This window comes from Teichococcus wenyumeiae, from assembly GCF_003696345.1.
Classification (GTDB): Bacteria; Pseudomonadota; Alphaproteobacteria; order Acetobacterales; family Acetobacteraceae; genus Pseudoroseomonas; species Pseudoroseomonas wenyumeiae.
Window position 1 is genome coordinate 1 of sequence record NZ_RFLX01000014.1, and the last position, 55972, is coordinate 55972.

A 55972-nucleotide genomic window follows, 5' to 3' on the forward strand; every position below is an offset into this window, starting at 1 on the left:
CCGAAGCACCGCTTCAGTTCAAACAACTTAGCGAAGACTTGAAGAACCGTCAACCACTATTTTGCTTTACTTTAGAAGCACTTAGCAGAACCTGCTGCATCAACGTCTCAACGGGTTCTTGCAGACCGATTTCTCAATCAGCCACTCGTCCCGCCGCACCGCCTTCTGCAGCACCACCACCAAGCTCCGAAACAGAGTGTTTCGTCGTCAGCGGCAGGGGGCGGCTTTTATGCCCGCCGCCCCCACCTGTCAAACGGATTTTCGCAGATTTTTACGCTGGACCTCAGGCCGCGTGCGCAAGCCCTGCGAGATGCACGTCCAGCCCATCCCGCCCGGCCGTCACCCGCAGGGCGCTGCCATCGCGGATGCTGCCTTCCAGCAGCATGCCGGCCAGCCGGTCCTGCAGGCTCCGCTGGATCACCCGCTTCAGAGGACGAGCGCCGTAGACCGGATCGTAGCCAGCCTCAGCCAGCCAGTTCCGTGCGGAGTCATCCAGCGTGAGCGTGATCTTGCGGTCCTCCAGCAGCTTACGCAGCCGGCCGAGCTGGATCTCGACGATCGCGCCCATATCCGCCCGCGCCAGGCGCCGGAACAGCACCACCTCATCCAGCCGGTTCAGGAACTCCGGCCGGAAGCGGCTGCGCACCACGTTCATAACCTGGCCGCGCACAAGGTCCACATCCTCGTCATCCGGCTGCGCCGCGAGGATCTCGGACCCCAGGTTGCTGGTCAGCACGATCAGCGTGTTGCGGAAGTCCACCGTCCGCCCCTGCCCGTCCGTCAACCGGCCGTCGTCCAGCACCTGCAGCAGGATGTTGAAGACGTCGTCATGCGCCTTCTCAACCTCGTCGAACAGGATCACCTGGTAAGGCCGGCGCCGCACCGCCTCGGTCAGCGCACCGCCTTCCTCGTAGCCGACATAGCCCGGAGGCGCGCCGATCAGCCGGGCCACGGAGTGCTTCTCCATGTACTCGGACATGTCGATCCGCAGCAGCGCCCGCTCATCGTCGAAGAGGAAGTTCGCCAGCGCCTTGGTCAGCTCTGTCTTGCCGACACCCGTCGGGCCCAGGAAGAGGAAGCTGCCGATCGGCCGCGACGGGTCCTGCAGGCCGGCACGGGCACGCCGCACGGCCTTGGAGACAGCCTCAAGGGCCTCCTCCTGGCCGACGACCCGCTTCCGCAGCTCGTCCTCCATCCGCAGCAGCTTGGCGCGCTCGCCTTCCAGCATCTTGTCCACCGGCACGCCGGTCCAGCGGCTGACCACGGCGGCGATGCTTTCCTCCGTCACTGCCTCGTTCACCAGCCGGCTATCGCCACCGGAGGCGATCTGCCGCTCTAGCTCCGGAATACGGCCGTAGAGCAGCTCGCCAGCCTTGGCGTAGTCGCCCTTGCGCTGAGCCATCTCAACTTCGGTGCGGGCGCGGTCCAGCTCCTCCTTGGCCTTCTGGGCCTCGGCGAGCTTGCCCTTCTCCGCCTGCCAGGCGGCGCCGAGGGCGTTGGACTTCTCTTCCAGATCCGCCAGCTCGCGCTCCAGCTTCTCCAGCCGGTCGCGGCTCGCCTGGTCGCTTTCCTTCTTCAGCGCCTCGCGCTCGATCTTGAGCATCAGCAGGCGCCGGTCCACCTCGTCCAGCTCCTCCGGCTTGCTGTCCACCTGCATGCGCAGGCGGCTGGCGGCCTCGTCCATCAGGTCGATGGCCTTGTCCGGCAGAAAGCGGTCGGTGATGTAGCGGTTGGAGAGGGTCGCCGCCGCCACCAGCGCGCTGTCCGAGATGCGGACGCCATGGTGCAGCTCGTACTTCTCCTTGATGCCGCGCAGGATGGAGATGGTATCCTCCACGCTCGGCTCACCCACGAAGACGGGCTGGAAGCGACGGGCCAGGGCCGCGTCCTTCTCCACATGCTTGCGGTATTCGTCCAGCGTGGTGGCACCGATGCAGTGCAGCTCGCCGCGCGCCAGGGCCGGCTTCAGCAGGTTGGAGGCATCCATCGCCCCATCCGCCTTGCCCGCGCCGATCAGCGTGTGCATCTCGTCGATGAAGAGGATGACCTCGCCGGCCGCGCTCTCGATCTCGGTCAGGACGCCCTTCAGGCGCTCCTCGAACTCACCGCGGTACTTCGCGCCAGCCACCATGGCACCCAGGTCGAGCGCCAGCACGCGCTTGTCGCGCAGCGCCTCCGGCACGTCGCCATTGACGATGCGCAGCGCCAAGCCCTCGACGATGGCGGTCTTGCCGACGCCGGGCTCACCGATCAGCACCGGGTTGTTCTTGGTGCGGCGCGCCAGCACCTGGATGGCGCGGCGGATCTCTTCATCCCGGCCGATCACCGGGTCGAGCTTGCCGTCGCGCGCGGCCTCGGTCAGGTCGCGGGCATATTTCTTCAGCGCGTCGAACTGCTGCTCGGCATTGGCGCTGTCCACCTTGCGGCCCTTGCGCACGGCCTCGACGGCGGCTTCCAGCTTCTGGGCCGTGGCACCCGCCTGCGTCAGCGCGCGGCCGGCCGGGGTCTCGCTGGCCGCCAGCGCCACCAGCAGCCGGTCCTGCGCCACGAAGCTGTCGCCGGCCTTGGTGGCCTGCTGCTGTGCGGCATCCAGCACCCGCACGATCTCGGGGACGAACTGCGGCTGGCCGGCACCGGCGCCCTGCACCTTGGGCAGGCGGCCGATCTCGGCATCGACGGCGATTTTCACGGGAGCCGGGTCGGCGCCCGCGGCGCGGATTAATCCGGCGGCGGCACCCTGCTCGTCATCCAGCAGCGCCTTGAGCAGATGCTCCGGCGTGACCCGCTGGTGGTATTCGCGGATGGCGATGGTCTGCGCGGCCTGCAGGAAGCCCCGGGCGCGTTCGGTGAATTTCTCAATATCCATGGGTATGGCCCCTCCTATGAGCGGACCGGCACCCTCCGCCCCATCTGGCTGCGCCGGGCACCGTAGTCACCGCCGATGTGGTATGAGAGGAGGGTGCCATTCAAGGGCTCCTTGACCGGCATCAAACCAATAATGTGCGAAGGCCAGCCTCATGCGTGTCGAGACGCTTTATCGCTATCCCGTCAAAGGCTTGACCGCCGAGGCGCTGGAGGAAACCACCCTCAAGGCGGGCGAGTGCATCCCCGATGACCGCCGCTTCGCGCTGGCCCAGGGCGATGCCCCTTTCGACGAATCGGCCCCCGGCTTCCTGCCCAAGCGCCATTTCGGCTGCCTGATGGTGAATGAACGGCTGGCCCTGGTTTCCGCCGCCTTTGACGGCCACAGCGGCAAGCTGCTGCTGCGCATCCCGGGCGGCGAGACGCTGATGGCCGATACCGGCACGCCCACCGGCCGCACCGCCATTGCCGCCGCCCTGACCGCCTATCTGGGCGAGGAAGCGCGTGGCCAGCCCCGCTTCGTCACCGCCCCCGGCCATGCCTTCACCGACGACCGCCAGAAGGGCGTCACGCTCATCAACCTGGCCACTATCGCGGCGCTGGAAAAGGCCACGGGCCACAAGCTCGACCCGCTACGCTTCCGCGCCAATATCTATTTCAGCGGCCTGCCGGCCTGGGCCGAGTTCAACTGGGTGGGCAAGGAAGTACTGGTGGGCGGCGCGCGCCTGTCCATCTACAAGCGCACCATGCGCTGCCCGGCGACGCAGGTGAATCCCGCCACCGGCGAGCGCGACGCCAATGTGCCCAAGCTGCTGCGCGAGCATTTCGGCCATGCCGACCTGGGCGTCCATGCCACGGTGCTGGAAGGCGGCAAGGTCGCCCTGGGCGACGCGCTGGAAGCCCTGGACTGAACGAAAAAGGGGCCGGCCCCATGGGCCAGCCCCTTCCCGATCTCGTATCCGGCGCGAGGGTTACTGCGCGGCCTGCGGCTGCTCGTCGGCGCCCTCGGCCTCCAGGGCCTGCTGGTTGCCGCCATTGGCGGAAGCCTCGCCGTCCTGCCCCTCGCCCTGCTCGGACTGGCCATCCGGGCCATTGTGCTGGCGGCGCGGCGCAGGCTGGCCCTGCTGCGCGGCCTGGGCCATGGCGTTCAGGATGCGGAAATAATGCTCGGCATGCTGGAAGTAGCTTTCCGCCATCACGCGGTCGCCAGAGCCGGTCGCGTCGCGACCGAGCTGGAGATACTTCTCGAACAACTGCTGGGCCGTGCCCCGGAGCCGCATATCGGGCCCGCTGGAGTCAAAGACGTGGTTGCGGTTCATCGGCTGATTGCCGCCGCCGCCGCCACCTCCGGTCTGCCGGAACTGGCCGCCGCCGCCGCCGCCGCCCTGACGATGGCCGCCACGGCCGCGCATGCGCTTCATGTTCATCGGTATTGCGTTCGCCGTCTCATGCTCGCGTTGGCCGGCGGCAGGGGGCAGGAATGCCCCGAACAAGCCGGAATGGTCGCGGATGGTGGTTATGTTCGCTGCGGCGCCGGGTGCCAAGGCCACCAAAGGCCTTCCTGACATCCCCGGCGACTTCCAGGCCCGCTGCTGCGTGGCCTGCCGCTGTGTTGCACCCTAGCCCCGTGCTCCGCATCAGCCAAACGGTTTTTTCAGGGGTGCCGCAGGATCAATGCACGATCCACCCCGCCGAGATCGGCGTGGGTGCCCAGCACCTCCAGCCCCACCGCCCGTGCCAGGGCCGACACGGCGGGGGCCTGCCCCTGGCCAAGCTCCAGCACCGCGCGCCCTTGGGGACGCAGCAGGCGGGGCAGATCGGCCACGATCAGGCGGTAGGCGTCCAGCCCATCGGCCCCGCCATCCAGGGCCCGCGCCGGTTCATGCAACGCGACCTCGGGCATCAGGCCCGGGATGACCGCGCTCTCGATATAGGGCGGGTTGGACAGCACCAGATCGAAGCCGCCCAGGAGCGACTCGGCCCAGCTTCCGGCCAGGAAGGTGGCGCGCTCCTCCAGCCCATTCCGGCGCGCATTGGCAGCCGCCAGCGCCGCCGCCTCCGGCGAAAGGTCCACGCCGATGCCAAAAGCCGCCGGATGCTCCGACAGCACCGCCAGCAGCAGGCAGCCCGTGCCGGTGCCAAGGTCCAGCACCCGCGCGGGGGCCGGCCCCTGCAGCGCGGCCTCCACAATGGCTTCCGAATCGGCGCGGGGGATCAGCGTGGCCGGGGAAACGGCGAGATCCAGCGTCCAGAAGCCCTGATGCCCAAGCACGAAACCCATAGGCTCATGCGCCAGCCGGCGCTTCAGCATCTCGGCGAAGCGGCGGGCGGCCTCAGGCGGCACCGGGGCACGGGAATCCCGCAGCAACGCCGTGGTCTCCACCCCCATGGCGGTGGAGAGCAGCAGCCGCGCTTCCAGCCGCGGGTTCTCGATGGCCGCCGCGCGCAGGTGCTGGCCGGCGCGGCACAGGAACCCGCCGACGCTGCCGGCGGGGTCCGGGCAGCTGTCAGACACCTTCGGCCGCCAGCCGCGCCGCCTCGTCCTCGGCGGTCAGGGCATCGATGATCTCGTCCAGCTCCCCCTGCATCACCCGGTCGATCTTATGCAGGGTTAGGCCGATGCGGTGGTCGGTCACCCGGCCTTGGGGGAAGTTGTAGGTGCGGATGCGCTCGCTGCGGTCGCCGGTGCCGACCTGAGCCTTGCGGTCGCCCGCGCGGGCGGAGTCCACCGCCATTCGCTGCTGGTCGTAGATACGGGAGCGCAGCACCTTCATCGCCTTGGCGCGGTTCTTGTGCTGGCTGCGCTCCTCCTGCATCGCCACCACGGTGCCGGTGGGGATGTGGGTGATGCGCACGGCACTGTCGGTCTTGTTGACGTGCTGGCCGCCGGCGCCGCTGGCCCGGTAGGTGTCGATGCGCAGATCGCTCTCGTTGATCTGCACATCCACCTCCTCCGCCTCCGGCAGCACCGCCACCGTCACGGTTGAGGTATGGATGCGGCCCTGCGTCTCGGTGGACGGCACGCGCTGCACGCGATGCACGCCGCTCTCGTACTTCAGCCGGGCGAAGACGCCCCTGCCCTGCACCTCGGCCACGGCGCCTTTGATGCCGCCGACCTCGCTCTCGTCATAATCCAGGATGTCGAAGCGCCAGCCGCGAGAGGCCGCGTAGCGCTGATAGGCGCCGAACAGCTCGGCGGCGAAAAGCCCAGCCTCGTCCCCACCAGCGGCGGGGCGGATTTCCAAGATGGCATTGCCCTCGTCCGCCGAGTCCTTCGGCAGCAGCATCAGGCGCAGCTCACGTTCCAGCACCGGCACGGCATCGCGCTGGGCGTAGTATTCGCTCTCCGCCAGCTCCCGCATCTCGGGGTCGGCCATCATGGCCTCGGCCTCGTCGCGGGCGCGCTCGGCGGCGCGTAGGGCGCCGACCTTCTCCACCAGCGGGTCCAACTCGGACAGTTCGCGCGCCAGGGCGCCGATCTGCCCGCCCTCCGCCGTTTCCAGCAGGGCGCGCAGCTCATCGGCGCGGTAAAGAAGGCGGTCGAGTTTCTCCGCCAGGCCGGACTTGGTGCCACTCATGCCGTCTGGTCGTCGTCCTCGAAGCTTGCCTCGATGCCTTCCATCATCTGCTCCAGCATCGCGTCCTCGACGCCTGCGGCTGCCAGCGCCGGCAGCAGGGCGGACGCATCCACCCGCTCCTGCGAGCCATCCTGCAGGTTGCGGACGACATAGACGCCCTCCGCCACCTCGCTCTCGCCAATGATGACGGCGGCACGGGCGCCGGTCTTGTTGGCACGCTCCATCCGCTTCTTCAGGTTGCCCTTGTAGGCGATCTCGGCCGGGATGCCGCCCTGGCGCAGCATCTGCGTCAGCGCCAGCGCGGCGCCTTCCTGGGCCTCGGCCACCGGGATCACCGCCACAGGGCGGGTCGCCTCCGGGCTTTCCGCCAGCAGTTCGGCCAGCCGCTCGACACCCGCCGCCCAGCCGACGGAGGGGGTGGAAGGCCCGCCCATCTCCTGCACCAGCCCCTCGTAGCGGCCGCCGCCCATCACGGTGCCCTGGGCGCCGAGGCGATCGGTGACGAATTCGAAGGCGGTGTGGCTGTAATAGTCCAGCCCACGCACGATGCGTGGGTTGCGCCGGTAGGGCACGCCGAACTGGTCCAGGTAGCCCAGCACCTTCTCGAAGAAGGTCCTGGCTTCCGGCGTCAGGTGCTCGTCGATGGTCGGCGCGGCGGCGACCAGCTTCTTGTCGCCCTCATCCTTGCTGTCCAGGATGCGCATCGGGTTCTTTTCCAGCCGCGCCTGGCTGTCGGCGGAAAGCTGGGCCGCGTGGGACTGGAAGTAGGAGACCAGCGCCGTGCGATAGGCATCGCGGGAAGGCGTGTCGCCCAGCGTGTTGATCTCCAGCACCACGCCGTCGTCGATGCCAAGCTGCTGGATGATCTGCCAGCCCATGGCGATCACCTCGGCATCGGCCAGCGGCTCGGCCGCGCCCAGGACCTCGGCGCCGATCTGGTGGAACTGGCGGAAGCGGCCCTTCTGCGGCCGCTCGTAGCGGAACATCGGGCCGGCGTAGAAGACCTTGCGCGGCAGCCCGCCCTGGGTCAGGCCGTTAGAGACCAGCGCGCGGCAGACGCCCGCCGTGCCCTCCGGCCGTAGGGTCAGGCTGTCCCCGCCCCGGTCCTCGAAGGTGTACATCTCCTTGGACACCACGTCCGAGGTCTCGCCCAGGGAGCGGGCGAAGACGCTGGTGCTCTCGAAGATCGGGGTCGCCCATTCCTCCATGCCGTAGAGGTTGGAGACATGGCGCGCATTGTCGATGACGTGCTGGTGGCGGCGGAAGGTCTCGCCGATCAGGTCTCTGGTGCCGCGTACCGGCTGCATTCCGCTCAACTCACGTCACTCCGCTGCCTGGGGCTCAGCCGCAGGTTCAATCTTGGCCGCCGCGATCTCGGCGGCCTTCTTCTCGACCAGCTCCACGATGTGGTCCACCATCGCGTCGCCCTGGATCGTGTGGTCCGTCTTGCCGGCGTGGTAGACCATGTGGCGGTTGTTGCCACCACCGGTGACGCCGATATCCGTCATCAGCGCCTCGCCCGGCCCGTTCACCACGCAGCCGATGATGGAAAGCGTCAGCGGCGTCTCGATATGCGCCAGCCGCTCCTCCAGCGTTTCCACCGTCTTGATGACGTTGAAGCCCTGCCGGGCGCAGGAGGGGCAGGAGATGATCTTCACGCCCCGGTGGCGGATGCCCAGGGACTTCAGGATATCCCAGCCCACATGCACCTCCTCCTCCGGCTCAGCGGAGAGGGAGACGCGCAGGGTGTCGCCGATGCCGGCCCAGAGCAGCGAGCCCAGGCCGATGGAGGACTTCACCGTGCCCGTGCGCTTGCCGCCCGCCTCGGTGATGCCGATGTGCAGCGGGTGGTCGCAGGCCTCGGCAAGCTGCTGATAGGCCGCCACGGCCAGGAAGACGTCGGATGCCTTCACGCTGATCTTGAACTCGTCGAAGCCGTTCTGCAGCAGGTGGTCGGCATGCCAGAGGGCGCTTTCCACCAGGGCTTCCGGGTTCGGCTCCCCATATTTCTCCAGCAGGTGGCGCTCCAGGCTGCCGGCATTGACGCCGATGCGGATGGAGCAGCCATGGTCCCGCGCGGCCTTGATGACTTCCTTCACCCGCTCCGGCGAGCCGATATTGCCCGGGTTGATCCGCAGGCAGGCCGCGCCGGCCTGGGCGGCCTCGATGGCGCGCTTGTAGTGGAAGTGTATGTCGGCCACGACCGGCACGTTCACCTCGTGCACGATCTCCTTCAGGGCTGCGGTGGAAGCTTCATCGGGGCAGGAGACGCGGACAATGTCCACGCCTGCCAGTTCCGCCCGGCGGATCTGCGCGATGGTCGCCGCGGCATCCTCGGTCGGCGTATTGGTCATGGTCTGGACGGAGATTGGCGCATCGCCGCCGACCAGCACCTTGCCCACCCGGATCTGACGGGACTTGCGGCGCAGGATCTGCTGATACGGACGATAGGACAAGGCGGCCTCCCGCTAAGGGTCTGCGCGGGATATGGCAGCACCCAGGCCAGAGGCCAAGCCACCATTGCGGCAGGCAGCCGCGCGTAGCCGGCGCGGCGCCGCACTTCGGCAGGTGGCTAGCGGGTCGGCGCCTGCCCTGGGGCAGCTTCGCGCAGCCTGGCCGGGTCCAGCAGGATGTCGCGCTTCACGCCTACCAGGCCGTTCAGGGCCTGGGAGGCATGGCCATCCACCTCGACCGTCAGCCCTTCCGCCCGCCCGGTGGTCAGCACCAGGCCGCCGCCTTCCGGAACCTCATAGGTCTCGCGCGGCTGCAGGATGCGGCTGAGCACGACGGTGCCGTTGCGGGTATCACGAATCTGCACCCAGGCTTCCTGGGTGGCGCGCAGCACGATGCGGTTGGCCGGCGCCGGCGGCTCGGCCGGCGCGGCGGCCACGGGCGGCGGCGTGGGGGCAGCAGGCGCCGCGCCGGGCGCGGGCCCGGCCGGGGCACCGGCCTGTGGAGCCGGGGCGCCCGGGGGCGGCGCCACAGGCGCCGGGCCGCCCGCCGGGAGTGAGGCGGGAGGGTTGGTCCGCGGCGTAGCGGTATTGGCCGGCGGGGTGCCGGCGGGCTGGGACTGGCCGGCGCTGTCCGGCAGGTTCACGCCCGGCAGCGGCGGCGCCCCGGCGTCCCGCGCGGATTGCTCCAGGCGCGGCGGCAGCGCCGGCACGTCATCCACCACGCGGGTGGAGGAGCCGCTCCAGTAATACCAGCCGGCATAGCCCGCGATGGCCAGCACCGCGCCCACCATGATGATGGCGCCGGCCGGCACGCCCCGGTCCGGCACCGGCTCGGGGAAGACGAGGTCCTTGGGCACGGTCGCCATGCCGGCGCCCTCGCGGAAGCGGCGGACCATGTCCGGCGCATCGAGGCCCAGCATGGTGGCGTAGCTGCGCACGAAGCCGGTGGCATAGGCAACGCCCGGCAGGTCCCGCACCCGCCCTTCCTCCAGCGCCGCCAGATATCGCCGGTTGATGCGGAGCTGCTCCGCCATCTCCTCCAGGCTGACGCCGAGGGACAGGCGCGCGTCGCGCAGCTCCTCCCCCACCCGCACCGCTTCGGCGCTGGTTTCGGGGCGTGGCTGGCGCTTCATGTCATAGGGCACGGGGCGGGGCACCTATCGCGCCGCGCGGGATGCGGCGCACCGGATTGCGGTGGCGGCCGCTCCCTGCTCTCTCGGCCGTCGGAAGAAGGCTCGTGGCGCCCTGCCCTCAATGCGGGCAGCGGCGCCACGGCTGTTTATCAAGCGCCAGCGCGGCGCGCGGTCAATGCGGCGGAAGCCTGTGCCAGCAGCTCGGCAATAATTTCGGCCGCCGGCTGCTCCTTGGTGACCATGCCGACGCTCTGGCCCGCCATCAGGGAACCATTCTCGACATCGCCGTCCACCACGGCACGGCGCAGGGCGCCGGCCCAGAAGTGCTCGATCTCGAGCTGCCCGGCATCCTTGGCCACCTCGCCCGCCTTGAAGCGGCGCAGGACCTCGGCCTGGTGCTCCAGGAAGCGCTTGGTGCCCTCGTTCTGCAAGGCACGCACCGGGATCACCGGGAAGCTCTCGTCCAGCTGCACCGTCGGCAGGGCGTCGCGCGCCGCGCCGCGGATAAAGGCGCGCTTGAAGTTCGGATGCGCGACGCATTCGGTGGCGCAGACGAAGCGGGTGCCGATCTGCACGCCCGCCGCACCCATCTCCAGGTAGGAGAGGATGGCCTCGCCACGGCCGATGCCGCCGGCCACATAGACCGGCACGTCACGGATATGCGGCAGGATCTCCTGTGCCAGCACTGTCAGGCTGACCGGGCCGATATGCCCGCCGGCCTCGGAGCCCTCGATCACCAGCGCATCGGCGCCGGAGCGCACCAGTTTCTTGGCCAGCGCCAGCGCGGGCGCGAAGCAGATGACCTTGGCGCCGCCGTCCTTGGCCGCCTTGATGGCGGGCCCGGGCGGGATACCGCCGGCGAAGACGATGTGGCCGACCCTGGCATTCAGGCAGACCTGCACCAGTTCCATCAGGTTCGGGTGCATGGTGATCAGGTTGACGCCGAAGGGCTTGTCCGTCAGCGCTTGGGTGGCGGCGATTTCCTCCGCCAGCCGGTCCGGCATCATGGCGCCGCAGGCGATGACGCCGAAGGCGCCGGCATTGGACAGGGCGGCGACCAGGTTGCGCTCGCTCACCCAGCTCATCGCCCCGCCCAGGACGGCGTAGCGCGTGCCGAGGAAGGCGGCGCCACGCTGCATCAGCGTGTCCATGGCAGGGTCCAGGGTCATGGGGGCGAGCACATCCATCGGCCTCAGCCCTCCGCGTCCAGACCGTAGGCGGTGTGCAGGGCGCGCACCGCCAGCTCGGTATATTCCAGGCCCACCAGCACGCTGGTCTTGATCTCGGAGGTCGAGATGACCTGGATGTTGATGCCCTTCTCGCTCAGCGCCTTGAACATGGTCGCGGCCACGCCGGCATGCGAGCGCATGCCGATGCCGACGATGGAGATCTTGGCGACCTCCGGGTCGGTGATCATCGACTCGAACTGGATGACCGGGTGGGCCTTCTCCAGCACTTCCTTAGCGCGCGGCAGGTCGGTCTTGCCGACCGTGAAGGTCATGTCCGTGGTGCCGTCGGCGCCCAGGTTCTGGACGATCATGTCCACGTTCACATTGGCTTCCGACAGCGGCACGAAGACCTGCGCGGCGATGCCGGGCCTGTCCGGCACCCGCCGCAGCGTCACCTTGGCCTCGTCGCGGGAATAGGCGACGCCCGTCACCAGCGGCTGTTCCACGATCTCATCCTCATCAACGACCATCGAGCCCGGCTTGTCCTCGAAGGAGGACAGGACCTGCACCCGCACCCGCTGCTTCATGGCCAGTTCGACCGAGCGGGTCTGCAACACCTTGGCGCCGACCGAGGCCAGCTCCAGCATTTCTTCGTAAGCCACCGCCTGCAGCTTGCGTGCCTTGGGCACGATGCGCGGGTCAGTGGTATAGACGCCGTCGACATCCGTATAGATGTCGCAACGATCCGCCTTCACGGCGGCGGCGATGGCAACGGCCGAGAGGTCCGAGCCGCCCCGGCCGAGGGTGGTCACGCGGTTGTCCGGGCCGATGCCCTGGAAGCCCGCCACCACCGGCACCTGGCCGGTCTTCATGCGCTCGATCAGCAGGGTGCCGTCGATCTCCTCGACGCGCGCTTTGCCATGCGCGTTGTCGGTCTTGATCGGGATCTGCCAGCCCTGCCAGGAGCGCGCATCGACGCCGATGGTCTGCAGCGCGATGGCCAGCAGACCGATCGTCACCTGCTCGCCGGTCGCGACCACGGTGTCGTATTCGCGGGCATCGTGCAGCGGCGACAGCTCGGTGCACCATTTCACCAGCTGGTTGGTGGTGCCGGACATGGCGGAAACCACCACGGCCACCTCGTTGCCCGCATCGACTTCCCGTTTCACGCGGTTGGCGACGTTGCGGATACGGTCCAGATCGGCGACGGAAGTGCCGCCGAACTTCATCACGATACGTGCCATGCGCTTTGAAGGATCGGTCCGAGAATGAAACGGATACCCGCCACGGTTGCGGCGGGCGAAGGGGTGCGACAGATAACGGGCAGCGCGCTGCGCCGCAACCAGGGATGAAGGCCACCATGACCAGCACCGCCACTCCGGGCGAGATCGCCAAGTTCGACGCCCTGGCCGCCGAGTGGTGGGACCCGAACGGCCCCATGGCCCCGCTGCATGCCATGAACCCGCTGCGCTGCGGCTGGATCGCCCGGCATCTGGCGCGGGGCGGCGACCCGGCGCGCCTGGGCGGCCTGTCGCTGCTGGACGTGGGTTGCGGCGCCGGCCTCGCCTCGGAAGGCATGGCGAAGCTGGGGGCGAAGGTCACAGGCCTGGATGCCGCCCCCGCCGCGCTGGCCGTGGCCCGCACCCATGCCGCCGAGAGCGGGCTGGAGATCGACTACCGTGAGGGAATGCCGGAGGACCTGATCGCCGGCGGCAGCCGGTTCGATGCCGTGATGGCGCTGGAGGTGATCGAGCACGTGGCCGACCGCGCCGCCTTCCTCGATGCCCTGGCGGCGCTGGTGAAGCCGGGCGGGATGGTCTTCCTTTCCACCCTCAACCGCACGGCGCGGTCCTTCCTCTTCGCCAAGCTGGGCGCGGAATACCTGCTGCGGCTGCTGCCGCGCGGCACGCATGACTGGAAGATGTTCGTCACCCCCGCCGAACTCGGCGCCGAGGCGCGCCGGGCGGGGCTGCGGGTCACCGCCATCAGCGGCATGACGCCCGGTGGGCCGAGGCAGGGCTGGCGCGCCACGCCGGACGTGGCGGTCAACTACATCGTGGCGCTGACCAAGGACTGAGGCTGGGCGGTTAGCTGTCCGCCATCACCCGTCCGCCCTGGGCACCCAGGGCAGGCGAGCGATGTCGATGCCCTCTTCCTGCAGGGCCTCAGCATCGGCGTCGCTGGCCTCGCCATAGATGCCGCGGAATTCGGTTTCGCCTCGGTGCATCTTGCGAGCCTCGTCGGCGAAGCCGGAGCCGACATAGTCGCAGTTCTTCTCCACCTCGGCCCGCATGCGCTGCAACAGCGCCACCATCTGGGCCGGAATCGGCCCGGCGGCGGCCTGCTGCTGCGGGCCGGGCGGGGGCTGCGGCGCGGGTGCCGGCACGGCTTCCACCGGCTCGGCCGCCTTGGTGCGGCCCTTCTTCGGGATCGCCGGCGCCATCAGCGCGCGGGACACCTTGCCGCTGCCGCAGACCGGGCATTCCACCAGCTCCGCCGCGGCCAGCTTCTCGAACGCGGCGCTGTCCTTGTACCAGCCGTCGAACTCATGCGCCTGGTCGCAGCGCAACTGGTAGTGGATCATCAGGCAGCCTGCAGAAGAGGGTCCAGCTTGCCGGACCGGTCCAGCGCGAAAAGGTCGTCGCAGCCACCCACCGCCTGATCGTTGATGAAGATCTGCGGCACCGTGGTGCGACCGCCCGAGCGGCGGATGGCATCCTCACGCTCGGACGAGCCGTGCGGGGAATCGTATTCGGTGAACTGCACGCCCTTGCGGCTCAGCAGCGTCTTGGCGCGCGAGCAGTAGGGGCAGAACGGAGTGGTGTAAATTTCGACCTTGGCCATGCGCTCACACATCGTTGTCTGGCGCGCTGCGGTCAAGAGGATTGCGGAGGGATGACGCTTCCGCGCCATCCGCCAGCGCCGGGTCCGGCACCCGCGCCGCCGCCAGCACATCCACCCGCGCGGCGCCCGCCGCCAGCAGCAGCCGCGCGCAGGCCGTCACGGTGGCGCCCGAGGTCAGCACGTCATCCACCAGCACCAGCCGCCTGCCCCGCACCCGCGCCGCCGCGCGGCGGGAGAGCGTGAAGGCATCCTCCAGGATCGCCGCCCGCTCCGCCGCGCCGAAGCCCACCAGCGCGGGCGTGGCATGGCGGCGGCGCAGCAGGTCCGGCACCCAGGGAACGCCGGAAAGGCGGGACAGCCGCCCCGCCAGCAGCGCCGCTTGGTTGTAGCGCCGCTTCAGCAGCCGCCAGCGGTGCAGCGGCACCGGCAGCAGCAGGTCGGCCTCGGCCAGCAGGGCGCGGCCGGCATGGGCCATCTGCCGGGCGATCGGCCCGGCCAGCTCGGTGCGGTCGCCGTATTTCAATGGCAGCAGCAGGCGGCGGGAGCCGGCGTCGTAGAGATAGGCGGCACGCGCCTGCCGGTATTCCGGTGCGCGCCGCAGGCAGCCCGCGCAATGCAGCGGCCCGCCGCCCGGCGGCGGCTGCCCCTGGCCACTATGGATGAAAGGCACGCCGCAGCGGTGGCAGAGCGGGGCGCCAATCAGCGTCACCTGTCCGAAGCAGGTCGCGCAAAGCGTTCCATTCGTGGGCACAAGGCCGGAGCAGCAAAGGCAACGGGGCGGCAGCAGCGTGTCCAGCACCGCCCCGCCCATCCATCGCAGCCCGCGCGTCACGACCTGTGCATCCATGGCCACCTGAATATCACGAATCCGTGAAACTGACGAAGCCCTTGCAGCCATGCCACCCTCCGGCGCATCAGCGCCGCATGAGCGATACGATGCAGGTATTCGACCGCACGCTGGTGCGGCGGCGGCGGGAAAAGGCGGCGGCCGGTATTGGCGCCGTGGCCCCCATCCTGGACGCGGCGGCCGAGCGGCTGCTGGACCGGCTGGACGACACCACCCGCAGCTTCACCCGGGCGCTGGAGATCGGTGGCCGTGGCAGCGTCGCGCCGGCGCTGAAGGCACGCGGCATTCCCTTCGTGGTCTCAGCCGACCTGGCGCCTGGCATGGCGCGCGGTGCTGGCGGCCTGCCGGTGGCGGCGGATGAGGAATGGCTGCCCTTCGCCGCCGGCAGCTTCGACCTGATCGTGGCCAGCCTGTCCCTGCACTGGGTCAACGACCTGCCCGGGGCCCTGGTGCAGATCCGCCGCGCCCTGGCGCCCGACGGCCTCTTCCTGGCCAGCCTGCCGGCGCTGGGCACCCTGCAGCCCCTGCGGGAAGCCCTGGGCGCCGCCGAATCCGAGCTGCGTGGCGGCATCAGCCCGCGCATCTCGCCCTTCCCCGAATTGCAGGACGGTGCCTCCCTGCTGCAGCGCGCCGGCTTCGCGCTGCCGGTGGCGGACCGCGAGCGGCTGTCCCTGCATTACCGCACCCCGCTGGCGCTGCTGCGGGACCTGCGTGCTGCTGGCGAAGGCAATGCCACCCTGGCCCGCGATTCCCGCATCCCGCCCCGGGACCTGTTCCCCCTGGCGCTGTCCCGCCTGCCGGTGACGGAGGAAGGCCTGCCGGTGATGCTGGAGATGCTGGTGCTGACGGGCTGGTCCCCTTCCCCCACCCAGCAGCAGCCGGCGCGCCCCGGCAGCGCCAATGCCCGGCTGGCCGATGCCCTGGGCACGGTCGAGCACAAGGCAGGCGAGCGCGGCCGGCCTCACTGATCGTTTCGCAGGCCAGCCATCGCCTGCAAAACCTTGCAACCCGCGGGCACGCCGCGCATCTTCCGCCATTATGGAACAAACGGCTTCTGAGTCCCGCCGCATCGTGCTGCATGCGCCGGAAGATTTCGTCGGCATGCGCCGCGCCGGGCAGCTCGCGGCCGCCACGCTGGACATGATCACGCCGCACGTGCGTCCAGGCGTGACGACGGGTGCGCTGGACAAGCTCATCCTTGACTTCATCGAGGCGAATGGCGCGGTTTCGGCCACCGTCGGCTACCGCGGCTATCAGCACGCCTCCTGCATCTCCATCAACCATGTGGTCTGCCACGGCATTCCGGGCACCAAGGTGCTGATGGACGGGGATATCCTGAACATCGACGTCACGGTCATCCTGGATGGCTGGTACGGCGACACCAGCCGCATGTACGTGGCCGGCAACGCCAATACCAAGGCCAAGCTGCTGATGGACGTGACCTATGAAAGCCTGATGCGCGGCATCAAGGCGGTGCGCCCCGGTGCCCGCCTGGGCGATATCGGCCACGCCATCCAGAGCTACGTGGAGAAGCAGCGCTTCTCGGTGGTGCGGGACTTCTGCGGCCATGGCATCGGCCGCACCTTCCATGCCGCGCCCAACGTGCTGCATTTCGGCCGCCCCGGCGAAGGCCCGGTGCTGAAGCCCGGCATGTTCTTCACCATCGAGCCCATGGTGAATGTCGGCCGCCCCGAGGTGAAGGTGCTGGACGATGGCTGGACCGCCGTGACGCGCGACCGCAGCCTTTCGGCGCAGTTCGAGCACATGATCGGCGTCACCGAGGACGGCTGCGAGGTCTTCACCTATTCCCCGGCCGGGCTGCACAAGCCGCCCTACTAAGCCCCTGGACTTGCTCCCCGGTTCCGCTGAAGCTGGCGGCAACCGAGGGAGGCCGGATGCGCAAGCAGCGCGGCATGGCGGAAGTGGGGTTTGGCCTCCTTCCGCCGGATGATATGCCGGGAAGCGTGGCCGCCCCCGTCGCGGCCTCGGCCGAGGGCCATCGCGCCCGGATGCGCGGCAAGCTGCTGGCCGCCGGCGGCGAGGCCCTGCTGGACCATGAGCTGCTGGAGATGCAGCTCTTCCTCGCCCTGCCCCGCCGCGACACCAAGCCCATCGCCCGCGCGCTGCTGGCCCGCTTCGGCAGCTTCGGCAATGCCATCTCCGCCCCCGTGGAGGCGCTGCGGCAGGTGGAAGGCATGGGCGATGCCGCCATCGCCGCGCTGAAGACCGTGCAGGCCGCCGCCCTGCGGCTGATGCGGGAGGAGGTGCTGGACCGCCCCCTGCTGAACAACTGGGACCGGCTGCTGGGCTACCTCAACGCCGTGCTGGCGCGGGAGCAGGTCGAGCAGTTCCGCATCCTCTTCCTCGATTCCCGGAACAGGCTGATCGCCGATGAGGCGCAGGCGCGCGGCACGGTGAACCACACGCCGGTCTACCCGCGCGAGGTCGTGAAGCGCTGCCTGGAGTTGCAGGCCACGGCACTGATCCTGGTGCACAACCATCCCAGCGGCGACCCCACCCCCAGCGGCGCGGATATTGAAATGACAGCCGAGATCAAGCAGGGCGCCGCCACCTTGGGCATCGTGGTGCATGACCATCTGATCATCGGCAATGGCCGGCACCTTTCCTTCCGGCGTGAAGGGCTGCTTTAAGCCAGCGCAAGCCGCATGGTCCTCCGGATGCCCCGAAGCAAGTTCCCGCACCTGTCCCATCTGCATCTGCGCCGTGGCGCCGTCGCCCTGCGTGGCTGGGTGCGGCAGACGGAGATGGGCCTCATCCTCATGGCGGTGGTGGTGGGGGCGGTGTCGGGCCTGCTCGCCGTCGCCATCGGCGCCGTCGCGCAAGGCGCGCATGTCCTGTTCTTCGGGCCGGAGGCGACGCATGGGCTGTCCGCGCTGCGGGAAGCCTCGCCCTGGGCGCTGCTGCTGCTGCCGGCCCTGGGCGGGCTGCTGCTGGGCGGGCTGAACCGGCTGCTGGCCCGCTACCGGCCCCGCAGCCCTGTCGACCCCATCGAGGCCAATGCGCTGCACGGCGGCCGCCTGTCCCTGAACGACGGCGTCGTGGTGGTGGCGCAGAACCTGGTCTCCAACGGCTTCGGCGCCTCCGTGGGGCTGGAGGCGGGCTATACCCAGATCGCCGGCGGCGTGGCCTCCCGCCTCGGGCGGCTCTTCGGGCTGCGGCGCGGCGACCTGCGGGTGCTGGTGGGCTGCGGCGCCGCCGGCGCCATCGCCGCCGCCTTCGACGCGCCGCTGACCGGCACCTTCTATGCCTTCGAGCTGGTGGTGGGCGTCTATTCCATCGTCACCCTGGCACCCGTGGTCACCAGTGCCGTGGTCGCCGTGCTGCTGGCCCGGCTGATCCGCGGAGAGAATGCCATGTTGGCCGTGGGCGGCGGCGTCGCCCCGGATGTGGAAGGCTATGGCCTGGCACTGCTGCTCGGCCTGCTGTGCGGCCTGGCCGGCATCGCCCTGATGCGCGGCGTGACGCTGACGGAGCAATGGCTGCGCCAGGGCATTCCCTGGCCCAACCTGCGGCCGGCGGTGGGCGGGCTGGTGGTGGGGGCGCTGGCGCTGATCACCCCCGGGGTGCTCTCAGCCGGGCATGGCTCGCTGCACAAGCTCTTCCTGACCGAAAGCACGCTGGGCGCCGTGGCGCTGCTGCTGGTGCTGAAGGCGGTGGCCTCGGCCGTTTCCATCGGCTCGGGCTTCCGTGGCGGCCTGTTCTTCGCCTCGCTGCTGCTGGGGGCGCTGCTGGGGCAGTGCTTTGCGGCCGTGTTGGCCATCCTGATGCCGCCGGGGGTGGATGCGGTCTTCCTGATCACGGTGGGCACCAGCGCCTTCGGGGCCGCAGTGATCGGCGCGCCCCTGGCCATGACCTTCCTGGCGCTGGAGATGACCGGCAATTTCGGCCTGACCGGCGCGGTGCTGGTGGCGGTGATCGCCGCCTCCGTCACGGTGCGGCGGCTCTTCGGCTATTCCTTCGCCACCTGGCGCTTCCATCTGCGTGGCGAGACCATCCGCAGCGCCCGCGACATCGGCTGGCTGCGCGACCTGACGGTGGGCAAGCTGATGCGGCGGAACGTGCGCACGGTGAAGACGGATACCCGCCTTTCCTCCTTCCGCCGCGACTTCCCGCTGGGCGCCGAAAGCCGGGTGGTGGCGGTGGATGAGGCCGACCGTTATGCCGGCATCATCTCGGTCGCCGACGCGCATGCCGAGACATCGGACGAGCTGGAGACCATCGCGCCGCTGCTGCAGCACCCCAAGACGCCGCTGCTGCCGGCCATGAACGCCAAGGAGGCCATGGCCGTCTTCGATGCCACGGAAAGTGAGGCGCTGGCGGTGGTGGACAGCGCCGACCATTGCAACGTCATCGGGCTGCTGACCCAGGCCCATCTGCTGCGCCGCTATGGTGAGGAACTGGAAAAGCGCCGTACCGAGGAACTGGGCAGCGCCTGAGCATCCTCACGCCGCCGTCTGCGGGCCCACCAGCGGCTTGTAGGGGAGCTGCGCCACCCGCCCGGGATGGATGGTGACGTTCTTCCAGACGCCTTCCTGGGTATAGGGGTCCTGGGCCAGCCAGGCGCGCACCGCGGCTTCGTCCGGCAGGTCCAGCACCACCACGGAGCCGACCATGTTGCCGTCCGGTCGGTCCAGCAGAGCGATGCCGGCCAGCAGCTCGCCCCGCCGGGCGCAGGGCTCGACACGCTCCATGTGGCGGGGGCGCGCGGTGGAGCGGCGCTGCAGCGCACCGGCATCCATGCCGTCATGGGCGATGACCACGAAGACCATTCTGTCCTCCGCTTTGCCGGGGCTGTTCCAGGCACCCAGCATGGCACGGGAGGCAGGCCATCGGGGCAACACTTCCGCGCGCCCGATGGCCTTGTGCCTTCAGGGCAGGACCGGCGGCACCCCGGCTTCCTTCAGGGCCTTGGCCTGGCGGTTGGCCACGGTGACCTGGTCGTAGCCCTCGATCAGCTCGTTGAACATGCGGTGCCAGTTCAGCTTGGCGCCGAGGCGCATGAAGGCGCTGCCGAGGCCCACAGCGCTGCGGTCCACCAGCACGAATTCCCGCGGTGGCCGCACGCCGCCGGTGCGCTTCAGCCCGGCATGCACCTCGGCCGCCACCTTGCGGCCGAAATCCGGGTCGCCATCCTGCTGGATGGGCCGCACCCGGTCGTCCAGCAGCGGCTCGTGCAGGAAGCGGGCCCACATGTCGAGCACCTCCATCTTCTCCCGCGTCAGATTGGTGAAGCCCCAGTCGCGGTAGGCCTGCTCGGCCTTGTCCTTGTCGCCGTCGCGCATCGCCTCGTAGAGGCGGATGACGCCCGTCAGGAACTGCGGCGGAAAGACGCGGATGGTGCCGAAGTCGAGCAGGTTGATGCCGGCGGGCTCGCTCTCCGTCGGCTGCCGCACCTGGTAGTTGCCCAGGTGCGGGTCCCCATGGATGACGCCGAAGTGGTAGAAGGGCACGTACCAGGCGTGGAACAGCGCGCGGGCATAGGCATTGCGCTCCTCCAGCGACGGGTTCTCGGCCAGCCGGTCCAGGATCGGGCGGCCTTCCAGCCAGGACATGGTCAGCAGCCGTTTGGAGCAGTAGCCTTCCACCGGCGTCGGTGTCCGGACATCGGGCACATCGGCCAGCATGCGGTTGTAGAGCCGCATCTGCGCCGCCTCGCGCTCGTAATCCAGCTCCTCCCGCAGGCGGTCGCTGAGTTCCAGATAGACATCGTCGTGCTGGATGGCGTCGTCCATGCGGGCGAAAATGCCCATGGCGAGCTTGAGCTGGCGGAGGTCGGCCTCCACCACGCTGGTCATGTCCGGGTATTGCAGCTTGCAGGCCACCAGCCGGCCATCCGGCAGCGTGGCGCGATGCACCTGCCCCAGGCTGGCTGCCGCGGCGGCTTCCTGGCCGAAGGAGGCGAACTTGGACTGCCAGTCCGGCCCCAGCTCCGAGACCATCCGGCGGCGCACGAAGTTCCAGCCCATCGGCGGCGCATTGGCCTGCAGCGAGGCCAGTTCCTGCTGGTATTCCGGCGGCAGCGCATTGGGCACGGTGGACAGGAACTGCGCCACCTTCATCAGCGGCCCCTTCAGCCCGCCCAGCAGCGCCTTCAGGTCATTGGCATGCACGGCCTTGTCGGTCTTGATGCCAAGGTAGCGCGCGCCGGCCATGCGGGCGGCGATGCCGCCCACGGCGCCGGAGGTGCGGGCCATGCGCCGCACCTCGCCAAAGAGGGTGCGGCCCTCGCGGTCGTCGTCAGCCATCGGCCCGCTCAAGCTCGTCGATGAATCCGGAGATCACGTTCAGTCCCTTGTGCCAGAAGGCGGGGTCGGCGGCGTTGAGGCCGAAGGGCGCCAGCAGCTCCTTGTGCCGCAGGGTGCCGCCGGCCTTGAGCAGGTCGAGGTACTTGTTCTGGAAATCGGGCACGCTGCCCTCCTGGAACACGCCATAGAGGGCGTTCACCAGGCAATCCCCGAAGGCATAGGCATAAACGTAGAAGGGCGAGTGGATGAAGTGCGGGATATAGGCCCAGTAGATCTCGTAATCCGGCGTGAACTCGAAGGCCGGGCCCAGGCTCTCCACCTGCACCTGCATCCAGAGCGCGCCGATCTCCTCGCGCGACAGCTCGCCATTGCGGCGGGCATCGTGCAGCAGCGTCTCGAACCGGTAGAAGGCGATCTGCCGCACCACCGTGTTCAGCATGTCCTCCACCTTGCCGGCCAGCAGGGCGCGGCGCCGCTTCGGGTCCTTTTCGGCATCGAGCACGGCGCGGAAGGTCAGCATCTCCCCGAACACGCTGGCGGTCTCAGCCAGGGTCAGCGGCGTGCCGGACATCAGGTAGCCCTGGTCCGCCGCCAGCACCTGGTGCACGCCATGGCCCAGCTCATGCGCCAGGGTCATCACGTCGCGCGACTTGCCGTGGTAGTTCAGCAGCAGATAGGGGTGGACGCTGGGCACCGTCGGATGCGCAAAGGCGCCGGAGGCCTTGCCCGGCCGCAGCGCGGCATCGATCCAGGGCGCGTCGAAGAAGCGCTGGCCGATTTTGCCCAGTTCCGGGCTGAAGCCGTTATAGGCGGCCAGCACGCGGTCCCGCGCGGCATCCCAGGGGATGTCGCTGTCATCCTCGTCCGGCAGCGGCGCGTTGCGATCCCAGTGCTGCAGCTTGGGCAGGCCCAGCCACTTGGCCTTCATGGCGTAGTAGCGGTGCGACAGCGCCGGGTAGCTGGCCACCACGGCCGAGACCAGCGCGTCCACCACCTCGTCCTCGACCATGTTGGCGCGGTTGCGGCTGCTGCCGGGGCGCGGATACTGCCGCCAGCCGTCGATGATCTCCTTGTCCTTGGCCAAGGTGTTCGTGATCAGCGTGAAGAGCCGCGCCTTGTCCCCGAAGGCCGCCGAGACGCCCTTGGCCGCCGCCGCGCGCACCGCGCGGTTGCGGTCGGAGAGCTTGTTGAGGGCGCCGGAGACGTTCAGCGCCTCCTCCCCCACCTTCACCTCCATGCCGGCGATGGTCTCGTCGAAGAGGCGGTTCCAGGCGGAGCGGCCGGTCACCTCCTTCTCGTGCAGCAGCTTCTCCACCTCGTCCGAAAGCTGGTGCGGGCGGAAGACGCGCAGGTCGCGCAGGAAGGGGCGGTAGTGGGCCAGTGCCTTGCTCTGGCCGAGCTTGGCCTCCAGCGCCGCGTCCTCCAGCTTGTTCAGCTCCAGCGTGAAGAAGAGCAGATGGGCGGAGATGGCCGTCACCCGCTCCTGCATCGTCTGGTAGAAGCGGCCGTTCTCCGGGTCCTGCGCATCGCCGGAGAAGACGAGCTGGGCGAAGGACATCACCCGGCCCAGCACTTCCTCGATCCGCTCATAGGCAGCGATGGCCTCGGCCAGCACGTCGCCCTTCAGGCCGGCCAGCTTGCCGGCATAGGCCTTGGCAAAATCCTGGGCATCGGCATCGGCCTGGCGGAGGTCAGCTTCTAGCTTCGGGTCGCCCGCGCCCCCGTAGAGGTCGGACAGATCCCAGACCGGCAGGGTCCCCTCCCCCCCTTCGCCCTGGGGACGGGAAGCGGAATCGAAGGTGGGGTGACGGAGTGTGGGGAGCTGCACGGGACGCCTTGTGGTTGTGGGTTCTCGTCTTACCGATATAAGCCCATCGACGGGCAGGCCAAGCGTCCGCCGGCGCATGACGGCCACGGGAGGGGAACAACATGGCGTCGGAAGAGAACTGGAACAGCCTACCGGGCATGATGCTGGGCCTGGCGCGCCGCTGGCCGGAGCGGCCGATGCTGCGCTACTGGCGCGGTGGCGCCTGGCGCGGAATGAGCTGGGCGGAATATGCCATGGCCGTCGCCGCCGCTGCCGCCGGGCTGCGCCAGCGTGGCGTTAGCCCCGGGGACCGGGTGCTGATCGTCTCGGAGAACCGGCCGGAATTCATCATCGCCGATACCGCCATCATGGCCATCGGCGCCGTCTCGGTGCCCACCTACACCACCAACACGGTGGCGGACCACGCGCATATCCTGCGCGACTCCGGTGCCCGGGCCGCCATCGTCTCCACCCCGAAGCTGGCCGGCGCGGTGGCGGAGGCCGCCGGGCTGGGCGGGCTGGACCTGCTGGTGACCATGGACCAGCCGGATGGCGCCGATGCCGGCGACACCGTCTCCTGGACCGAGCTGGTCGCGACACCGCCGGACCTCGCCATGCTGGTGGCGGAGGTGGAGCATATCCCGCCCGGGCGGCTGGCCTGCCTGATCTATACCTCCGGCACCGGCGGCGCGCCCAAGGGCGTGATGCTGCCGCATCGGGCCATGCTGGCCAACCGGCATGGCGTGACGGATTTCATCCGCAAGCTGAACCTGCCGCAGGACGCCTGCTACCTCTCCTTCCTGCCGCTCTCCCATGCCTATGAGCATACGGTGGGCAATTTCCTGCTGCCCTCCTTCGGCATCGAGGTGGTCTACAGCCGCGGCGCCGAGAAGCTGTCGGCCGAATTGCAGCAGATCCGCCCCGCCGTGGTCACCGCCGTGCCCCGGCTGTTCGAGGTGCTGCGGGCGCGCATCCTGGCCGGGCTGGACAAGGAAAGCAGCCTCACCCGCCGCTTCTTCGAGGCCACGCTGCGCCTCGGCCTGCGCAAGATGGACGGACAGGAACTGAACCCCTGGGAGCGGGTGCAGGACGCGGTGCTGGACCGGCTGGTGCGCAAGAAGATGCGCGACCGCTTCGGCGGCCGGCTCGCGGCACTGGTCTCCGGCGGGGCGCGGCTGGACCCGGAGCTTTCCGGCTTCTTCCTGGCACTGGGGCTGCCGGTGATCCAGGGCTACGGCCAGACCGAGGCCGGGCCGGTGATCAGCGTCAACCTGCCCTGGGACAACCGCCGCCATACGGTTGGCAAGGTGCTGGACGGCGTCGAGGCCCGTATTGCCCCCGACGGCGAGGTGCTGGTGCGCGGCGCCCTGGTCATGGACGGCTACTGGAACAACCCGGCCGCCACCGCTGCCGCGCTGCAGGACCTGCATGACGGCGGCGCCCCCTGGCTGCATACCGGCGATGTGGGCGAGATCACCCAGGGCTACCTCCGCATCACCGACCGCAAGCGGGACATCATCAAGACCCTGGGCGGCGACATGGTCAGCCCGGCGCGGATCGAGGGCATGCTGATGGCCGAGCCCGAGATCGCCCAGGCCGTGGTGGCCGGCGATGGCCGCGCGGGCCTGGCGGCGCTGCTGGTGCCGGCGGAGGGGAAGGAAGCCAATCTCTCCAAGGCCGTGGCGCGCGTGAACAGCAGGCTCTCCAGCATCGAGCGCATCCGCTACACCCTGTCGCTGCCCCCCTTCACCGTGGAGGACGGCACCATGACGCCCACCATGAAGATCAAGCGTCGGGCGGTGCTGGAAGCGCATGCGGCGGCGCTGGACCGCCTCTATGGCTGAGCGGCCCGCACGCGCAATATTGTTCTGATAACGAACCGTTAGGCGCTAGGCTCCGGCTTCCCAGAAGGGTGCCGAAAGGATGCCGCCATGCCAAGCGCCGGAACCATCTTCCGCCTCTGGTTCGACGATGTCTGGAACCAGGGGAAGGCCGAGCAAATCAGCCAGTATCTGTCGCGGGACGTGGTAATGCATGCCCTCGACATGAACGGCGCGGATGTGCGCGGCCCCGAGGGCTTTCAGGCCTTCTTCAGGCATCTTCTCGAGAATTTCTCCGGCATCCACTTCACCGTGCATGAGGTGGTGGAGGAGGGAGACATGGCCGCCGGGCGCTGGACGGTGCGGCTGACCCATAGCGGCGATGGCTTCGGCATTCCCGCCACCGGCGAGACCGTGAGCATCAGCGGCATGTCGATGATCCGCGTCGCCAATGGGCAGGTCGTGGAGGCCTGGGACGAATGGGACCGGCTGCGGCTGGCCACCGCCTGCCGGATGCTGGCGCCGGTCTGAGGAGATCCGGCCGCGCCACCAGAGGGCGGCGCGGCCGGGGGTCTCACATGCCCAGGGCGCGGCGGTAGAGGTCGAGCAGGGTTTCCTGCTCCTCCACCTCGGCGGGCTCCTGCTTCCGCAGGCGGATGATCTGGCGGATCACCTTCACCTCGAAGCCGGCGGACTTCGCCTCGGCGAAGATATCCTTGATGTCGTCGGCCAGCGCCTTGCGCTCTTCCTCCAGCCGCTCCACGCGCTCGATGATCGAGCGCAGGCGGTCTGCGGCGATGCCCCCGACTTCGGACTCGGGGTCAGCCGCCTGGCGGTCACGGCTGGCCTTCGCGTCCAGCTCGTCGAAATCGCTCATCCAAAACTCTCCGGCTGCCGAACAGAAACCGGCGCCACGAGAGGGCGCCGGGGGCCGCGGTATAGCGGCCTGGCAGGACCGGGGCAAATAAACTCCGGCCCCGCGAAGCCTGTCAGTGCTGGTGATTCCCGGCCTGGAAGGCGGCCTTCTGCTCCGGCGTCGCCTCCTTCTGGTGCTTCGCCTGCCACTCCTTGTAGGGCATGCCGTAGATGGTCTCGCGCGCCTCGGCATCCGGCAGGGCGATGCCCTGGGCCTCGGCGGCCTCCCGGTACCAGCGGCTGAGGCAGTTGCGGCAGAAGCCGGCCAGATTCATCATGTCGATGTTCTGCACGTCGCTGCGCTCGCGCAGGTGCTCCACCAGGCGGCGGAAGGCGGCGGCTTCCAGCTCGGTGCGGGTATCGGGGTCGATCGGGGTGGTCATGGGCTGTGGCCCTCCTTTCCGCGCAAGGTGGGGCGGGAGGGCCACCGCATTCAAGCCATGGCCTGTCAGGCGTTGCCGGCCAGGTAGTCCATCGCCGCCTGCACGCCGCCCGACTTGTGCGGCACGCCGGCCACGCGCAGGCCCATTTCCACGCCCGTCAGGGTGCCCAGCACCTGCAGGTCGCCGATATCGCCCAGGTGGCCGATGCGGAAGACGCGGTCGTTCAGCCGGCCCAGGCCATTGCCCAGGCTCATGTTGAAGCGCTCCAGGATCGCGGCGCGCAGGGCATTGGCCGAATGGCCCTCGGGCAGCCGCACGGCGGTCAGCACCGGGGAATAATGGCGCGGGTCCTCGCACTGGATCTCCAGCCCCCAGGCGCGCACGGCGCGGCGGGTGGCCTCGCCATGGCGCTCATGCCGGGCGAAGACGTTTTCCAAGCCTTCCTCGTGCAGCATGTCCAGCGCGGTATCCAGCGCGTAGAGCATGTTGGTGGCGGGGGTATAGGGGAAGTAGCCGGTGGCATTGGAGGCCAGCATCGGCTTCCAATCCCAGAAGGAACGCGGCAGCTTCGCCGTCTCGCTGGCCTTCAGCGCCTTGTCGGACACCGCGTTGAAGGACAGGCCCGGCGGCAGCATCAGCCCCTTCTGGCTGCCGGAGACCGTCACATCCACCCGCCATTCGTCATGCTTGTATTCGACGGAGCCGAGGGAGGAGATGGTATCCACCAGCAGCAGCGCCGGATGGCTGGCGGCATCCATGGCGGCGCGCACCTCGTCGATGCGGCTGGTGGCGCCGGTGCTGGTCTCGTTATGCACCACGGCCACGGCCTTGATGCTGTGGCCCTTGTCGGCGCGCAGGCGCTCCCCGATGCTTTCCACATCCGCGCCGCGGCGCCAGTCGGTCTCGATGAAGACAGGCTTCAGGCCCAGCCGCTGCGCCATCTCCTGCCACAGGGAGGCGAACTGGCCGGTCTCGCACATCAGCACCGTGTCGCCGGGCGAGAGGGTGTTCACCAGCGCCGCTTCCCAGGCGCCGGTGCCGGAGGCGGGATAGATGATCACCGGACCCTTGGTGCCGAAGACCGGCTTCACCTTCTCCAGCAACTGCTTGCCGAAGAGGCCGAAATCAGGGCCGCGATGGTCCATGGTCGGGTTGTCCATGGCGCGCAGCACGCGGTCCGGCACATTGCTCGGGCCAGGAATCTGCAGAAAATGCCGGCCGGCAATGGGCTTGGACTGGAAATAGGCCATGGATCGTCTCCTCCGTTAGCTTGTCCCTAGCCGCCATTCATCTCATCCGCCAATGAGTTCGGCTTGTCGGATTGATGAGCATAATAGATCGGACAGCCAAGCCGGGTGCCGCTAGGCTTCGCGCCAGAGAGGAAGCTTCATGAACGCCATCACCACCGCCAAGCACCGTCCCGGCGACCCTGCGCTGGCCGCCCGGCTGAAGCGCCATGTCGAGGGCGAGGTGCGCTTCGCCCCCGCCGACCGTGGCCGCTACGCCACCGATGCCAGCATCTATCAGGTGGAGCCGATCGGCGTGCTGGTGCCGAAGACCATGGCGGATGTGGAGGCGGCGCTGACCCTCTGCCGGGAGGAAGGCGTGCCCGTGCTGCCGCGCGGTGGCGGCACCAGCCAATGCGGCCAAACGGTGAACCGCGCGTTGGTGATCGACTGCACCAAGTACCTTCGGAACGTCCTCTCGGTGGATGCGGCGGCGGGCGTGGCGAAGGTGCAGCCCGGCATCGCACTCGGCGCGCTGAACGATGCGCTGAAGAAGGACAAGCTGTTCTTCCCGGTCGATCCCTCCACCTGGGCGCGCTGCACCATCGGCGGCATGGCGGGCAACAATTCCTGCGGCTCCAAGTCCATCCGCTATGGGCTGATGGCGGACAATGTGCTGGCCATCGACGCGCTGCTGCCCAGTGGTCAGCGTTTCACCTTTGGCGAGGTCGCTGACAACCTGGGCGCCGATATTCGCGCTGATGTCGCGAACCTCATCCAGTCCCTGCGTGCCCTTGGCGCGCGGGAGGCGGAGGAGATCGCCGCACGCTTCCCGCGCCAGCTCCGCCGCGTCGGCGGCTACAACATCGAGACGCTGACCCCCGCCGCGCGCGCCGAGGGTCGTGGCAATCTCGCACGCCTGCTGGTGGGCAGCGAGGGCACCCTCGCCTTTTCCGAGGCGCTGGACCTGAAGCTCTGGCCCATCAAGCCGCGCAAGGTACTGGGCATCTGCCAGTTCCCCACCTTCCGCGCCGCCATGGCCGCCAGCCAGCATCTCGTCACCCTGAACCCCGAGGCGGTCGAGCTGGTGGACCGCACCATGATCGACCTCGGCCGCTCCATCCCGATCTACCGCGCCACCATCGACGCCATCGTGCTGGGCGAGCCGGATTCCCTTCTCATCGTCGAATTCCATGGCGATGACGATGCCGCGCTGCTGCGCGACCTCGACCGGCTGGAGGAGATGATGGGCGACCTCGGCTATCCCGATGCCGTGGTGCGCGTGACCGATTCCGCCTTTCAGGCCCAGGTGGCCTCGGTGCGCGAGGCCGGCCTGAACATCATGATGTCCATGAAGGGCGACGGGAAGCCGGTGTCCTTTATTGAAGACACCGCCGTCGATCTTCCCGACCTCGCCGATTACACCGAGCGGCTTAACGAGGTCTTCGAGAAGCATGGCACCAAGGGCACCTGGTATGCCCATGCCAGCGTCGGCTGCCTGCACGTCCGCCCTGTGCTGAACATGAAGGATGGCGAGGACGTCACGAAGATGCGCGCCATCGCCGAGGAATGCTTTGCCCTGGTGCGCGAATACAAGGGCAGCCATTCCGGCGAGCATGGCGACGGCATCGTCCGCTCCGAATTCCATGAATCCATGTTCGGCAGCCGCATCGTGCGCGCCTTCGAGGCGGTGAAGGACGCCTTCGACTCCGCCGGGCTGATGAACCCGGGCCGCGTGGTGCGGGCGCCGCGCATGGATGACCGCACGCTGTTCCGCTACCCGCCCGGCTACCGCGCGGATGAGAGCATCAAGCCGGCGCTGGACTGGTCCGCCTGGCCGGGGCCGCAGGGCGGTTTCCTTGGCGCGGTGGAGATGTGCAACAACAATGGCACCTGCCGGAAATTCGATGCCGACGTGATGTGCCCCTCCTTCCGCGCCACGCGGGACGAGCAGCACCTGACGCGCGGCCGCGCCAATACGCTGCGCCTCGCCCTGACCGGCCAGCTTGGCCCTGACGCGCTGGCGGGGGACGAGGTGGCGGAGGCGCTCTCCCTCTGCGTCTCCTGCAAGGGCTGCAAGCGCGAATGCCCGACCGGCGTGGACATGGCGAAGATGAAGATCGAGGCCAGCCATGCCCGCGCGAAGAAGCACGGCATCCGGCTGAAGGACCGCATCATCGCCGAACTGCCGCGTTGGGCGCCCTGGGCCGCCAAACTGCCGGGCCTGGCCAATCTGCGCGACACCATCCCGGGCCTGGCGGCGCTGTCGGAACGCGCGCTGGGCCTCGCCGCCGGGCGCAGCCTGCCCCGCTTCCGCCGTGACGCCTTCCGCGATGACGAGGCGCGGCATGACGGCACTGGGCAGGAGGTCATCCTCTTCGCCGATACCTTCAACCGCTATTACGAGCCCGAGAACCTGCGCGATGCCGTGACGGTGCTGGGCGCCGCCGGCTTCCGCGTCACGCCCGCCGCCGCGGCGGACGGCCGCCCGCTCTGCTGCGGCCGCACCTACCTCGCCGCCGGCATGGTGGATGAGGCGCGGGCGGAAGCACGACGCACGCTGGAAGCGCTGTCCGGTTCCGATGCGCCGGTGCTGGGGCTGGAGCCCTCCTGCCTCACCACGCTGCGGGATGAATTCCTTTCCCTGCTGCCGGGGCCGCAGGCCGAGGCGCTGGCCGCCCGTGCCGAACTGGCCACCGCCTTCCTGGCCAAGCGGGACCTGCCGCTGAAGCCAGCCGGCGTCGCCCGCGCGCATATCCACGGCCATTGCCACCAGAAGGCCTTCGGCGGCTTCGCCCCCGCGGTGCAGGGGCTGCGACGCATCCCCGGCCTGACGGTGACGCCCATCGCCTCCTCCTGCTGCGGCATGGCCGGCAGCTTCGGCTACGAAGCCAAGAACCTGGAAGTGAGCCGCGCCATGGCCGAACTCTCCCTGCTGCCCGCCGTCCGTGCTGCCGCGCCGGAGGATGTCATCCTGGCCGATGGCACCTCCTGCCGGCACCAGATCCGCGACCTCGGCAAACGGGAGGCGATGCATTCCATCCGGCTGCTGGCGCGCTCGGTGCGGGCATGAGGGCCGCGCGGGAGATCCTGGACTTCTGGTTCGCCGGCAATCTGGAGGCTGCCCGCCCCGTCTGGTTCCGGCGGGACGAGGCCTTCGATGCCGCCATCGCCCGGAACTTCGGCGATCTGGTGGAGCCGGCACGGCAAGGCCGGCTGGATGCCTGGGCCAGCGATGCGGAAGGCGCCCTGGCCCTGCTGCTGTTGCTGGACCAGTTCCCGCGCAACCTGTTCCGGGGCCGGGCGGAAGCCTTCGCCTCCGACAGCCATGCCCGCGTGGTCGCGCGCCGCGCGGTGCTGGAGCGGCGGCAGGACCTCGCCCTTCCCCCCACCGCGCGCAGCTTCTTCTACCTCCCCTTCGAGCACGGGGAGGATATGGCGGACCAGAACCTCTCCGTGGCGCTCTTCGAGGGGCTGCGGGACCATGCGCCCGCCCGCGCGCCTGGAGGCGCAATCGATTACGCTTGGCGGCACTGGCACGTGATTGCCCGCTTCGGCCGCTTTCCCCACCGCAATGCGGCCCTGAGCCGTGCCAATACAGAGGCCGAGACGCTCTACCTGACCCAGCCCGGCGCCGGCTTTTGACAGGGAAGCTGTCCCTTTCACGCGCTTGTCATTGCAACCTTTGCGCTCTTCTCTGGCCTTGGGAGCGTGGACAGCGCCATAAGATGGCTGTGTGAGGTGGCCGGCCTGCATGGTCGTGTGCAGCCGAAGGGTGCCAAACCTTTGATTAAAAAGGGGGCACCTGGAAGCTATGGCATTTTTGTCACAGCGACCAACCTTCGGCCGAAATAAAGCAACTGGCGCATGCAACCCGGGTTTTCCCCTCGCCCGCACACTGGGTTGCTGAGGAACAAGATCATGAAATTCCGTCACCTGCTGCTCGCCGCTACTGCCGCCCTCGCGCTGCCCGGCGCCGCGATGGCACAGGATTCCTGGTTGCCGACTGCTGCGGCTCAGCCCGTCACCGGCGTGTATGTTGGCGCCGGCCTCGGCTGGAACCACCTGAGCAACAACAACATGACCGCCAAGGGCCGCAACGCGCTGGCCTATGACGCGGCCGGCCTGAGCCGCCAGGGCAACCTGGACTTCAAGGAAGGCGGCGTCGGCGTCCTGTCGCTGGGTTATGGCTTCGGCAACGGCTTCCGCGTCGAGGTCGAGGGCAACTACCGCTACAACGAGCTGGACAAGCTCGGTGGCTTCCCGGGCCGTGCCCCCGGCGTGAACGCTGGCAGCGCCTTCAACCGCTTCAGCGGCGAAGTGCAGCAGTATGGCGCGATGGCCAACGTCTACTACGACTTCCAGCTGCCGCAGTGGTTCCCGAACATGCCGGTCGCGGTCGTGCCGTATATCGGTGGTGGCGTCGGTTACCTGTGGACGGACATCGACGCCCGCGGCACCCGTCGTGGCGCGCCGGGCGAGACGGTGGACATCAACGGCGGCGCCGGCCAGTTTGCCTTCCAGGGCATCGCCGGTCTGTCCTTCCCGATCGCTTCCGTGCCGGGCCTGGCGATCACCGCCGAGTACCGTTACATGGGCGCCCTGCAGTCCAAGTATGACGGCAACGTGCGCAACGCGTCCGGCCAGCTCGTCTCCAACGGCAGCTTCGAGGTCGATCAGAACCACAACCAGTCGGTTATGGTCGGCGTCCGCTACGCCTTCAACACGCCGCGTCCGGCTGCTCCGGCTCCGGTGGTCCCGGTCGCTCCGGCCGCCGCTCCGGCCCCGGCCCGCACCTACCTGGTGTTCTTCGACTTCGACCGTGCCGACCTGACGGACCGCGCCCGCCAGATCATCGCCGAGGCCGCCCAGAACGCCAACCGCGTGCAGACGACGCGCATCGAAGTGGCCGGCCATGCCGACCGTTCGGGCTCGCCGCAGTACAACCAGCGCCTGTCGCAGCGCCGCGCCGACGCCGTCGCCGCCGAGCTGACCCGCCAGGGTATCCAGCGCTCCGCCATCACCGTGCAGGCCTTCGGCGAGAGCCGTCCGCTGGTCGCCACGGCCGATGGCGTGCGTGAGCCGCAGAACCGCCGCGTCGAAATCGTCCTGCGCTAACCTAGCCGGGCGTCGGGACGGGGCATGCCCCCGTCCCGGATTATCGATCCATCGGAAGACTTCAGGGTGCCGCGAGGCACCCTTCTTTTTTAGCCTCACGCTGAAGCAATTCTGATCCGCCGAAGGCGTATGTTGCGCTGCACAATAGGTCTGACTTAGTGTCCCTTTGAGGAAAAGCAGTCGAACGGTTTCCGACTGGAGGGACCGATGTCAGGATTCAATCGAAGCCGCCGTAGCATCCTGAGGGCGGCCACAGGGCTGCTGGCAGCCCCTGCCCTGCTTCCGGCGCGCCGCGCCAATGCCATGGAACCGGTGGATGTCGAGCTGGTGCTCGCCGCCGATGTCAGCCGCTCCATGGACCCGCAGGAGCAGGAGCTGCAGTTCAGCGGCTATGCCAAGGCCTTCCGCGACCCGCGGCTGGCGGAGGGCATTGCCGGCGGTGCCATCGGCGCCATCGCCGTAAGCTTCTTCACCTGGTCCGACTGGGACACGCAGAACCTGGTGGTGCCCTGGATGCGCATCGACGGCCCCGCCGCCGCCAACCGCTTCGCCGACGCGCTCGATGCCGCGCCGCGCCAGGCGTTTCTCTATACGTCCATCTCCGGCGCCATTGACTACGCCGGCAAGCTCTTCGGCCAGGGCTACGAAGGCACGCGGCAGGTGGTCGATATTTCCGGCGATGGCATTAATAATTCCGGCCGCTCGCTGAAGGTGGCGCGGGCGGAGGCGCTGGAACGCGGCATCGTGCTCAATGGCCTCGCTGTCCTGGACCATACGCCGCTGCCGCCGCAATTCGCCGCCCTGCAGCCCGCGCTGGATGACTATTACCACAATGAGGTGATCGGCGGCCCGGGTAGCTTCCTGATGGTGGCCGAGGGCTTCAAGGCCTTCGAGGGCGCGATCCGCCGCAAGATCATCCGCGAGATCGCGCTGAACGCGCCGGGGCCGAGGATCGAGCGCGCTTTCGCCTGAGGCTGTGATGCGCCTGGCGCGGGGCTGGGCTGCCTTGGCAGCCGCCCCGCTCAGCGGGCAAGGTCGGCAATGGGAGAGGCGCGCCCGCCTCGATCTCCGAATTGCCCGAGGAATGTCCGGATGATCCAGGAAACGGATGGCCTGCCGCCATCCCGCCGCGTTTGGGCGATGGCCGCCATTGCCGTCTCCATCACCCTGGCGGTGATGGACAGTTCGGTCGCCAATGTCGCCCTGCCGGCCATCGCCTCGGACCTGAAGGTCTCGCCCGCCGACGTGGTGCTGGTGGTGAATGCCTATCAGATCGCTACCATCATGTCGTTGCTGCCCTTCTCCTCCCTGGGCGAGAAGTTCGGGCATGAACGGGTCTACCGTGCCGGGCTGGCGGTCTTCACCTTGTCGTCACTGGCCTGCGCCCTCTCCTCCTCGCTGGAGATGCTGATCGTCTCTCGGGTCGTGCAGGGCTTCGGCGCGGCGGGGTTGATGAGCGTGAACACCGCGCTGCTGCGCTTCATCTTTCCGCAGAAGCAGCTTGGGCGCGGCATTGGCATCAATGCGTTGGTCGTCGCCTCGGCCTCCGTCGCCGGGCCGCCGATCGGCGCTGCCGTCCTGGCCGTCGCGCCCTGGCCCTGGATCTTTGCCATCAACCTGCCGCTGGGCGTCCTGGCGCTGATCCTCACACGCTTCCTGCCCTATACCCTGCGCAGCAACCGCCGCTTCGACGGCGCCAGCGCCGTGCTTTCCGCCGCCACCTTCGGCCTGCTCACGGTGGGCGTGGAACAGTTCACGCATGGCCAGTCCTTGTGGATCGTGGCCCTCTTTGTGCTGGGCTTCCTGATCTGCGGCGCGCTGCTGGTGCGGCGGCAGGCCGGGCGCCCGGCGCCGTTGCTGCCGGTGGACCTGCTGCGCATCCCGGTCTTCGCGCTCTCGATCGCCACCTCCATTTCCTCCTTCACGGCGCAGATGCTGGCCCTGGTGGTGATACCCTTCCTGTTCCAGCACGACCTTGGGCTGACGGCGGTGCAGACCGGGCTGCTGATCACGCCCTGGCCGCTGGTGCTGATCGTCGTGGCGCCGCTGGCCGGGCGGCTGTCGGACCACATCAACCCGGGGCTGCTGGGCGGCATCGGGCTGGCCATCATGGCCCTCGGCCTGGTGCTGATGGCGACGCTGCCGCCCGAGCCTTCCTTTGTGCAGATCGGCTGGCGCATGGCGCTCTGCGGCGCCGGCTTCGGCCTGTTCCAGAGCCCCAACAACCGCGTCCTGCTCTCCTCCGCCCCGCGCGAGCGCAGCGGCGGCGCCAGTGGTATGCTGTCCACTGCCCGGCTTCTGGGCCAGACCCTGGGCGCCACCCTCGCGGGCCTGGCGCTGGGGCCGATGCTCGGCGGGCATAACGGCGCCTCCCTGGCCCTGGCGCTGGCGGCGGGTGTGGCCGGCTTCGCGTCCCTGATCAGCTTCAGCCGCCTCGCCGCAACCCGCCGGTCCTAACCGGCTTTGAACCGCCGCCCTTCCGCACCACCCTGCCAGACATGAGCTTCAAGACATGACCAGCCCCAGCAATGCCGACCTCGCCGCCGAGATCCTGCGCCGCACCGCGGCCCAGGAGCCCGGCAAATCGATCTGCCCCAGCGAGGTCGCCCGCGCCTTCGCCCCGCCCGCCGACACTCCGGGTGCCGAGGATGTCTGGCGCCCCCTGATGCCCCGCGTGCGCAAGGCGGCGCTCGGCCTCCAGGCGGAAGGGCGCATCGACATCCTCCGCAAGGGCAAGCCCGTGCCGGCGGATCAGGTGCGTGGCGTCATCCGCCTGCGCGCCGCCCAACAGCCTGCGCCCGAACCCTCCACAGAGGCCTGAAACCATGCGCGGCCTGCTTTCCTTTCTCGGCGATGCCTGGGCACTGGCGCGGCCCTACTGGAACAGCGAGGAGAAATGGAAGGCGCGCGGGCTGCTCGCCGTCATCATCCTGCTGAACCTGGCGCTGGTCGGCATGAACGTGCTGCTGACCTACTGGCAGGCCTCCTTCTACGACGCGCTGCAGGAGAAGGACTTCACTGCCTTCAGCCAGCTGCTGCTCTGGGGCCACCGGCGTGAGGACGGCAGCTTCATGCCGGGCTTCTCCATCGTGGCCGCGCTGTTCATCGTGGTGGCGGTCTACCAGCTCTACCTCAACCAGGCGCTGCAGATCCGCTGGCGGCGCTGGCTGGTTGGCCACATGCTGCACGACTGGCTGGACCGCCACGCCTATTACCGCATGGGCCTGACCGAGGGCGGCGCCGACAACCCGGACCAGCGCATCGCCGACGACACGCGCCTCTACGTCAGCTCCACCCTTAATCTCGGGCTGGGGCTGATGAGCGCGGTGGTGACGCTGATATCCTTCATCTTCGTGCTCTGGGGCCTGTCGGGGCCCATGTCGGTCTTCGGCATCAATATTCCGGGCTACCTGGTCTGGGTGGCGCTGATCTATTCGGTGCTGGGCACCTGGCTGGCGCATCTGATCGGCCGCAAGCTGATCCGGCTGAACTTCAACCAGCAGCGCGTGGAAGCCGATTTCCGCTTCTCGCTGGTGCGCGTGCGGGAGAACATGGAAGGCATCGCGCTGCATGGCGGCGAGCCGCAGGAGGAAGCGGGGCTGCGCGAGCGTTTCGCGGCGGTGATGCAGAACTGGTGGGCCATCATGACGGCCACCAAGCAACTCACCTTCTTCACCGCCGGCTTCGGGCAGGTGGCGGTGATCTTTCCCTTTATCGTCGCGGCACCGGCCTATTTCGCCGGCCAGGTGGCGCTGGGCGCCCTGGTGCAGACCACGCGCGCCTTTGGCGAGGTGCAGGGCGCCATGTCCTGGGCCGTCACGGCCTATGACGACCTGGCCGCCTGGCGCGCCACGGTGGAGCGCTTGACCGGCTTCCACTTCGCCATGGTCGCCGCCCGCGCCGCCGCCGAGGAAGGGCCGCGCGTCGCCCCCGGCGCGGAGGATGCGCTGTCCGCCGAGAGGCTTCGCCTCGCCCTGCCCAATGGCCGCGTGCTGACCGAGGATGCCAGCCTGCGCGTGGCGCCCGGTGAGGCCGTGCTGATCACCGGCGCCTCCGGCAGCGGCAAGTCCACACTCTTCCGGGCCCTGGCCGGCATCTGGCCCTTCGGCAGCGGTGACATCCAGCAGCCGCGGGGCGAGGTGCTCTTCCTGCCGCAGCGCCCCTACATCCCGCTGGGCACGCTGAAGCGCGCCGTCTGCTACCCGCACGACCCCGCCGCCCATAGCAATGCCGAAGTGGCGGCGGCGCTGGAGAAGGCCGGGCTGGATGCCCTGGTGCCGCGTCTGGAAGAGGTCGATGCCTGGGACCGCCGCCTCTCCGGCGGCGAGCAGCAGCGGCTGGCCGTGGCGCGCGCCCTGCTGGTGAAGCCGCGCTGGCTCTTCCTGGATGAAGCCACGGCAAGCCTGGACCCGGCCGCCGAACGGACGCTCTATACCACCCTGCGGCGGGAGCTGCCGCAGGCCGCCATCCTGTCCATCGCGCATCGGCCGGCGGTGGCCGAATTCCATGACCGGGTGCTGCGGCTGGCTGATGGCAAGCTGGCGCCGGTCCAACCACAGGAGAGCCTCGCTTGAGCGCCATTCCCGCCCCCCGCTTCGACCATGTCGTGGTCTATGTGGAAGACCAGCTCGATGCCTCTGCCGAAACCTATGCCCGGCTTGGCTTTCACCTGACGGAGCGGGGGCACCATACGCTGGGCTCCTCCAACCACCTCGCGATCTTCGGCACCGACTATCTGGAACTGCTTGGCTACGAGCCGGCGCGGATCACGAAGGATTCCGTGCTCTGGAACATGCCGAAGGGCCTGGGCGGGCTGGTCTTCAAGCCGGGCCCCGATGCCGGCTTCCGCGACGCCATCGTCGCGCGCGGCGTGCCGGCCGAGCCTTCCCGCGAATTCAGCCGCCCGGTGGAACTGCCGGAAGGCACGCAGGATGCCAGCTTCCGCGTCACGCATCTGGCGCCCGAGGTAGCCTTCAACGGCCGCGTCTTCTTCTGCCACCACTTCACGCCGGAACTGGTCTGGCGGCCGGAATGGCAGAAGCATGCCAATGGCGTCACCGGCATCGCTGAATTCATCGTGGCGACGGCGGAGCCGGAACGCGCCGCCGCCCCCTACCGCAAGCTCTACGGCGATGCCGCCTTCAGCCCCGTGGATGGCGGCGTGGCCCTGCAGGCCGACCGTGGCCGCCTGCTGATCCTGACGCCCGAGGCCGCGCGCCGCCACCTGGGCGATGCCCTGCCGCCGCTGCCGGCCGATGGGCGGGATGCCATGGTGGGGCTGGTGCTGCGCACCTCCTCTCTGGCGCAGGCCCGGGCGGCGCTGCAGGCCGGTGGCGTGCCGGTGCGGGAGGAAGCCGGACGCCTGCTGGTTTCGGCGAAGGATAGCTTCGGGCTGGCCTTGGGCTTCGTCGAATAAGGCCTCAGCCGGGCGCGAAATAGTCCGGGTAATGCGCCCGCACTGCCGGAATGCGAGCGAAAGTGGCGGAGAAATGCTGCCGCAGCGCCGCCTCCACCGCCCGCGCATCGCCGGCCAGGATTGCCTGGACGATGTGCCGGTGCTCGGCCAGCACGGTCTCCATCTTGCCGGGGCCGGGCAGGTTCAGGCGCCGCAGCCGGTCCAGGTGGCCGCTGCGGCTGCGCACCAGGGCCCAGAGGCCCGGGATCTCCGCCGCTTCATAGAGCAGGGCATGGAAGGCATCGTCCGCCAGGGCAAAGCCTTCCTGCCCTAGCAGGCTTTCCTGCTCCGCCAGATGCGCTTCCAACCGCGCGCCCAGGTCGGGTGGCGGCGTGGCGGCCAGGTGCTGCCCGACCTCCAGCTCCACGGCCACCCGCAGGAAATGCGCCTGCCGGGCATTGTCCAGGTCGATGCGGGCGACATGGGTGGAGGCGCTGGGCACCACCGTCACCAGCCCTTCATCCTGCAGCCGTGTCAGCGCTTCTCGCACCGGGGTCTGGCTGACCCCGAGCTGCGCCGCCAGTTGCGCGCGGGAGAGCGGCATGCCCGGCGGCAGCGCCAGCGAGATGATGGCCTGCCGCAGATTGCAGAAGGCGATTTCGCCAGCCGACAGCCTGGGGCCGATCGGCGCCAGCAGGGCGTCTGCGGAAGGGCGAGAGGCGGCGGACATCAGGCACTTCTAGCCCAAACCAGCGAAATCCGAAATATCGGATACTTGTCTGACGACTTGGCCGGGTCTAGGAATCCATAAACAGGCCGCGCCGCAGGCGAGAGCCACTTGTTCAGGGGAGTATGGCCATGGCCGCACCGCGCTTTTCCATCGACATCCTGGTGCGCGCCCGGTGAGCGCGCGCGCCCGTGTCCTCCTCGCCCGCAAGGTGACACCCGCCGCCGAGGAGCGGGCCCGCCGCGACTTCGACACGCTGGTGGCCGATCACGACCTGAGCACGGATGAGGCCATCGAGGCCGCCGCGCGGCACCAGGCGGTGGCCATGGTGATCGGCGCTTCCGTGAAGCTGGATGCCGCCGCCGCCGCCCGGCTGCCGCATCATGTGAAGATCGTCGCCAATACCAGCGTCGGCTACGACCACATGGACGCCGAGGCCGTGAAGGCGCGCGGCATCATCGTGACCAATACGCCGGATGTGCTGACGGACTGCACCGCCGACCTCGCCTTCATGCTGCTGCTGGCCGCCTGCCGCCGCGCGCATGAATACGACGCGCTGATGCGCAAGGGCTGGCGCATCAAGACGGGCTTCAGTGAATGGCTGGGCATGAAGCCCAGTGGCAAGACGCTGGGCATCGTCGGCATGGGCCGCATCGGCCGTGCCATGGCGGACCGCGCCCGCGGCTTCGGCATGCGGGTCCTCTACCACAACCGCAGCCGCCTGCCGGCGGAGCTGGAGAAGGGTGCCGAGTATTTCGAGTCGATGGAAGCGATGCTGCCGCATTGCCAGATCCTCTCGCTGCACCTGCCCGCCGGCGGCGGCACGTTGATGACGCGCGAGGCCTTCGCCCTGCTGCCCAAGGGCGCCGTCTTCGTGAACACCGCGCGCGGCGCGCTGGTGGATGAGGATGCGCTGATCGAGGCGCTGAAGAGCGGCCATCTCTTCGCCGCCGGGCTGGACGTGTTCCGCAAGGAACCCGATTACGACACGCGTTTCGCCGAATTGCCGAATGTCTTCCTGACGCCGCACGTCGCCAGCGCCACGCAGGAGACGCGCGATGCCATGGCGATGCTGGCACTCGACAACGTGGCCGCCGTCTGTGCCGGCCGCCCTGCCCTCACCCCCGTCTGAACGGAAGCCCTGCCGTCATGACTGAATCGCCCCTGCCGAAAGTGAAGACCGTCGAGGAGTTCCGCAGCCGCCGCTGGTTCGGTCCCGCGGATCTCCGCTCCTTCGGCCACCGCTCCCGCGCCATGCAGATGGGCTACAGCCCGGAGGAATGGACCGGCAAGCCCGTCATCGCGATCATCAACACCTGGTCCGACCTGCAGCCCTGCCACTCGCATTTCAAGCAGCGGGTGGAGGATGTGAAGCGCGGCATCCTGATGGCCGGCGGCTTCCCGGTGGAACTGCCGGCGATCTCGGTGTCCGAGAGCTTCGTGAAGCCGACCACCATGATGTACCGCAACATGCTGGCCATGGAGACGGAGGAGCTGCTGCGCTCCCACCCCGTGGACGGCGCGGTGCTGATGGGCGGCTGCGACAAGACCACGCCGGGCCTGCTGCTGGGCGCCACCAGCATGAACATCCCGGCCATCTTCCTGCCCGCCGGCCCCATGCTGCGCGGCAACTGGCAGGGCAAGTTCCTCGGCTCCGGCTCCGATTCCTGGAAGTACTGGGATGAGTTGCGCGCCGGCAAGATCACGGACCAGGACTGGCTGGCGGTCGAGGGCGGCATCGCGCGCTCCTACGGCACCTGCATGACCATGGGCACAGCCTCCACCATGACGGCCATCGCGGAAGCGGTGGGCATGGTGCTGCCGGGCGGTTCCTCCATGCTGGCGGCCGATGCCGGGCATATCCGCCTGGCGAGCGAGAGCGGCCGCCGCATCGTGGACATGGTCTGGGAAGACCTGACGCCGCAGAAGATCCAGACCAAGCCGGCCTTCGAGAACGCCATCGCCGTCGCCATGGCGATGGGCTGCTCCACCAATGCCATCATCCACCTGATCGCCATGGCGCGCCGCGCCGGGCAGGAGATCGGGCTGGATGATTTCGAGCGCTACAGCCGCAAGGTTCCCGTCATTGGCAATGTCCGGCCTTCCGGCAATGCCTATCTGATGGAGGATTTCTACTACGCCGGCGGCATCAAGGCGCTGATGAACCGGATCACGGAACATCTCGACCTTTCCTGCCTCACCTGCACCGGCCGCACGCTGGGCGAGAATATCGCCGGCGCCAAGGTCCATAACGACGACGTCATCCGCACCACGGACAACCCCATCTACGGCGAAGGCTCCCTGGCCGTGCTGAAGGGCAACCTGGCGCCCGATGGCTGCGTCATCAAGCCCGCCGCCATGGACCAGCGCTTCCTGAAGCATTCAGGCCCCGCCGTGGTCTTTGACGACTACCCCAGCATGAAGAAGGCGGTGGACGACGAGAACTACCCCTTCACGCCCGACACCGTGATGGTGCTGCGCAATGCCGGCCCGCAGGGCGGCCCAGGCATGCCGGAATGGGGCATGCTGCCGATGCCGAAGAAGCTGCTGAAGGAAGGCTACCGCGACATGATGCGCATGTCCGATGCGCGCATGTCCGGCACCTCCTACGGCGCCTGCGTGCTGCATGTGGCGCCGGAAAGCTGGATCGGCGGCCCGCTGGCGCTGCTGCGCACCGGCGACATCGTCGAGATGGACGTGGATGCCCGCAGCATCAACATGCTGGTCTCCGAGGAAGAGCTGGCCAAGCGCCGCGCCGAATGGAAGGCGCCGGAGGAGCGCTTCGGCCGTGGCTATGGCTGGATGTTCACCAAGCATATCCAGCAGGCCAATGAAGGCTGCGACTTCGACTTCCTGAAGACCGATTTCGGCCGCCCGGTCGATGAACCCGTGATCTACTGAGGCACCGAACATGGCCCTGAACCCCGATACGCGCACCAAGCTGAAGACCGTCAGCACCGCGACGCTCGCCACCGCGCTCTACAAGCGCGGCTTCCGCAACCAGATGATCCAGGGCGTGCAGCCGGTGGGCGGCAAGGCCAAGCCGGAGACCATGGTGGGCGAGGCCTTCACGCTGCGCTACATGCCGGCGCGCGAGGACCTGAACCAGCTCTCCGTCTTCCGCGACCGTGGCCATCCGCAGCGCAAGGCGGTGGAGGAATGCCCGCCCGGCGCCGTGATGGTGATGGACAGCCGCAAGGACCCGCGCGCGGCCTCCGCCGGCGGCATCCTGGTGACGCGGCTGATGGTGCGCGGCGTGGCCGGCGTGGTGACCGATGGCGGCTTCCGTGACTCTGCCGACATCGCCGCGATGGACATCGCGGCCTTCCACACCCGCCCTTCCGCCCCCACCAACCTGACGCTGCACCAGGCGATCGACATCAATGTGCCGATCGGCTGCGGCGACGCGCCGGTGTTTCCTGGCGACGTGATCGTGGGCGACGCCGATGGCGTCATCGTCATCCCCGCGCATCTGGCCGACGAGATCGCGGCGGAGGCGGTGGACATGACCGCCTTCGAGGATTTCGTGCAGGAGAAGGTGGGCGGCGGCCAGAGCATCCTCGGCCTCTATCCGCCGACCGACGAAAGCAACCTCGCCGTCTTCGAGGCCTGGCGGAAGGAGAAGGGGCGCTAAGCGCCACCTCTCCCACCCGTCCTCAGGCCGCATCCAGGAAGCCGATCACCTCCCGGATGCGGCCTTCGGCATCCAGCCGCAGCACATCGAAGCCCCGCGCCACCGGCGCGCTACCCTGCGGCGCCAGCGTCCAGGAAAAGCGCAGGAAGGGGCCATGCCCGTCCGGCGGGCCTTCCAGCGTGAAGCCATGGCCGGGGAAGCTGCCCCGCGCCGTCTCGATCATCTGCGCGATGCGCTCGCGCCCCTCCGCCTGCATCAGCGGGTCGGCATAACGGGCATCCTCGCTCCATCCCTCCGCCAGCAATGCCTGCCGCCGTGCCAGGTCGGCTTCGTTCCAGGCGTCGAGATAGGCTGCGGCGATGGCCTTGGGGTCGTGCATGGCGTCTCTCCCTGCTGGCCGGGCAAGGCGCCCGGCGGCCGCATCTGAGAGCTTCCGCCGCAGCGGCGCGATAACCTCGGAGGTCATGGCCGCGCGGCACACGATGGCTAGACTGCCGGCATGTCCACCACCACCGCCCCCACCCTTCCACCGGCCGGCCACCTGCTGCGGGAATGGCGCCAGCGCCGCAAGCGCAGCCAGATGGACCTGGCCCTGGATGCGGAAGTCTCCACCCGGCACCTGAGCTATGTGGAAACCGGCCGCGCCTCGGCCAGCCGGGAGATGCTGCTGCGGCTGGCCGAGCATCTCGACATGCCGCTGCGCCAGCGCAACCTGCTGCTGATGGCGGGCGGCTTCGCGCCGCATTACCCGGAGCGGCCCTTGCAGGCGCCGGACATGGCGGCGGCCCGCAGCGCGGTGGAAGCCATCCTGAAGGGGCACGAGCCCTTCCCTGCCCTGGCGGTGGACCGGCACTGGCACCTCCTGGCCGCCAATGCCGCCCTGGCACCCATGATGCAAGGTGCTGCCGCCCGGTTGCTGGAACCGCCCGTCAACGTGCTGCGCCTGAGCCTGCACCCGGAAGGGCTGGCGCCGCGCATCGAGAACCTGCCGGAATGGCGCGCGCATCTGCTGGAACGGCTGCGGATGCAGGTGGAGCGTTCCGGGGACGCGGAACTGGCGGCGCTGCAAGCCGAACTCGCCGCTTATCCCTGCCCTGCTGGGCCGCAAGCGGTCACCGGCGGCATCGCGGTGCCGCTGCGCATCCGCGTGCCGGGAAAGGCGCGGGCGCTGAGCTTCCTGTCCACCACCACCGTCTTCGGCACACCGGTGGACATCACCTTGGCGGAACTGGCGTTGGAATGCTTCTACCCGGCCGATGACGCCACACGGCAAGCCCTGACCATGGAGGCCCGAAGGCCATGAGCGTCGTCTACGAAATCCGCTTCACCGTGCGGCCCGAGGCACTGGGGCGCTTCACCACGCTGTTGAACGGCGTGCTGGATGCCATGCGGGCGGAAGCCGGCTTCCGCAACGCCGTGCTGCACCGGGACCCGCAGGACCCCTGCCGCTTCATGCTCTACGAAACCTGGGCGGATCATCAGGAGGTGGTGGAGGTGGAGATCCACCGTCCCTACCGCGCCGAATGGCACGCGGCGCTGCCGGAGATCCTGGCAGCGCCGCGCGAAGTCTCGGTCTGGCAGCCGCTGCGTGCCGATGGGCTCGGCGCGCAGCCCGCGCTCAGTCGAAGCTGAGGAAGCCCGGCATGCCGGAGATCGGCGGGGCCGCGCGCAGCTTCGCGAGGTCCGGCACCGGGCGGGCCAGGGTGGCATCGCCTTCCACCGCCGCCTCAATGGCCGCCGCCACCGCCACCACCAGCGCATCGCCGCCACGCGGGCCGACGATCTGCAGGCCGAAGGGCATCCCCGCCTTGTCCACTCCCAGCGGCAGGCTGATGGCCGGGTGGCCCACCAGCGTTGCCGCATAGGCGGTGGCCAGCCAGTGGAAGTAGCTCTTGGTCGGAACGCCGTCGATTTCGGCCGGATACAGCTCGCTCCAGAGACGGGGCGAGATGGTCATGGCCGGCGAAATGATCACATCCACGCCGCTGTCGAAGAATTCCTGCCAGCGGCGGTACATCTGCGTCTGCAAGACGCTGGCGCGCGCCACATCAGCGGCGGAATAGCCCCAGCCTTCCTCGACATTGGCCCGGACGTTCGGGCCGACGCAGTTGGGGTCCTTCTTCACCCGGTCGTTGAAGCCGGCCAGGAAGGACACGGCGCGCAGGATGGCGAAGGCCTCGTCGGCGCCCGAGCAATCCGGCGTCCGCTCCTCCGCCGAGGCAAAGAGCGGCGCGAGCGCGGCGGCGCGGGAGGCGAAGACCTCGCGGATATGCCGGTCGGTCGGCGCGAAGCCGAAATCCGGCGTGACGGCGACGCGGAGGCCGGAAAGGTCCACCGCCGCATCCCAGGTCATGCCGCGCCGGACATCGACATCCGGCAGGGTATAGGCCAGCGGGTCCACGCCCTCGTCCCCCGCCATCGCGGAAAGCATCAGCGCCAGGTCGGCGGTGTTGCGCGCCATGGGGCCGAGCACGGAAAGGCCGGACCAGCCCAGCGCGCGCCGGCTGTTGGGCACCAGCCCCGGGCTGGGGCGGAAGCCCACGATGCCGTTGAAGGCCGCCGGGTTGCGCAGGGAGCCGCCGGTATCGGAACCGCTGGCCAGCGGCACCATGCCCACCGCCAGCGCCACGCCCGAACCGCCGGAGGAACCGGCGGCCGAGCGCGTCGGGTCGAAGGGATTGCCCGTAGCGCCATAAACGGCGTTGCGGGTATTGGCCCCCGCGCCGAATTCCGGCGTGTTGGTCTTGCCCAGAATGATGCCGCCGGCATCCCGCAGGTCGGCCACATGGTGGTCGTCCTTGTCGGGCACGTTGTCCTTGAACATCGGGCTGCCGAAGGTGGTGACCAGCCCCGCGGTGGAGTCCAGGTCCTTGATGCCCAGCGGCAGGCCGTGCAGCGCGCCCAGAAGGTCGCCGCGCATCACGGCGGCCTCGGCCTCCTTCGCGCTGGCGCGGGCGGCTTCCTCGTCCATCGCCACCATGGCGTTGACGGCGTGGTTCACCTCCCCCACGCGCTTGATGCAGGATTCCAGCAGCTCGACCGGCGAAAGCTTCTTGGTGCCGATCATCTGCCGCGCCTGCACGGCGGAGAGGTCGCAGGGCTCAGTCATGCGGGGCAAGTCCTCAATGGTCTCGGGAAGTCGCGGCCGGGCTCAGTAGCCCAGCGCACAGCCGTCCTTGCGCGGGTCGGAACCACCCACCAGCACACCGCGCTCGCGGTCGATCAGGATGGCCTGGCCACCGCCATGCGGCTTGTCCATCAGTTCCGGCACATGGCCCATGCGGCTGAGCTGGTCGATGACGGAAGCGGAGATGCCGCGTTCCACCTGCAACTTGCCGGCATAGGGGAAGAGGCGCGGCAGATCGAGCGCCGCCTGCACATCTAACCCGTATTCGAAGTGGTTGGACAGGAACAGCGTCTGGCCCATCGGCTGGAAGTGGCCGCCCATGACACCATAGGGCATCAGCGGCTGGCCGTTCTTCATCACCATGCCGGGGATGATGGTGTGCATCGGGCGCTTGTTGGGTGCGATGCAGTTGGGGTGGCCTTCCTGCAGCCGGAAGCCGAAGCCGCGGTTGTGCAGCATCACGCCGCTCCGCTCGGCCAGGATGCCGGAGCCGAAGCTCTCGAAGAGCGAGTTGATGAAGGAGCAGACATTGCCCTCCTCATCCACCACGCAGAGATAGACGGTGTCGCGGTGCACCGGCAGCAGCTCGGCCAGCCCGGCCGGCGGCAGTTCCCGCATGGCGCGGGTGTCGTCGATGATGGCGCGCAGCTGGGCGGTGTATTCGTCCGAGACCAGCCTGGCCACCGGCACATCGGCCTGGGACGGGTCGGCCAGGAAGGCGTCGCGGTCGCGATAGGCCAGGCGGGCGACTTCCGTGTGCCGGTGCAGGCGGGTAGCGGACAGCGGGCCGCCGGAGGGCGTCTCCATCCCGCCCAGCACGCCGAGCATCGAAAGCACCAGCACGCCGGAACCGTTCGGCGGGCACTGGAAGATGTCCAGGCCCTTCCAGCGCGCCTGGATCGGCTCGACGAACTCGGCCGCGTCCAGGCCATTGGCGAAGTCTTCAAGCGTGTGGCTGCCGCCGGCCTCGCGCAGCGCCGCCACCATGTCGGCCGCGATCTCGCCCTCGTAGAAGGCGCGGGCGCCTTCATTGCCGATGGCGCGCAGCGTGCGGGCCAGGGCCGGCTGGCGGAACATGTCGCCGATCTGCAGCGGCTGGCCGTTCTTCAGGAAGTGGCGGGCCGTCGCCTCGCGCTTGCGCAGCTTGGGCGCCGCCGTTTCCCAGTCCGAGGCCACGCGCGGATGCACCGGGTGGCCTTCCTCCGCCAGCCGGATGGCGGGCGCCAGGATGCGGTCCATCGGTGTGCGGCCATAGGCGGCGTTCAGCTTCGCCCAGGCGGAGACAGCACCCGGCACCGTGACGGAATGGGCCGAGGTCGCGTCCATGGCCGTGAGCCCGTCGGCCCGCAGCCGCTCCGGCGTGGCGCCGGCCGGCGCGCGGCCGGAGCCGTTCATGGCCACCACCTTGCCCTGGCCCGCCGGCACATAGAGGCAGAAGCAGTCGCCGCCGATGCCGGTCGATTGCGGCTCCACCACCGCCAGCACGGCGGCGGCGGCGATGGCGGCATCCAGCGCATTGCCGCCCGACCGCAGGATGTCGATCGCCGTCAGGGTCGCCGCAGGCATGGAGGTCGCGGCCATGCCGCGCGTGGCGAGGACGGGGCTGCGGCCAGGGGAGTGGAAATCGCGCATCAGGATTCTCTCGGGGCAAAAAAGCGGTACCGGTCGGGTCGAACGCTGACACGGTAGAGCCGCCACGTCCATCCACCCCGCTCCCCTCTTCGTCATCCCTTCGCCCATACCTCTTCCTCCCCGGGCGGGGACGCGCTATCCGGAACAGATGAGCAGCACCGCGACGATCCAGGATTTCGACCGCCTCGATATCCGCGTCGGCACCGTGGTCGATGCCCAGCCACTGGAAGGCGCGCGCAAGCCCGCCCTGGCGCTGGAGATCGACCTGGGGCCGGAGATTGGCATCAGGCGCTCCTCTGCACAGATCACGGTGCATTACGCGCCGCTCAAGCTGATCGGCCGGCAGGTGCTCTGCGTCGTTAACTTCCCACCCCGCCGGATCGCTGGCTTCGAGAGCGAGGTTCTCACCCTCGGCCTACCGGATTCAGATGGCGAGGTGGTCCTTATTCGCCCCGATATCGCCGTACCCAACGGCGGCAGGATGTTTTGACCATGGCGCCCCGCTACTACGTCGTTTCCTGGGACCAGCTTCATCGCGACAGCAAGGCGCTGGCCTGGCGCCTGATGGAGAAGACCCCGCTGAAGGGCATCGTCGCCATCACGCGCGGCGGGCTGATCCCGGCCGCCATCGTGGCGCGCGAGCTGGATTGCCGGATGATCGAGAGCACCTCCATCATCACCTATGATGAGGAAGTGAAGGGCGAGCCGGTCGTGGCCAAGCCCCCCGCCGCCGCTGGCGACGGCGAGGGCTGGCTGGTGCTCGACGACCTGGTGGACACCGGCACCACCCTGAAGGTGGTGCGCAAGCTGCTGCCCAAGGCGCATTACGCCACGGTCTATGCCAAGCCCGCAGGCAAGCCGCTGGTCGATACCTTCGTGACCGAGGTGAGCCAGGACACCTGGATCCTCTTCCCCTGGGATACCGAGCAGCAGTTCGTGCCGCCCATCGCCAAGGCCGCCGCCGCCGGCAAGTAAGGCGGCGCGCGGCCCGGCGGGGGCTCAGTACCCCCGCCGCGTGTCGATCCGCTGTGGCATCGGCTGGCCGTCCCGCATGGCGCGCAGGTTGCGGAACAGCACGTCCAGGCTGTTGTCGTTGTAGGTCGTCGGGTCATCCGCCGACATATGCGGCGTGATCAGCAGGTTGGGCGCGGTCCAGAGCCGGTGCCCGGCCGGCAGCGGCTCCTGCGACGCCACGTCGGTGATGGCGCTGGCCAGATGGCCGGATTCCAGCGCGTCGCACAGCGCATCCTCGTCCCACACCGGCCCGCGGGCGATGTTGAAGACCCTGGCGCCACGCGGCAGCAGCGCGAAGCGGCGCGCATCCATCAGTCCGCGCGTTTCCGGCGTCAGCGGGCAGGCCAGCACCAGGAACTCGGCTTCCGGCAGCACCTCGTCCAGCGCATCCTGGCCCACCACGCGGGCACAGGCCGGGTGCGGCGCCGGCCGGCCGCGCACACCGATGACGGTCATGCCGAACTGCGCCGCGCGCTCCGCGATGGCGCCGCCCAGCGAGCCCAGCCCCACCACGCAGACCGTCCGCCCCGCCAGCACCGGGCCGAAGCGCGGCGCCCAGACCTGCTTCACCTGGTCCTGCGCGAAGGTCGGGATGTGGTTGGCCAGCATCAGCAGCGCCATCAGGCCGAATTCGCCGGCCTTGGCGGCATGGGTGCCGCTGTTGTTCAGCAGCGCCACGTCCTCCGGCAGCCAGTCGAAGGGCATCAGGCGGTCCACGCCGGCGGAGGTGCAGAAGACCACCTTCAACTGCGGGGCGGCGGCGGGCAGCGTGCCGGGCTTGAAGTCGCGCGCCAGCAGCTTGGTCCAGGTGACCAGCACATCCGCCTGCGGCAGCGCGGCCTGACGGCCGGCCTCGTCATCGGCGAAGCTGGCCTCGGTGCCGGCGAAGTCGGGGTGGCGAGCCAGGGCGGCCTGCCACTGGGCCGGCGTGATGGCGAAGAGGGCGTCGCCCTCGGGATTCTGGATATGGATACGCATGGCCGGCAGCCTCCCGGCGGGGGCGGATGGCGTCAAGCCACCCACCCCCGCGCGGGGCTCAATTGCCGCGCTTGCGGGCGCCGTTCTTCCGCAGCAGGAACTCGCGCCCGATCTTCACCCGCGCCTGCCCGTCGTAATTGACGATATCGGCGGTGGCGTAGGTCTCGCTCCAGGTATTGGGAATGAAGCTGCCGGTGCCGACCACGTCGATCGGCGCCCGCGCCTCGCTCATCACCCGACACTTGGTCACCCCGAAGCCGGAGGACGCGACGATGCCGACCTTGGGGAAGCCGGCCTCGTCCAGCGCTTCCCGCATCCGCCAGACGGCGGCGGCGGAAACGCCGGTGCCGACCAGATGGCGCAGTTCCGTCTCGGAGCGGTAGCGGCGGATGGCGCCGGGGGCGTGGCGCTCCAGCACCGCGTAGGATTCCGCCGGGTCCAGCCCTTCCAGGAAGCGGCCGCCATGGGTGTCCAGCCGCACCGACAGCCGCCCCGCCGCCGCGAGGTCCTTGAAGTGGCGAGCGACTTCCAGCCCGTCCGTGACCTCCCGCCCGAAGTAATCGACGAGGACGGTGAGGTTGTCCTCCGGATAGGTCTCGTGGAACATCTCGGCGGCGCGCAGCGTGCTGCCGGCGTAGCCGATCAAAGCATGCGGCATGGTGCCGAAGCCCCGCGCATTGCCGAACCAGTGGGAGGTGACATCGGTGGCATTGCCGATGAAGCCCTTCGCCCCTTCCCGCTTGGCGGCGGCGGAGCCGACAGCGGCGGCATAGCCCATCATCTCCTGCATCTCGGCGCCGGCGCAGTGCCGGGCTTCCATGGCCAGGAAGGCGGCGCCCGGCAGTTCCAGGCACATCTGATAGGCGTTATGCGCCGCGACGCAGGCCGGGCCGAGCTTCTGGAGGTAGAGCGTCTCCAGATCCGCGAGCTGCGTGAAGGCGCCGGTGATGTAGAGGATCGGGTCACCCGCCCCCACCCACTCGCCTTCCTTGTGCATCAGCTCGACATCGATCTGCGTGCCGCGTTCGGCGGCGATGGTCGAAAGCCACTCCATCACCAGCCGGGGCGCCGAGACAACCGGGCGGCGCAGAAACACCGCGTAGGTGACGCGGCAATCGCCGAAGCGCGCCACGATCTGCTTGGTCCGGTTGAAATAGACGTCCGTATGGCTGGCGATATCCGCTTCCACCGGCAGCGGCGGCATCGCTCCCATCACTGGGCGGCGATCAAGGGGAACTGGCTACCCTCCGGACGGCGGGCCTTCAGCTCCTCCGCCACCAGGAAGGCCAGCTCCAGCGCCTGCTCGGCGTTCAGGCGCGGGTCGCACTGGGTGGCGTAGTTGGCGGCAAGGTCCGCTTCCTTCAGCCCATGCGCGCCACCGAGGCATTCGGTGACGTCGTTGCCCGTCATCTCGACATGCACGCCGCCGGGCCAGGTGCCGGCCTCGCCATGCGCGTCGAAGAAGCCGCGCACCTCGGTCAGGATGCTGTCGAAGGAACGGGTCTTGTAGCTGCCGGCGGTATGCGTGTTGCCGTGCATGGGGTCGCAGATCCAGACCACCTCGCGCCCGGCATCGCGCACCGCGCGCAGCAGCGGCGCCAGCTTCTCGGCCACCTTCTGGGCACCCATGCGGGTGATCAGCGTCAGGCGGCCGGGCTCGTTGGTCGGGTTCAGGATCTCCGTGAGCCGCACCAGCTCAGAGGCATCCGTGGTCGGGCCGACCTTCAGGCCCAGCGGGTTCTTCACGCCGCGCAGGAACTCAACATGCGCGCCGTCCGGCTGCCGCGTGCGATCGCCGATCCAGAGGAAGTGGGCGGAGCAGGCGTACCAGTCGCCGGTGGTGGAATCCACGCGGGTCAGCGCTTCCTCATAGGGCAGCAGCAGCGCCTCGTGGCTGGTGTAGAACTCGGTCTCGCGCACCTGCGGCGCCTCGCTCATGCCGCAGGCGGCCATGAAGCGCAGCGTCTCGTCGATGCGGGCGGCCAGATCCTGGTAGCGCTCCGCCAGCGGGGAGCGGGCGACGAAGCCCAGGTTCCAGCGGTGCACCTGATGCAGGTCGGCATAGCCGCCGGTGGCGAAGGCGCGCAGCAGGTTCAGCGTGCCGGCCGACTGCATATAGGCGAATTCCATCCGCGACGGCTCGGGCAGCCGTGCCTCGGCGGAGAATTCGGGGCCGTTGATGATGTCGCCGCGATAGGAAGGCAGCGTCACGCCATCCAGCGTCTCGGTATCCGACGAACGCGGCTTGGCGAACTGCCCGGCCATGCGGCCCAGCTTCACCACCGGCAGCCCGCCGCCGAAGGTCAGCACCACCGCCATCTGCAGCAGCACCCGGAAGGTGTCGCGGATGGTATTGGCGTTGAAGTCCGAGAAGCTTTCGGCGCAGTCGCCGCCCTGCAGGATGAAGGCCTTGCCCTGCCCGGCCGCGGCCAGGGCCTTCTTCAGGCGCCGGGCCTCGCCGGCAAACACCAAAGGCGGAAAGCCGGCGAGCTTCGCCTCCATCGCCTTCAGCTTCACCGTGTCCGGATAATCTGGCACCTGCCGAATCGGCATTTCGCGCCAGCTCCCGGGCTGCCACCCGCGCACCGTCATGACCTCAGGTTTCCTCGTTCAAACCATAGTGGCATGCACGATAGACCGATGGCGGGGCGCAGGGCTACCGCACTTGCGCAATAATGGCGCGGAGCAGCCTTGCGGCCCGGCGCCGTCTGTGCCTCAGCCCGGCCGGCTGCGCGGAGCCAGGGCGCCGCTGGCGGCTACCACCCCGGCGATGATCAGGGCGCAGCCCAGCAGCTCCGGCCAGCCTGGAACCTCACCCAGCAGCAGCACCGCCACCGCCACAACCGTGGCCGGCGTCAGGGCGGTGATGGCGGAGGTGCGGGCGGCGCCCAGGTGCCGCACTGCCGTGGTGAAGGTGATCAGCGCTACCACCCCGGCCATCACCCCTTGCACCAGCACCTGGCGGAGCAGCACTGGCGTGGGCGTGGCCTGATAGGCGGCCCAGATCTCCCCGGCCGCGAAGGGCAGCAGCAGCACCACGGACCAGAGGCCGACGAAAGCCGCCGCCTCGGTGCCCGTCAGCCCGCTGCGGCGGAAGAAGACCGTGTAGACGGACCAGGACAACGCGGCGCAGAGGATCAGCAGATGCCCGCGCCAGCCGCCGCCCGCGAGGTCCAGCAGGCCGGAGCCGGTGATGGCCACCACGCCAGCCGTGATCAGCAGGATGCCGGCGGCGCGGATGCCGCCGATCCGCTCCCGGAACACCAGGCTGGAAAGAAGGGCGATGAACATCGGCAGGTTGCCGGTCAGCAGCGGCCCGGCCTCCGCCGCCGGGGCGAAGCGCAGCCCGTAGAGCACGCAGAACTGGTAGGGCAGCCCGGCGGCCAGCAGCCCCAGCAGCGCCAGCTTCGGCGCCCGGCGCGGAACCAGGCGGATGCGCCACCACCAGGGCGACAGCAGCAGCGCGGCTGTGCCAAAGCGCACCAGCGCCAGCAGCGCCGGGCTCAGCGGCCGGGCGCCGCCCATGGCGAAGCGGCTGCCGATGATCCAGGTGGTCCACATCGCCACCGTCAGCAGCGCCGCCACCAGCCCGGTCCGAAAGGATGGCGTGAAGGCGCGGCTGGCCGCGGCGGGCGCGGGCTCGGCGATGAAAGAGGTTCCAGGGGGCAATGGGACAGCCTTACTGCCGTTTCTTCCGCTTCCCTAGCCTAGCGCCGGGGCGGCTGGAACCCCTGCCCTTAGGCCGGCTGCGGCCCGGGGCGCCCGGCCTCCACCACGAAGCGCGCCCGGTCCTCCCGCGCCGCGCCGGGGGTCGAGACCTGCGCCACGGCGCGGAAGGTGGCGGTGAAACTGTCCCGCGACACCTCGTGCAGGGTGTAGCCGCGCCGGTTGTTGGTGAAGGCGAGATGCGGGTTGCGCGCCAGTTCCCGCGCGCTGGACGGCCGTGACTCGGACCCGTCGCCGCCGGAGGAGATGGAGGTGGCGGTGAATTCGGTGCCTGTCGCCGGGCTGTCCTCCCGATCGTAGTCGGGGCGCAGGGTGCCGGCCAGGGCCATGTGCACATCGCCCGAGGCCACTACCAAATTCGGCACGCCTTGCAGCGCCTCCAGCACCCGGCGCCGGGCGGCGGGGTAGCCGTCCCACTTGTCCATCGGCAGGCGCGGCACAGTGTCCTGGCCGGAATCCACCCGCAGCATCGGCACCTGCTGCGCCAGCAACTGCCAGCGCGCCTCGCTGCGGCCCAGCCCTTTGGCCAGCCATTCCTGCTGCGCCGGGCCGATCATCTGCGCCGCCGGGTCCTGCTGCGCGGCGCAGGCGGGCTTCACGCCATCTCCGCAAGGCTGGTCGGTGCGGAAGGAGCGGGTGTCGAGCACCGCGATATCCAGCAGCCGCCCGTAGCGCAGGGCACGATAGGCCTCGATCTCCGGCCCGCGCGGCAACTGGGCGCGGCGCAGCGGCATATGCTCGTACCAGGCCTGGAAGGCGGCCTGCTTGCGCAGGGCGAAGATTTCCGGCGGCACGGCGGGGCGGTTGGGGTTGCTGCCGTCGTCCTGGCTGAACGGACCGGCCCAGTTGTTCTGCACCTCATGGTCGTCGAAGGAGGGCAGGAAGGGATGCGCCGCATGGGCCGCCGCCAGATCGGGGTCGAGCTTATAGAGCGCGTAGCGGGCACGGTATTCGTCCAGCGACAGCGGCTCCGGCCCGTTGTGCGGGCGGATGGCGCTGGCGCTGCGGCCGGATTCATAGATGTAGTCGCCGTAGTGGAAGACGAAGTCGAGGTCCTCTTCCTCCGCCACATGGCGCCAGGCGGTGTAGAGCCCCTGCTGGTAGTTCTGGCAGCCGGCATTGACGAAGCGCAGTTTCGCCGGGGTAGCATCCACCGCTGGCGCCGTGCGGGTGCGCCCGGTGGGCGAAAGCCATTCCCCCAGGCGGAAGCGGTAGAAATACGCGCGGCCGGGTAGCAGCCCGCCGACCTCGGCATGCACCGCATGCGCCAGTTCCGGCCGCGCCAGTTCCTCCCCCGTGGCGGCGATGGCGGTGAAGCCGGGGTCTTCCGCCACCTCCCAACGCACCGGGATGGCGGCGCGTGGCATGCCGCCGCCCGCCAGCGGCTCCGGCGCCAGCCGCGTCCAGAGCACCACGCCATCCGGCCAGGGGTCGCCAGAGGCGACGCCCAGGGTGAAGGGGTCGCGCGGCAGGGCAGGCGCCGCCAGGGCATGGCGGGCGGAGGGCGGCTGCAAGGCGGCCAGGGCCGCCATGCCGAGCCCGCTGCGCAACAGGCCGCGGCGGGAGTGTTCCAGGATGTGACGGGCGGCGCTGTCCATGCCGCCCATCCTGCCATGCTTCAGCCTGACGGAGGATGAAGCGCGGATGACATCCCGCTCAGCGGCCGCGCGTCACCAGCCGGCCGGGCTTCGCGCCCGTCGCCTTGCCCTCGGCGAAGGAGAGCACGCCATTGGCCCAGACCTGCTCGATGCCCAGGCTCATCTGCACCGGGTTCTCGAAGGTGGCGTTGTCGATGACGGTGTTCGGGTCGAACAGCACGAGGTCGGCAAAGGCGCCCTCGCGGATCACGCCGCGGTCCACCATGCCGAAGACCTGGGCGCAGCGGCCGGTCATCTTGTGCACCGCCGTCTCCATGTCGAAGAGGCCAAGCTGGCGGGAATAGAAGCCCAGCACGCGCGGGAAGGTGCCCCAGAGGCGCGGATGCGGCTTGGCGTCATGCGGCAGGCCGTCGGAGCCGATCATGGAGAGCGGGTGGCGCATGATGCGGCGCACATCCTCCTCGTCCATCTGGAAGGTAACGGCGCCGGCGGGCAGCAGCCGCTCGGCGGCGCCGCGCATGTCGGTGTTCCAGCCGCGCGCGATCTCGGACAGATCGCGGCCCGCCATCTCCGGGTAAGGCACGGACCAGCTGATCAGCACGCGGGTATCCCCCCGCACCTTCTCCGGCATCAGCACGGTGGAGCCGGCAGGATAGGGATACATGTCGAAAGCGACTTCCTGCATGGAAGCGGCGGCCTCGATCAGCGCCAGGGTCTGCACGCTGCGGCCGTAATTCTCCGGCATCGAGCACTTGTGATGGCTGATATGGACCGGTAGGCCCAGCCGCGTGCCGATGCGCAGCGTCTCCTCGATCGAGGCCAGGACATGGTCGGCCTCGTCGCGCATGTGGCTGGTGTAGAGGCCGTTGGTGGTCTTCAGCGCCTCACCGACCGCGATCACCTCCTCGGTCGTCGCGGCCTTGTTCAGCGGGTAGTAGAGGCCGGTGGAGAAGCCCGAGGCACCCTCGGCCAGCGACTGCTTCAGCCGCGCATGCATGCGGTGGATCTCGACGTCCTTGGCGGGGCGGTGCACGTCGCCATTCATCGCCTCCACCCGCAGCGTCTGGTGGCCGACCAGGGCATAGGTATTCACCTCGCTGCCCTGCTTCTTCAGCGCGTCGGCATAGTCGCCGAAGCTGTCGAAGGTCCACCACTGCTCATCGCCCAGCAGGTCCAGCGGCGCCGGCGGGCGCTTGGCGGTGTGGCGCATGGGCGCGAGGCTGATGCCGCAATTGCCCACCACCACCGTCGTCACGCCCTGGCTGATCTTGCAGAGCGTGCAGGCCGGGCCGCAGAGCACGGCGCGGTCGTCATGCGTGTGCGAGTCGATGAAGCCGGGCGCGATGGCCTTGCCGGTGGCGATGATCTCGCGGTCCGCGCTGGCGCCGCCGAGGTCGCCCACCGCCACGATGCGGTCGCCGGTGACACCGACATCCCCCAAGCGCCGGGGCGCGCCGGTTCCGTCGAAAATCGTGGCATCGCGGATGATGGTGTCGCAGCGCAGCGCCATGGCAGGCAGTCCTCAGGTCACACAGGAGGCGCGGATCATGCATCGGGGATGCCGGTTGATCCAGCCGCCAAGCCACAATTGGGCCGCCAGGCGCGGATTGCGCATCTCTCCCCTGCCCCCTAGCCTGCCGCCCGCCTACAGACACCGGGAAGACTCACCCCATGACCGAAGCCACGCCCCCCACCGCCACGCGGGAAACGATCACGCTGG

At 69.1% G+C, this 55972-nt stretch carries 52 protein-coding genes (1 of these 52 cut by a window edge); 24 read left to right on the top strand and 28 right to left on the bottom strand.

Going from position 1 to position 55972, the window contains the following annotated elements; all coding sequences use genetic code 11:
* Positions 1 to 283: 283 nt before the first annotated feature.
* Positions 284 to 2866, bottom strand: coding sequence for an ATP-dependent chaperone ClpB (gene clpB, locus EBE87_RS17390; protein WP_120640392.1), 2583 nt, complete (start codon positions 2864 to 2866; stop codon positions 284 to 286).
* A 151-nt stretch (positions 2867 to 3017) separates the two neighbouring features.
* On the opposite strand from clpB, the gene EBE87_RS17395 reads away from it, so the two are divergent.
* The gene (locus tag EBE87_RS17395) at positions 3018 to 3773 is read left to right on the top strand and encodes an MOSC domain-containing protein (protein ID WP_120640391.1); all 756 of its coding nucleotides are present in this window, start codon (positions 3018 to 3020) and stop codon (positions 3771 to 3773) included.
* 60 nt (positions 3774 to 3833) lie between these two features.
* Here the strand turns inward: EBE87_RS17395 and EBE87_RS17400 are convergent, their stop codons facing one another.
* The 8 genes from EBE87_RS17400 to EBE87_RS17435 form a co-directional block, all read right to left on the bottom strand.
* A complete protein-coding gene (locus EBE87_RS17400) occupies positions 3834 to 4289 on the bottom strand; it encodes a DUF4167 domain-containing protein (RefSeq protein WP_120640393.1) in 456 nt (151 codons plus the stop codon).
* A 227-nt stretch (positions 4290 to 4516) separates the two neighbouring features.
* Positions 4517 to 5377 (bottom strand): peptide chain release factor N(5)-glutamine methyltransferase, encoded by an 861-nt coding sequence (gene prmC, locus EBE87_RS17405; protein ID WP_120640390.1) that lies wholly within the window; start codon positions 5375 to 5377, stop codon positions 4517 to 4519.
* Positions 5370 to 6440: a peptide chain release factor 1 gene (prfA, locus tag EBE87_RS17410; protein WP_120640389.1), complete on the bottom strand. Its 1071-nt coding sequence runs from the start codon at positions 6438 to 6440 to the stop codon at positions 5370 to 5372. The genes prmC and prfA overlap by 8 nt, the downstream gene beginning before the upstream one ends.
* Positions 6437 to 7756 carry a histidine--tRNA ligase gene (gene hisS, locus EBE87_RS17415; RefSeq protein WP_199707803.1) on the bottom strand — a complete coding sequence of 440 codons (1320 nt, stop codon included), beginning with the start codon at positions 7754 to 7756 and terminating at the stop codon, positions 6437 to 6439. Before hisS ends, prfA begins: the two co-directional genes overlap by 4 nt.
* 6 nt (positions 7757 to 7762) lie before the next feature.
* Entirely contained in the window at positions 7763 to 8896 is a 1134-nt protein-coding gene (gene ispG / locus EBE87_RS17420; RefSeq protein WP_120640387.1) for a flavodoxin-dependent (E)-4-hydroxy-3-methylbut-2-enyl-diphosphate synthase, read from the bottom strand.
* A gap of 116 nt (positions 8897 to 9012) precedes the next feature.
* Positions 9013 to 10050 (bottom strand): helix-turn-helix domain-containing protein, encoded by a 1038-nt coding sequence (locus EBE87_RS17425; protein ID WP_147465038.1) that lies wholly within the window; start codon positions 10048 to 10050, stop codon positions 9013 to 9015.
* A gap of 125 nt (positions 10051 to 10175) precedes the next feature.
* Complete coding sequence (locus EBE87_RS17430) at positions 10176 to 11195, bottom strand: NAD(P)H-dependent flavin oxidoreductase (protein WP_408887727.1); 1020 nt, start codon at positions 11193 to 11195, stop codon at positions 10176 to 10178.
* A gap of 23 nt (positions 11196 to 11218) precedes the next feature.
* Positions 11219 to 12439 (bottom strand): aspartate kinase, encoded by a 1221-nt coding sequence (locus EBE87_RS17435; protein WP_120640968.1) that lies wholly within the window; start codon positions 12437 to 12439, stop codon positions 11219 to 11221.
* A gap of 116 nt (positions 12440 to 12555) precedes the next feature.
* Between EBE87_RS17435 and ubiG the strand changes: the two genes are divergently transcribed.
* The gene (gene ubiG / locus EBE87_RS17440; RefSeq protein ID WP_199708007.1) at positions 12556 to 13272 is read left to right on the top strand and encodes a bifunctional 2-polyprenyl-6-hydroxyphenol methylase/3-demethylubiquinol 3-O-methyltransferase UbiG; all 717 of its coding nucleotides are present in this window, start codon (positions 12556 to 12558) and stop codon (positions 13270 to 13272) included.
* A gap of 24 nt (positions 13273 to 13296) precedes the next feature.
* Here ubiG and EBE87_RS17445 read toward each other — a convergent pair whose 3' ends face one another.
* The 3 genes from EBE87_RS17445 to EBE87_RS17455 are packed head-to-tail and all read right to left on the bottom strand — an operon-like array spanning position 13297 to position 14886.
* A complete protein-coding gene (locus tag EBE87_RS17445; RefSeq protein ID WP_120640966.1) occupies positions 13297 to 13779 on the bottom strand; it encodes a DUF1178 family protein in 483 nt (160 codons plus the stop codon).
* Positions 13779 to 14039, bottom strand: a complete 261-nt coding sequence (grxC, locus tag EBE87_RS17450) for a glutaredoxin 3 (RefSeq protein WP_120640965.1) — start codon at positions 14037 to 14039, stop codon at positions 13779 to 13781. The genes EBE87_RS17445 and grxC overlap by 1 nt, the downstream gene beginning before the upstream one ends.
* Before the next feature lie 4 nt (positions 14040 to 14043).
* A complete protein-coding gene (locus tag EBE87_RS17455) occupies positions 14044 to 14886 on the bottom strand; it encodes a ComF family protein (RefSeq protein WP_122140091.1) in 843 nt (280 codons plus the stop codon).
* Between the two features lie 77 nt (positions 14887 to 14963).
* On the opposite strand from EBE87_RS17455, the gene EBE87_RS17460 reads away from it, so the two are divergent.
* From EBE87_RS17460 to EBE87_RS17475, 4 genes are all read left to right on the top strand, one after another.
* Positions 14964 to 15854 (top strand): methyltransferase domain-containing protein, encoded by an 891-nt coding sequence (locus EBE87_RS17460; RefSeq protein WP_120636923.1) that lies wholly within the window; start codon positions 14964 to 14966, stop codon positions 15852 to 15854.
* Positions 15855 to 15924: 70 nt separating this feature from the next.
* Positions 15925 to 16725 carry a type I methionyl aminopeptidase gene (map, locus tag EBE87_RS17465; RefSeq protein WP_120636924.1) on the top strand — a complete coding sequence of 267 codons (801 nt, stop codon included), beginning with the start codon at positions 15925 to 15927 and terminating at the stop codon, positions 16723 to 16725.
* 56 nt (positions 16726 to 16781) lie between these two features.
* Positions 16782 to 17537 carry a RadC family protein gene (radC, locus tag EBE87_RS17470; protein ID WP_120636925.1) on the top strand — a complete coding sequence of 252 codons (756 nt, stop codon included), beginning with the start codon at positions 16782 to 16784 and terminating at the stop codon, positions 17535 to 17537.
* A 27-nt stretch (positions 17538 to 17564) separates the two neighbouring features.
* Entirely contained in the window at positions 17565 to 19343 is a 1779-nt protein-coding gene (locus EBE87_RS17475) for a chloride channel protein (RefSeq protein ID WP_120636969.1), read from the top strand.
* 6 nt (positions 19344 to 19349) lie between these two features.
* Here EBE87_RS17475 and EBE87_RS17480 read toward each other — a convergent pair whose 3' ends face one another.
* From EBE87_RS17480 to EBE87_RS17490, 3 genes are all read right to left on the bottom strand, one after another.
* Positions 19350 to 19676 (bottom strand): YciI family protein, encoded by a 327-nt coding sequence (locus tag EBE87_RS17480; protein ID WP_120636970.1) that lies wholly within the window; start codon positions 19674 to 19676, stop codon positions 19350 to 19352.
* A 99-nt stretch (positions 19677 to 19775) separates the two neighbouring features.
* A complete protein-coding gene (locus EBE87_RS17485; RefSeq protein ID WP_120636926.1) occupies positions 19776 to 21152 on the bottom strand; it encodes an ABC1 kinase family protein in 1377 nt (458 codons plus the stop codon).
* Positions 21145 to 22980: a M3 family oligoendopeptidase gene (locus tag EBE87_RS17490; RefSeq protein ID WP_408887728.1), complete on the bottom strand. Its 1836-nt coding sequence runs from the start codon at positions 22978 to 22980 to the stop codon at positions 21145 to 21147. Before EBE87_RS17490 ends, EBE87_RS17485 begins: the two co-directional genes overlap by 8 nt.
* 101 nt (positions 22981 to 23081) lie before the next feature.
* On the opposite strand from EBE87_RS17490, the gene EBE87_RS17495 reads away from it, so the two are divergent.
* A complete protein-coding gene (locus EBE87_RS17495) occupies positions 23082 to 24803 on the top strand; it encodes an AMP-dependent synthetase/ligase (protein ID WP_120636927.1) in 1722 nt (573 codons plus the stop codon).
* Positions 24804 to 24890: 87 nt separating this feature from the next.
* Positions 24891 to 25310 (top strand): ester cyclase, encoded by a 420-nt coding sequence (locus EBE87_RS17500; protein ID WP_120636928.1) that lies wholly within the window; start codon positions 24891 to 24893, stop codon positions 25308 to 25310.
* Between the two features lie 43 nt (positions 25311 to 25353).
* Here EBE87_RS17500 and EBE87_RS17505 read toward each other — a convergent pair whose 3' ends face one another.
* The 3 genes from EBE87_RS17505 to EBE87_RS17515 all read right to left on the bottom strand — a co-directional run bounded on the left by EBE87_RS17505 (position 25354) and on the right by EBE87_RS17515 (position 27327).
* Positions 25354 to 25656, bottom strand: a complete 303-nt coding sequence (locus EBE87_RS17505) for a DUF2312 domain-containing protein (protein ID WP_187779259.1) — start codon at positions 25654 to 25656, stop codon at positions 25354 to 25356.
* A 112-nt stretch (positions 25657 to 25768) separates the two neighbouring features.
* Complete coding sequence (locus EBE87_RS17510) at positions 25769 to 26077, bottom strand: DUF1244 domain-containing protein (RefSeq protein WP_120636929.1); 309 nt, start codon at positions 26075 to 26077, stop codon at positions 25769 to 25771.
* 65 nt (positions 26078 to 26142) lie between these two features.
* Positions 26143 to 27327: a pyridoxal-phosphate-dependent aminotransferase family protein gene (locus tag EBE87_RS17515; protein ID WP_120636930.1), complete on the bottom strand. Its 1185-nt coding sequence runs from the start codon at positions 27325 to 27327 to the stop codon at positions 26143 to 26145.
* 139 nt (positions 27328 to 27466) lie between these two features.
* Here EBE87_RS17515 and EBE87_RS17520 point away from each other — a divergent pair, with 139 nt between their 5' ends.
* From EBE87_RS17520 to EBE87_RS17555, 8 genes are all read left to right on the top strand, one after another.
* On the top strand, positions 27467 to 30376 hold the full coding sequence (locus EBE87_RS17520) for an FAD-binding and (Fe-S)-binding domain-containing protein (protein ID WP_120636931.1): 2910 nt from the start codon (positions 27467 to 27469) through the stop codon (positions 30374 to 30376).
* Positions 30373 to 30948, top strand: a complete 576-nt coding sequence (locus EBE87_RS17525; protein WP_120636932.1) for a DUF924 family protein — start codon at positions 30373 to 30375, stop codon at positions 30946 to 30948. The genes EBE87_RS17520 and EBE87_RS17525 overlap by 4 nt, the downstream gene beginning before the upstream one ends.
* Before the next feature lie 276 nt (positions 30949 to 31224).
* Complete coding sequence (locus tag EBE87_RS17530) at positions 31225 to 32421, top strand: OmpA family protein (RefSeq protein WP_120636933.1); 1197 nt, start codon at positions 31225 to 31227, stop codon at positions 32419 to 32421.
* 207 nt (positions 32422 to 32628) lie between these two features.
* Positions 32629 to 33393 (top strand): DUF1194 domain-containing protein, encoded by a 765-nt coding sequence (locus EBE87_RS17535; RefSeq protein WP_233553069.1) that lies wholly within the window; start codon positions 32629 to 32631, stop codon positions 33391 to 33393.
* Between the two features lie 120 nt (positions 33394 to 33513).
* Complete coding sequence (locus tag EBE87_RS17540; RefSeq protein ID WP_120636934.1) at positions 33514 to 34878, top strand: MFS transporter; 1365 nt, start codon at positions 33514 to 33516, stop codon at positions 34876 to 34878.
* Between the two features lie 55 nt (positions 34879 to 34933).
* On the top strand, positions 34934 to 35242 hold the full coding sequence (locus tag EBE87_RS17545) for a DUF3253 domain-containing protein (RefSeq protein ID WP_120636935.1): 309 nt from the start codon (positions 34934 to 34936) through the stop codon (positions 35240 to 35242).
* A gap of 4 nt (positions 35243 to 35246) precedes the next feature.
* The gene (locus EBE87_RS17550) at positions 35247 to 36995 is read left to right on the top strand and encodes an ABC transporter ATP-binding protein/permease (RefSeq protein ID WP_120636936.1); all 1749 of its coding nucleotides are present in this window, start codon (positions 35247 to 35249) and stop codon (positions 36993 to 36995) included.
* Complete coding sequence (locus EBE87_RS17555) at positions 36992 to 37837, top strand: VOC family protein (protein WP_120636937.1); 846 nt, start codon at positions 36992 to 36994, stop codon at positions 37835 to 37837. Before EBE87_RS17550 ends, EBE87_RS17555 begins: the two co-directional genes overlap by 4 nt.
* Positions 37838 to 37841: 4 nt before the next feature.
* Here EBE87_RS17555 and EBE87_RS17560 read toward each other — a convergent pair whose 3' ends face one another.
* The gene (locus EBE87_RS17560) at positions 37842 to 38546 is read right to left on the bottom strand and encodes a GntR family transcriptional regulator (protein ID WP_120636938.1); all 705 of its coding nucleotides are present in this window, start codon (positions 38544 to 38546) and stop codon (positions 37842 to 37844) included.
* A 172-nt stretch (positions 38547 to 38718) separates the two neighbouring features.
* On the opposite strand from EBE87_RS17560, the gene EBE87_RS17565 reads away from it, so the two are divergent.
* The 3 genes from EBE87_RS17565 to EBE87_RS17575 are packed head-to-tail and all read left to right on the top strand — an operon-like array spanning position 38719 to position 42177.
* Positions 38719 to 39675: a 2-hydroxyacid dehydrogenase gene (locus EBE87_RS17565; RefSeq protein WP_120636939.1), complete on the top strand. Its 957-nt coding sequence runs from the start codon at positions 38719 to 38721 to the stop codon at positions 39673 to 39675.
* A 17-nt stretch (positions 39676 to 39692) separates the two neighbouring features.
* The gene (gene araD, locus EBE87_RS17570; protein WP_120636940.1) at positions 39693 to 41444 is read left to right on the top strand and encodes an L-arabinonate dehydratase; all 1752 of its coding nucleotides are present in this window, start codon (positions 39693 to 39695) and stop codon (positions 41442 to 41444) included.
* Positions 41445 to 41454: 10 nt separating this feature from the next.
* Complete coding sequence (locus tag EBE87_RS17575) at positions 41455 to 42177, top strand: ribonuclease activity regulator RraA (protein ID WP_120636941.1); 723 nt, start codon at positions 41455 to 41457, stop codon at positions 42175 to 42177.
* A gap of 22 nt (positions 42178 to 42199) precedes the next feature.
* On the opposite strand, the gene EBE87_RS17580 is transcribed toward EBE87_RS17575, so the two are convergent.
* Positions 42200 to 42556, bottom strand: coding sequence for a nuclear transport factor 2 family protein (locus EBE87_RS17580; RefSeq protein ID WP_120636942.1), 357 nt, complete (start codon positions 42554 to 42556; stop codon positions 42200 to 42202).
* Positions 42557 to 42676: 120 nt separating this feature from the next.
* Between EBE87_RS17580 and EBE87_RS17585 the strand changes: the two genes are divergently transcribed.
* Positions 42677 to 43480, top strand: coding sequence for a helix-turn-helix domain-containing protein (locus EBE87_RS17585; protein ID WP_120636943.1), 804 nt, complete (start codon positions 42677 to 42679; stop codon positions 43478 to 43480).
* Entirely contained in the window at positions 43477 to 43809 is a 333-nt protein-coding gene (locus EBE87_RS17590; protein ID WP_120636944.1) for a putative quinol monooxygenase, read from the top strand. Before EBE87_RS17585 ends, EBE87_RS17590 begins: the two co-directional genes overlap by 4 nt.
* Here EBE87_RS17590 and EBE87_RS17595 read toward each other — a convergent pair.
* Positions 43796 to 45286, bottom strand: a complete 1491-nt coding sequence (locus tag EBE87_RS17595; RefSeq protein WP_120636945.1) for an amidase — start codon at positions 45284 to 45286, stop codon at positions 43796 to 43798. The two genes, EBE87_RS17590 and EBE87_RS17595, sit on opposite strands and share 14 nt — an antisense overlap.
* A 42-nt stretch (positions 45287 to 45328) precedes the next feature.
* Positions 45329 to 46936 carry a gamma-glutamyltransferase gene (ggt, locus tag EBE87_RS17600; protein ID WP_120636946.1) on the bottom strand — a complete coding sequence of 536 codons (1608 nt, stop codon included), beginning with the start codon at positions 46934 to 46936 and terminating at the stop codon, positions 45329 to 45331.
* Positions 46937 to 47084: 148 nt separating this feature from the next.
* On the opposite strand from ggt, the gene EBE87_RS17605 reads away from it, so the two are divergent.
* Together EBE87_RS17605 and gpt are read left to right on the top strand one after the other, a co-directional pair.
* On the top strand, positions 47085 to 47426 hold the full coding sequence (locus tag EBE87_RS17605; RefSeq protein WP_120636947.1) for a tRNA-binding protein: 342 nt from the start codon (positions 47085 to 47087) through the stop codon (positions 47424 to 47426).
* 2 nt (positions 47427 to 47428) lie between these two features.
* On the top strand, positions 47429 to 47911 hold the full coding sequence (gene gpt / locus EBE87_RS17610; protein WP_120636948.1) for a xanthine phosphoribosyltransferase: 483 nt from the start codon (positions 47429 to 47431) through the stop codon (positions 47909 to 47911).
* A gap of 24 nt (positions 47912 to 47935) precedes the next feature.
* On the opposite strand, the gene EBE87_RS17615 is transcribed toward gpt, so the two are convergent.
* The 6 genes from EBE87_RS17615 to EBE87_RS17640 all read right to left on the bottom strand — a co-directional run bounded on the left by EBE87_RS17615 (position 47936) and on the right by EBE87_RS17640 (position 55762).
* The gene (locus EBE87_RS17615) at positions 47936 to 48928 is read right to left on the bottom strand and encodes a D-2-hydroxyacid dehydrogenase (RefSeq protein ID WP_120636949.1); all 993 of its coding nucleotides are present in this window, start codon (positions 48926 to 48928) and stop codon (positions 47936 to 47938) included.
* 58 nt (positions 48929 to 48986) lie between these two features.
* Complete coding sequence (locus EBE87_RS17620; protein WP_233553070.1) at positions 48987 to 50132, bottom strand: beta/alpha barrel domain-containing protein; 1146 nt, start codon at positions 50130 to 50132, stop codon at positions 48987 to 48989.
* 8 nt (positions 50133 to 50140) lie between these two features.
* On the bottom strand, positions 50141 to 51520 hold the full coding sequence (locus EBE87_RS17625; protein ID WP_120636951.1) for a class II 3-deoxy-7-phosphoheptulonate synthase: 1380 nt from the start codon (positions 51518 to 51520) through the stop codon (positions 50141 to 50143).
* Positions 51521 to 51643: 123 nt separating this feature from the next.
* Positions 51644 to 52597 (bottom strand): DMT family transporter, encoded by a 954-nt coding sequence (locus EBE87_RS17630; protein ID WP_120636952.1) that lies wholly within the window; start codon positions 52595 to 52597, stop codon positions 51644 to 51646.
* Positions 52598 to 52665: 68 nt separating this feature from the next.
* Positions 52666 to 54252 carry an alkaline phosphatase D family protein gene (locus EBE87_RS17635; protein WP_120636974.1) on the bottom strand — a complete coding sequence of 529 codons (1587 nt, stop codon included), beginning with the start codon at positions 54250 to 54252 and terminating at the stop codon, positions 52666 to 52668.
* A gap of 58 nt (positions 54253 to 54310) precedes the next feature.
* The gene (locus tag EBE87_RS17640; protein ID WP_120636953.1) at positions 54311 to 55762 is read right to left on the bottom strand and encodes an N-acyl-D-amino-acid deacylase family protein; all 1452 of its coding nucleotides are present in this window, start codon (positions 55760 to 55762) and stop codon (positions 54311 to 54313) included.
* A 161-nt stretch (positions 55763 to 55923) separates the two neighbouring features.
* Between EBE87_RS17640 and EBE87_RS17645 the strand changes: the two genes are divergently transcribed.
* Positions 55924 to 55972, top strand: partial view of a penicillin acylase family protein gene (locus EBE87_RS17645; protein WP_120636954.1) — the 5' end (the start) only. Its footprint extends 2327 nt past the window's final position; the window shows 49 of its 2376 coding nt (coding positions 1–49); its start codon is at positions 55924 to 55926; the stop codon falls past the right edge of the window.

Bases quoted from the DNA above. Each gene is read 5' to 3' on its own strand.
- EBE87_RS17530 (WP_120636933.1), top strand. From the start codon at position 31,225: ATGAAATTCCGTCACCTGCTGCTCGCCGCTACTGCCGCCCTCGCGCTG.
- EBE87_RS17540 (WP_120636934.1), top strand. From the start codon at position 33,514: ATGATCCAGGAAACGGATGGCCTGCCGCCATCCCGCCGCGTTTGGGCG.
- clpB (WP_120640392.1), bottom strand. From the start codon at position 2,866: ATGGATATTGAGAAATTCACCGAACGCGCCCGGGGCTTCCTGCAGGCC.
- EBE87_RS17460 (WP_120636923.1), top strand. From the start codon at position 14,964: ATGAGCGATACGATGCAGGTATTCGACCGCACGCTGGTGCGGCGGCGG.
- EBE87_RS17615 (WP_120636949.1), bottom strand. From the start codon at position 48,928: ATGCGTATCCATATCCAGAATCCCGAGGGCGACGCCCTCTTCGCCATC.
- ubiG (WP_199708007.1), top strand. From the start codon at position 12,556: ATGACCAGCACCGCCACTCCGGGCGAGATCGCCAAGTTCGACGCCCTG.
- EBE87_RS17575 (WP_120636941.1), top strand. From the start codon at position 41,455: ATGGCCCTGAACCCCGATACGCGCACCAAGCTGAAGACCGTCAGCACC.
- EBE87_RS17505 (WP_187779259.1), bottom strand. From the start codon at position 25,656: ATGAGCGATTTCGACGAGCTGGACGCGAAGGCCAGCCGTGACCGCCAG.
- EBE87_RS17500 (WP_120636928.1), top strand. From the start codon at position 24,891: ATGCCAAGCGCCGGAACCATCTTCCGCCTCTGGTTCGACGATGTCTGG.
- EBE87_RS17395 (WP_120640391.1), top strand. From the start codon at position 3,018: ATGCGTGTCGAGACGCTTTATCGCTATCCCGTCAAAGGCTTGACCGCC.
- EBE87_RS17585 (WP_120636943.1), top strand. From the start codon at position 42,677: ATGTCCACCACCACCGCCCCCACCCTTCCACCGGCCGGCCACCTGCTG.
- map (WP_120636924.1), top strand. From the start codon at position 15,925: ATGGAACAAACGGCTTCTGAGTCCCGCCGCATCGTGCTGCATGCGCCG.
- EBE87_RS17640 (WP_120636953.1), bottom strand. From the start codon at position 55,762: ATGGCGCTGCGCTGCGACACCATCATCCGCGATGCCACGATTTTCGAC.
- ggt (WP_120636946.1), bottom strand. From the start codon at position 46,936: ATGCGCGATTTCCACTCCCCTGGCCGCAGCCCCGTCCTCGCCACGCGC.
- gpt (WP_120636948.1), top strand. From the start codon at position 47,429: ATGGCGCCCCGCTACTACGTCGTTTCCTGGGACCAGCTTCATCGCGAC.
- EBE87_RS17520 (WP_120636931.1), top strand. From the start codon at position 27,467: ATGAACGCCATCACCACCGCCAAGCACCGTCCCGGCGACCCTGCGCTG.
- EBE87_RS17435 (WP_120640968.1), bottom strand. From the start codon at position 12,439: ATGGCACGTATCGTGATGAAGTTCGGCGGCACTTCCGTCGCCGATCTG.
- EBE87_RS17550 (WP_120636936.1), top strand. From the start codon at position 35,247: ATGCGCGGCCTGCTTTCCTTTCTCGGCGATGCCTGGGCACTGGCGCGG.
- EBE87_RS17515 (WP_120636930.1), bottom strand. From the start codon at position 27,327: ATGGCCTATTTCCAGTCCAAGCCCATTGCCGGCCGGCATTTTCTGCAG.
- EBE87_RS17535 (WP_233553069.1), top strand. From the start codon at position 32,629: ATGTCAGGATTCAATCGAAGCCGCCGTAGCATCCTGAGGGCGGCCACA.
- grxC (WP_120640965.1), bottom strand. From the start codon at position 14,039: ATGGCCAAGGTCGAAATTTACACCACTCCGTTCTGCCCCTACTGCTCG.
- EBE87_RS17605 (WP_120636947.1), top strand. From the start codon at position 47,085: ATGAGCAGCACCGCGACGATCCAGGATTTCGACCGCCTCGATATCCGC.
- EBE87_RS17620 (WP_233553070.1), bottom strand. From the start codon at position 50,132: ATGCCGCCGCTGCCGGTGGAAGCGGATATCGCCAGCCATACGGACGTC.
- radC (WP_120636925.1), top strand. From the start codon at position 16,782: ATGCGCAAGCAGCGCGGCATGGCGGAAGTGGGGTTTGGCCTCCTTCCG.
- EBE87_RS17560 (WP_120636938.1), bottom strand. From the start codon at position 38,546: ATGTCCGCCGCCTCTCGCCCTTCCGCAGACGCCCTGCTGGCGCCGATC.
- EBE87_RS17475 (WP_120636969.1), top strand. From the start codon at position 17,565: ATGCCCCGAAGCAAGTTCCCGCACCTGTCCCATCTGCATCTGCGCCGT.
- EBE87_RS17625 (WP_120636951.1), bottom strand. From the start codon at position 51,520: ATGACGGTGCGCGGGTGGCAGCCCGGGAGCTGGCGCGAAATGCCGATT.
- EBE87_RS17430 (WP_408887727.1), bottom strand. From the start codon at position 11,195: ATGACCCTGGACCCTGCCATGGACACGCTGATGCAGCGTGGCGCCGCC.
- EBE87_RS17595 (WP_120636945.1), bottom strand. From the start codon at position 45,286: ATGACTGAGCCCTGCGACCTCTCCGCCGTGCAGGCGCGGCAGATGATC.
- EBE87_RS17635 (WP_120636974.1), bottom strand. From the start codon at position 54,252: ATGGACAGCGCCGCCCGTCACATCCTGGAACACTCCCGCCGCGGCCTG.
- EBE87_RS17455 (WP_122140091.1), bottom strand. From the start codon at position 14,886: ATGGATGCACAGGTCGTGACGCGCGGGCTGCGATGGATGGGCGGGGCG.
- EBE87_RS17545 (WP_120636935.1), top strand. From the start codon at position 34,934: ATGACCAGCCCCAGCAATGCCGACCTCGCCGCCGAGATCCTGCGCCGC.
- EBE87_RS17480 (WP_120636970.1), bottom strand. From the start codon at position 19,676: ATGGTCTTCGTGGTCATCGCCCATGACGGCATGGATGCCGGTGCGCTG.
- EBE87_RS17590 (WP_120636944.1), top strand. From the start codon at position 43,477: ATGAGCGTCGTCTACGAAATCCGCTTCACCGTGCGGCCCGAGGCACTG.
- EBE87_RS17580 (WP_120636942.1), bottom strand. From the start codon at position 42,556: ATGCACGACCCCAAGGCCATCGCCGCAGCCTATCTCGACGCCTGGAAC.
- EBE87_RS17485 (WP_120636926.1), bottom strand. From the start codon at position 21,152: ATGGCTGACGACGACCGCGAGGGCCGCACCCTCTTTGGCGAGGTGCGG.
- prfA (WP_120640389.1), bottom strand. From the start codon at position 6,440: ATGAGTGGCACCAAGTCCGGCCTGGCGGAGAAACTCGACCGCCTTCTT.
- EBE87_RS17495 (WP_120636927.1), top strand. From the start codon at position 23,082: ATGGCGTCGGAAGAGAACTGGAACAGCCTACCGGGCATGATGCTGGGC.
- EBE87_RS17400 (WP_120640393.1), bottom strand. From the start codon at position 4,289: ATGAACATGAAGCGCATGCGCGGCCGTGGCGGCCATCGTCAGGGCGGC.
- EBE87_RS17445 (WP_120640966.1), bottom strand. From the start codon at position 13,779: ATGATCCACTACCAGTTGCGCTGCGACCAGGCGCATGAGTTCGACGGC.
- araD (WP_120636940.1), top strand. From the start codon at position 39,693: ATGACTGAATCGCCCCTGCCGAAAGTGAAGACCGTCGAGGAGTTCCGC.
- EBE87_RS17525 (WP_120636932.1), top strand. From the start codon at position 30,373: ATGAGGGCCGCGCGGGAGATCCTGGACTTCTGGTTCGCCGGCAATCTG.
- EBE87_RS17510 (WP_120636929.1), bottom strand. From the start codon at position 26,077: ATGACCACCCCGATCGACCCCGATACCCGCACCGAGCTGGAAGCCGCC.